General features: G+C 41.9%; 22 protein-coding genes and 1 pseudogene. 11 read left to right on the forward strand and 12 right to left on the reverse strand.

Annotation, left to right across the window (positions count from 1 at the left end):
- Window positions 1-552 precede the first annotated feature (552 nt).
- A complete protein-coding gene (locus ACM0OX_RS21960) occupies window positions 553-765 on the forward strand; it encodes a chlorophyll a/b-binding protein (protein WP_414517092.1) in 213 nt (70 codons plus the stop codon).
- Window positions 766-834: 69 nt separating this feature from the next.
- Window positions 835-1,074 carry a hypothetical protein gene (locus ACM0OX_RS21965; protein ID WP_322667869.1) on the forward strand — a complete coding sequence of 80 codons (240 nt, stop codon included), beginning with the start codon at window positions 835-837 and terminating at the stop codon, window positions 1,072-1,074.
- Between the two features lie 773 nt (window positions 1,075-1,847).
- On the opposite strand, the gene ACM0OX_RS21970 is transcribed toward ACM0OX_RS21965, so the two are convergent.
- The 6 genes from ACM0OX_RS21970 to ACM0OX_RS21995 form a co-directional block, all read right to left on the reverse strand.
- The gene (locus ACM0OX_RS21970; RefSeq protein WP_414517093.1) at window positions 1,848-2,354 is read right to left on the reverse strand and encodes a DUF3598 family protein; all 507 of its coding nucleotides are present in this window, start codon (window positions 2,352-2,354) and stop codon (window positions 1,848-1,850) included.
- Window positions 2,355-2,427: 73 nt separating this feature from the next.
- Window positions 2,428-9,642: an aminotransferase class III-fold pyridoxal phosphate-dependent enzyme gene (locus ACM0OX_RS21975; protein WP_414517094.1), complete on the reverse strand. Its 7,215-nt coding sequence runs from the start codon at window positions 9,640-9,642 to the stop codon at window positions 2,428-2,430.
- Window positions 9,643-9,697: 55 nt separating this feature from the next.
- On the reverse strand, window positions 9,698-11,155 hold the full coding sequence (locus ACM0OX_RS21980) for an acyl-CoA-binding protein (protein ID WP_414517095.1): 1,458 nt from the start codon (window positions 11,153-11,155) through the stop codon (window positions 9,698-9,700).
- 13 nt (window positions 11,156-11,168) lie between these two features.
- Window positions 11,169-12,908: a fatty acyl-AMP ligase gene (locus ACM0OX_RS21985; protein ID WP_414517096.1), complete on the reverse strand. Its 1,740-nt coding sequence runs from the start codon at window positions 12,906-12,908 to the stop codon at window positions 11,169-11,171.
- Between the two features lie 23 nt (window positions 12,909-12,931).
- Window positions 12,932-13,789: a hypothetical protein gene (locus tag ACM0OX_RS21990; protein ID WP_414517097.1), complete on the reverse strand. Its 858-nt coding sequence runs from the start codon at window positions 13,787-13,789 to the stop codon at window positions 12,932-12,934.
- Window positions 13,790-13,944: 155 nt separating this feature from the next.
- The gene (locus tag ACM0OX_RS21995) at window positions 13,945-14,268 is read right to left on the reverse strand and encodes a hypothetical protein (RefSeq protein WP_414517098.1); all 324 of its coding nucleotides are present in this window, start codon (window positions 14,266-14,268) and stop codon (window positions 13,945-13,947) included.
- 1,135 nt (window positions 14,269-15,403) lie between these two features.
- On the opposite strand from ACM0OX_RS21995, the gene ACM0OX_RS22000 reads away from it, so the two are divergent.
- The 9 genes from ACM0OX_RS22000 to ACM0OX_RS22040 all read left to right on the forward strand — a co-directional run bounded on the left by ACM0OX_RS22000 (window position 15,404) and on the right by ACM0OX_RS22040 (window position 36,189).
- Window positions 15,404-16,213 (forward strand): 2OG-Fe(II) oxygenase, encoded by an 810-nt coding sequence (locus tag ACM0OX_RS22000; protein WP_414517099.1) that lies wholly within the window; start codon window positions 15,404-15,406, stop codon window positions 16,211-16,213.
- Window positions 16,214-16,525: 312 nt separating this feature from the next.
- A complete protein-coding gene (locus ACM0OX_RS22005; protein WP_414517100.1) occupies window positions 16,526-17,332 on the forward strand; it encodes a 2OG-Fe(II) oxygenase in 807 nt (268 codons plus the stop codon).
- Window positions 17,333-17,380: 48 nt separating this feature from the next.
- Complete coding sequence (locus ACM0OX_RS22010; protein WP_414517101.1) at window positions 17,381-23,395, forward strand: amino acid adenylation domain-containing protein; 6,015 nt, start codon at window positions 17,381-17,383, stop codon at window positions 23,393-23,395.
- A 12-nt stretch (window positions 23,396-23,407) separates the two neighbouring features.
- Window positions 23,408-25,288: an asparagine synthase (glutamine-hydrolyzing) gene (asnB, locus tag ACM0OX_RS22015; RefSeq protein ID WP_414517102.1), complete on the forward strand. Its 1,881-nt coding sequence runs from the start codon at window positions 23,408-23,410 to the stop codon at window positions 25,286-25,288.
- 59 nt (window positions 25,289-25,347) lie between these two features.
- A complete protein-coding gene (locus ACM0OX_RS22020; RefSeq protein ID WP_414517103.1) occupies window positions 25,348-26,211 on the forward strand; it encodes an aspartate/glutamate racemase family protein in 864 nt (287 codons plus the stop codon).
- Entirely contained in the window at window positions 26,177-28,057 is a 1,881-nt protein-coding gene (locus tag ACM0OX_RS22025) for a non-ribosomal peptide synthetase (RefSeq protein WP_414517104.1), read from the forward strand. The genes ACM0OX_RS22020 and ACM0OX_RS22025 overlap by 35 nt, the downstream gene beginning before the upstream one ends.
- Complete coding sequence (locus ACM0OX_RS22030; RefSeq protein ID WP_414517105.1) at window positions 28,054-32,328, forward strand: amino acid adenylation domain-containing protein; 4,275 nt, start codon at window positions 28,054-28,056, stop codon at window positions 32,326-32,328. Before ACM0OX_RS22025 ends, ACM0OX_RS22030 begins: the two co-directional genes overlap by 4 nt.
- Window positions 32,329-32,643: 315 nt before the next feature.
- The gene (locus ACM0OX_RS22035) at window positions 32,644-35,973 is read left to right on the forward strand and encodes a type 2 lanthipeptide synthetase LanM family protein (RefSeq protein ID WP_414517106.1); all 3,330 of its coding nucleotides are present in this window, start codon (window positions 32,644-32,646) and stop codon (window positions 35,971-35,973) included.
- An 81-nt stretch (window positions 35,974-36,054) separates the two neighbouring features.
- Window positions 36,055-36,189: a hypothetical protein gene (locus ACM0OX_RS22040; protein WP_414517107.1), complete on the forward strand. Its 135-nt coding sequence runs from the start codon at window positions 36,055-36,057 to the stop codon at window positions 36,187-36,189.
- A 368-nt stretch (window positions 36,190-36,557) separates the two neighbouring features.
- Here ACM0OX_RS22040 and ACM0OX_RS22045 read toward each other — a convergent pair.
- From ACM0OX_RS22045 to ACM0OX_RS22070, 6 genes and pseudogenes are all read right to left on the reverse strand, one after another.
- Window positions 36,558-36,755, reverse strand: a pseudogene (locus ACM0OX_RS22045) (DsbA family protein); the annotation flags it as partial.
- A gap of 34 nt (window positions 36,756-36,789) precedes the next feature.
- Window positions 36,790-37,440, reverse strand: coding sequence for an RNA ligase family protein (locus ACM0OX_RS22050; protein WP_414517109.1), 651 nt, complete (start codon window positions 37,438-37,440; stop codon window positions 36,790-36,792).
- A gap of 168 nt (window positions 37,441-37,608) precedes the next feature.
- On the reverse strand, window positions 37,609-38,238 hold the full coding sequence (locus ACM0OX_RS22055) for a response regulator (protein WP_414517110.1): 630 nt from the start codon (window positions 38,236-38,238) through the stop codon (window positions 37,609-37,611).
- A gap of 69 nt (window positions 38,239-38,307) precedes the next feature.
- Window positions 38,308-44,361, reverse strand: coding sequence for an AAA family ATPase (locus ACM0OX_RS22060; protein WP_414517112.1), 6,054 nt, complete (start codon window positions 44,359-44,361; stop codon window positions 38,308-38,310).
- A gap of 152 nt (window positions 44,362-44,513) precedes the next feature.
- Window positions 44,514-45,266 (reverse strand): ribosome maturation factor RimM, encoded by a 753-nt coding sequence (rimM, locus tag ACM0OX_RS22065; RefSeq protein ID WP_414517113.1) that lies wholly within the window; start codon window positions 45,264-45,266, stop codon window positions 44,514-44,516.
- Between the two features lie 225 nt (window positions 45,267-45,491).
- On the reverse strand, window positions 45,492-46,775 hold the full coding sequence (locus tag ACM0OX_RS22070) for a valine--pyruvate transaminase (protein WP_414517114.1): 1,284 nt from the start codon (window positions 46,773-46,775) through the stop codon (window positions 45,492-45,494).
- Window positions 46,776-47,093: the final 318 nt, after the last annotated feature.

Below are 47,093 nucleotides of genomic sequence, written 5' to 3' on the forward strand. Positions count from 1 at the left end.
AAGGAATCATCCTTCTATGTTATATTTTCTCTCTCGACAATTAATCCACCCTGCCTCCCCGCTTGCGGCTATCCATTACCCGGATCTTTCTTAACATTCGTGAGAGTATTCACTCAGGCTTTTATAACCCTTATTGGTTCGTTGTTTATTCTCAATAAAAACGCAGTTTTAGCGAGAATATTAAAAGCGAATTTGTCAAGTATGCCTAACTATTCAGTGTCTAAGACGGCTATAGAGCATAGGTTTCAAGATTGTAAAGAAAGATGTGACTAATGGATAGCCGCTTGCGGGGAGGGGTTGGGGGTGGGGTGTTAGGGACTTTTGCAAGAGGTCTAATAATCAGTCTTTCGTCCTAACGGCGATTCATTGCGTCTCTTGCCTTGACCGAACAGTATTGAGCCGACCGTAGACACGCCTAGTTCTCGTACACATCCGAAATACCCTACTCACTTAGTACGGTTCTTACTACTTTTATTTTTATGTCAAGTAGTTGCAAAAAATATTTACAATAGTTAATATTAGTTTACAGAAAGCAAAAATAAAGAGTCAAAAATGGCAAGTAAAGGCTTTACCATTAACGAACGCGGTCAACTCAACAGATTTGCGATTGAACCCAAAGTTTATGTTGATGAAATTCCACGGATAGGATTTACCAAATATGCCGAAAAACTCAATGGGCGTTTGGCAATGATTGCTTTTGTTTCCCTCATAGCTGTAGAAGTTATAACAGGACATGGTTTGATTGGATGGCTAACCAGCCTTTAAAGAAGATACTTTGAGATTTCTTAATTTTCTTCACTTGACGAATAAAGCAATTTAGAGGCAAACTTACTTATGAAAACCGATTTTGATTATCCCAAAAAGGATTTAATTGGGCCTGTTGTTTTTAGACCTGCTTTCAACAACTTTGAGACTATCAATGCAAATCAAGCCTGGTCATTGTTTTTTACTGCCGGTCAAGATGACAAAGGACTGGGACAAGAAATTGAGTTCGGCAGATTTTTCACTAACCTTTTAATTGCCATTGGAGTAACTGGAATTATTTGGGCGATTTATTTCAGCCAATTAGGATGATTAAGGAGGCAGGAGGACATTCGCGTAGCGTGTCGTAGACAAGGCAGTTCTTACTGGAGGGAATCCCCATAAATAAATTTAGGGGATTTAACAAGGAAACCGTATTTTTTGCGCTGCGCGTCTCAAAATACATATTTTTTGTTTTGCATAAATAAATTTAGGGACTTTAAACCCTGTGGCAGAGGGCAAAAAATATATTTTCTTCCTCCTGCCTTGTGCCTTTCTTCGGTAAGTTTGTTCATTTCTAATGTGTAGTAACTTCAATAAAGGTCTTGAATTTGGATACCAGGACTTCTTTTAAATTTTCAATAAGTTTAAAAAACTCTATTTAGCTTTGGAAAAAGTTTGATGTTGATTGGATTTATAAAGCTTCCCAATTTGTCACGATATTGTGGGTACGTGGGCTTAGAAGTAGCACAAATAGTTTCCAAACATCTTGCGGTTCAAAGTAAAACCTATGTAATTCAAAATAGAAGGGTATTGGTACATCAACTTTTAAAGTCTGGTCTGGATGCTCATACCGCAGATCGAACTGTTACTGTACTTATATCAAGCCCGGTTTTACAATTAAGCAACAAAAACCAGTGTGCAATTAATTGTATGCGAAAGGAGCTATACAAACAGTAAAAGGGATTGGGGTTATCTTTCTTTTATCACTCTAGGCAGAGGAAAAAGCGAATAAGTCTGCCCAAAGTGATAAAAGAGAGTTAATTATGGGCAATTTGCCGGACATCATATAACTTGTGACGAAGTTAAAAAATTTTTGGCTGCCCCTAATTTCGCAAAATCTTGTTTTCAACAACAATTATGAATCCAGATAATTTTCCATCTGGTAGCTTAAACTTTTGTAAAGTCCTGATTCTTTCAGTATCACTAATTAAGTTGATAGTTTCTAATGCTAATGGGAAACCTGATATCTTATCTGATACTCTAATCATGATAATATTATCATTATATTCTTCTACCATCATCTCAAAATTGCAATAAGGATAATCGGGACTTTCAAAAAGTACCTTACCTGCCCCCACAGCCTTGCCAAAAAAACTTATGTTAACAATTTTACCATCAGGATATTTATTCTGATTAGTTTGTACCCATTGATTATTAACAATATTTTGATTTAAAAGTGATGTAAATCTCTCGATTTCATTACCATTTTCATCTAGGCGAATCCAGTTCCCTTCCCAAGTACCTACAAATCTTGGCAAAACTTTGAAATTTTCTAATTTAATTTGAAGATTTGGATCGAAGCCAGGCAAATTCGTCATTGGTTTATTCATGATTGTTTAGAAAAACTTCCCTTTGTCAGCAAATATAATTTTAGATTCAAATTATTGATAAATAATCTTGATATTATATAGAATTTCTCTTAAAGTTATTTAACTTTCGCATACTAGCCTCTGCTAATTTTTGTTCTTCTCCAATCTGTTTTTGTCCATCTGCTTGAGTCAGTTTTTCGTTGAGCGCATCTAGGCTGATATCGCGTTGTTTTATGACAGTGCGGAAAATGGTTTCCAATTGCTGCATCCAGTGCCAAATTGTAGAGGCACTATAAATATCTGCGTTGTAATTACACTTCAATGATAGTTTCCCATCAATCTCAACCATATTCCAAGTTAGTTCCCGGCGAGCAATGCCAATGTAATTTGTCAAGCCCTCAACTTTTAGCCCCAAAAACTTAAGTTCAACGCCAAATTTATCCATACCAGCTAATGTTGTAATCAGAGGTGGTCGGCTGGGATCGCGCTTAATATTCAGTTCTTTGAGCAATTGGCTAATCGGATAATTTTGATGCTCATAGCCATGCAAAAATACCTTCTTAACAGTATTCAGATAGTCACTAAAACTTTTGTCTTTCACTGCAAAGCGCAATGGCAATACATTAGCACAATAACCAACTAGGTCTTTATCTCCTACAGAAGATTGTCCAGCAGTAGGAACACCAATCACGATATCATCTTGACCAGATAAGTGATGTAATAATAAATTTAAGACAGCAATTAAGGTCATAAACAAGGTACATCCATGCTGATTGCTGAAGCTTTTTAACTCACGTAAACATTCAGCATCAACGAGCATCGTTTGTTCAACCCCAGCATAAGTTTGTACTAGGGGACGCGGGTAATCTGTTGGCAACTCTAAGACGGGAATTGAATTAGCAAATTGTCCTAACCAGTAAGATTTATCTGCTAGCATTTTCTCAGTTTGGCTTTGCTGTTCTTGCCAGTTTATGTATTGCCGGAATTGCATTGGTTCTTCCATTTTATCTGGAATATTCTGACATTCTGCTGAATATATCGCGCCCAAGTCCTTGAAGATGACATCAATTGACCAGCCATCAATAATAATGTGATGAACTGTCAGCACCAATAAATGTAGTTGTGACTCTAGTTTGAGGATATGGACGCGTAACAGAGGCCCAACACTAAGGTCGAAAGGTTTGCGTCCCTCTTTTTCTAGCCACTTAGCGACTTGAACTTTGCAGGTGCTACTATCCCAATTTGAGAAATCAATTATCGGAATATCGATTTTCAGAGAGGGTAATATCTGCTGACAATTACTTTGAGTGCTGATAATAGTTCGTAAAGCCTCATGGCGATTGACAACTTTTTGCACCGCCTGATACATTGCTTCTAAGTCAAGCGAACCCTGTAATTGCAGACTTACAGATTCGTTGTAGGCAATTGAACCTTCTTCACTCATCTGCGCCAACACCCAGAGTTGTTTTTGAGCCTCAGTCAGGGGAATTTTTTGTACTGCTTCAGCGACAATTACGGACTGTTGGGGTAAAACTGCAAACATCTGCGAGGCAGCAGGAATAGTAACTACTTCTCTAAATCCGCTCTCCTTTAATAAGGTTTGCCATTGGGAAGCATCAAGCAATGGGTAAGATGGTCGCAAATTGGAATCGCCAAATTTCCACCACCCCTGAGTTAATCCAAATATTAAATCCAGCCAACGCTGACGAGTTGTCCCTTCCATCAGCACTAGCAGTCCCCCTGGAACTAATAACTGCAACACCTGCTTCAGGGAATTATGCAAATCTGCGGTAGCGTGCAAGACATTAGCCGCCACAATGATATCGTATTGATGAGAACCAAAACCTTGAGCTTCAAGCTCTTGCTCGATGTCTAATATTTCATAACCTACAAATGGATAATCGCTAAATTTTTGCCTAGCTTTGGCAAGGAATAAGGGAGACAAATCGGTAAATAGATATTTTGTCTGTCGTTCGGGCAGATGAGGCAGGATATGGGCTGTTGTTCCCCCAGTCCCAGCGCCAATTTCGAGAATGCCTATGTTACTACCCTTGGGCAAATTTTCCAGTGCGATCGCAATTGTTTTTTGTACCATAGCGTTCATGATTCGTGCTACGGGTGAATCCTGATACAGCTTGGTTAAACTTGTTGAGTCGCCATTGGGGAATAATAACTCTAACGGGTGACGTTTTCCTTGTAACACCTGTGCTAATTCTTGTCCGCAACGCTGTAGCAAAGATAACTCTGCTTCTAAAGCTGGGTATTCACTTAAAATTTCCCTGGGCTGAAAATGTTGAATTTCCGGGACTCGCATTACTTCCCACCGATCGCTAACTTGACGCAGTATTCCTTCTTCTGCCAATATCTCTAGCAGACGACCTAGTAAGCGTTGGTGTTGGTTAACCACACTCAACTGTTGAGCGATCGCTACCAATGTAAACTCCTTGCCTGGGTGAAACTCCCAACCCATTGACTGGAAGGCTTTGAGGATATAAGTCAGGCTTAAAGCTTCTAGTTTAGTTAATCCTTGTTGATAAGCTTCTAAGTCCTCCTGCACAATTAATTGTTGGAATTGGGGTGTGAGGCGATCGCTAATTTCTCTTGGGCTTGGGAAGTGAAGTGGTGCTTTTTTTGAGGGTGTGACAGGTAGTTCATTTGCTGGCGGCTTACTCCCACCTTTGAGGAAAAAACCTCCTTGTCGCAGTTCCTTGATACTATCCTTGACTGCCTGGATGATGCGATCGATATCTACATTGGTATGTGCAGTTGAGAGAAAGCAGTTACGCCCTTCCCAAATGTAAATGCCTTTTTCTAGTAAATGATAAAACAGCAAGTCTATATTTTCTGAGGAAGCGAAGCGAAATAGGGAGCCAAAATGGACTACCTCTATCGGTACATTCTCCGCTTGAAAGTAAGCATTTAGAGTTGCCGCTAACTCAGAGGTATTATGGTTTAATTGCTGTTGCAGACCAAAACCTTCCCGATGGAGATGTTGCAATACTGCCCGTGCTGCCGCCATTCCTAGATGATTTTTGTTAAAGGTTCCAGCGAAAAAAGTCTTTTGTGCTTGAGGATAGGAGGCATCACCGTAGTTCCATATCCCGCCGTCAATGCCATTCATGTAATCCCTCTTACCAGCTATGACTCCCATCGGTAGTCCGCCGCCGATAATTTTGCCATAGATTACCAGATCCGCTTCAATCCCACAGTAAGCCTGAAAGCCTCCTGGATGGATGCGGAAACCTGTAATTACTTCATCGAAAATTAGGGCAATTCCCTCGGCTTGTGTCAATTGCCTTAACTGCTGTAAAAACCCTTGGGGTTGTAAATGAGGATGGCGACTCTGCACTGGTTCAACTAATACAGCCGCCAATTCGTCAGCATGAGTCCGCAAAATATCCAGGGATTGGGGATTGCCGTAATCGAGTACCAGCACATCGGCAACTGCATAAGGTGAGATACCTACAGTCATTGGTACAGTATTCGTCTCACCTTGGACTGCCCTAGCTAACACGCCATCGAAATGACCATGATATGAACCAGTAAATAGAGCAATCTTATTCCGGCCAGTCGTTGTCCGTGCTAACCGCAGCGCCGTCATCACCGCTTCTGTACCTGTGTTACAGAAAGTGACTCGCTCCATATTAGTTAATTTACAGATTAACCCAGCTACCTCTGTTGCTAGATTGGATTGAGGCCCTAGTTGTATTCCTTGGTGAATCTGTTCTGTCAAGGCTTGAGTTATAAATGGTGCATCATGACCAAACAGCAACACCCCAAACCCCATTGAGATGTCGATATACTCGTTACCATCAATATCCCAAAATTTTGCACCTTTTGCTCGTTCTCCAATAATCGGATAGACCATTTCCTTGATGGAAGGGCGAAATCCTGCCACAGCCCTACTATCAGCCAGAACAGAGCGGCTGATTTCGGATCGTTGCTTAGATTGTTGCGTCCGTTTGGTATAGCGGGCGATCAGTGCTTGTAAATGATGCTGTTGTTGTGGGTTAAGCTCCCTAATTTGAGTTTCTGAAACTAGCTGCTGATTTGGTTTGCCATTCTGGTAAGAATTAACAGTAGGTGCAGTTGCTTGCTGTGGAGATAAAGAACCTCCATTTGAGGATGATGATACCTGCGCTTGATTACTTCCCTTACCCTGTAATAGTTCTAGCTGCTGAGACATTAGCTGAGACATCACTTGAAGTTGCTGTGACATAATTCGCTCTAATGCTGACTCATGCAAGGTTTCTGGCGAATTGGGAATTACTGGATTCGTAGTTTGTGGGGTTAATTGCTCTGGCTGTGTAGGCTGAGACTCTGATTCAGGGGAAGGTACATTCTGAGCAATGTAAGTTGCTAACGCCTCAATGGTTCTATATTCTTCAAATAGCTGGCTAATAGATATCTTAATGCCATAAGTGTTTTCAATTGCTGCGATCGCATCAATGAGGATCAGCGAATCAGCCCCCATTTCCAAAAAAGGTGTATGAATATCTACTTCATTAGGAGCTAATTGCAGTAATTTACTGATAATAGAACCCAATGTGACTAAAATCTGCTTTGGTGGTTTGGTGTCAGAAATTGCATCTGTCTGAAACTGGGATACTTTGGCATCTAATTTCTGTTCATCCATGACTTGAGTTGTATCTTGAATCCAGTAACGTTGACGTTGGAAGGGATAGGTAGGAAGCGATCGCTTATTTCTGGAATAATCTCGATCGAATCCCCTCCAGTTAATATTTACCCCTTGCACGTACAGAGCAGATAAGCTCGAAAGCAACACTTGCCAATCCTCTTGTTTTGGGGCTAGGGAAGGGAGCCAGGTTGCATGACTTTGCTGGCATTTTTGGCCCATTCTGGAGAGGATGGGCTTGGAACCGATTTCTAAAAATAAGTTATAGCCTTGAGCAAATAAACTATTTATCCCCGCCATGAATTTTACTGGCTCTCTGGTATGCCGTCGCCAATAATTGGCATCAGGGATATATTCAGAAGGCAGCATTTCGCCTGTGAGGTTAGAAATTAGGGGTAGGCGTGGAGTTTGAAACTTTACTTGGCTGGCCTCGGTTTCAAAGGTATCCAGTATTGGTGCGATGAGTGGGGAATGAAAGGCGTGAGAAACTCGCAACTGTTGAGTTTTGATTCCTTGGGCTTCCCAGGCGGCAACCAGTGCCCTGACTGGCGATCGCAGACCGGAAATGACAATACTCTCAAGTCCATTAATTGCGGCAATGGCAACTTCTGAAGAATATGGCTGAATTGCCGCTTGTACCTGATTTTCAGAGGCAAATACAGCGACCATTTCACCAGCTTGGGACAATGACTGCATCAAACTAGCTCTTTTTGCCACTAGCTTTAGACCTTCTTCCAGGCTAAATACCCCCGCTACACAAGCGGCGACATATTCACCCAAACTATGACCAATTACGATGTGGGGAATGACACCCCAAGACTGCCATAATTCAGCGAGGGCATATTCTAGAGCAAATAAAGCGGGTTGGGTATAGGCAGTTTCATCTAAAAGTGAACTTTCAGCGTCGGTTGCATAGAGGATTTCCAGTAACGGCTTATCCAAATAGGGACGGAGAATTTCATCGCAACGTTCGAGAGTTTTGCGGAAGCTGGGCTGGGTTTCGTAAAGTTGACGACCCATGCCTACGTATTGTGACCCCTGTCCGGTGAATAAAAAGGCTATTTTCAAGGACTGGCGGCTGGCAACCTTACCAGCTAATATTCCAGCCATTGCCTGATTCTCAGTTAAATTACTCAGGCGATCGCCTAACTGTTTGCTTGATTGCGCGACAATTGCCAATCGATGGGCAAAATGCGATCGCCCCGTGTTGGCACTAAAGCAGACATCTGCCAAAGATACATCAGCATCAGCCGTCAAGAAATCAGCATAACGTTGCGCCAATTCCTGCAAAGCCACCTCATTCTTAGCCGATAGAGTCAAAAGATGCAGCGATCGCTCAACTTGAAAAATCCCCCCTGCTCCCCCGCCCCCCTGCTCCCCTGCTCCCCCGCCCCCTTCAGGCGCTGCTTCTAAAATCAGATGAGAATTAGTACCACCAAAGCTAAACCCACTCACACCAGCCAAAAGGCGATCGCTAGGCCAAGGTTGACATTCCCCAGGAATAAAAAATGGTGTTCCATCTAAACCCAGATGGGGATTTAACTCTTGCAAGTGGAGGTGGGGGGGAATTTTCTTGTGTTGTAGCGATAACACCACCTTAATTAAACCTGCTACCCCGGCTGCTGGTTCTAAATGACCAATATTTGTTTTCACCGAGCCAATTCCACAGCGTTGTTCAGGGGAACGCCCCGACATCAATACTGCTTTTAACGCTCTGATCTCAATTGGATCTCCCAGAGGAGTACCAGTTCCGTGGGCTTCTATATAGCTAATCTCTGCGGGTGCGACACCAGCATTTTTTAAGGCTTGGCGAATCACTGCCTGTTGAGCCAAGCCATTCGGTGCTGTAATCCCGTTACTGAGTCCATCGTGATTAACTGCCGAACCCTTAATTACTGCTAAAATGCGGTCTCGATCCTGAATGGCATCACTGAGGCGCTTGAGAATCGTAATACCGCAACCCTCACCCCGGACGTATCCATTGGCACTAGCATCAAAGGTTTTACATCGACCATCAGGAGCCATCATCCGGGCTTGGGAAAAGGTAATTGTCATGTCTGGCGATAGCATCAGGCTGACACCGCCAGTAATTGCTAAGTTAGACTCCCCACTCCGCAAACTTTGACAAGCAGAGTGAATTGCTACCAAGGATGAGGAACAAGCTGTTTCGATAGCCATACTTGGCCCATGCAAATCCAGCAGATAAGATAAGCGATTGGCGGCGATGCTCAGAGTTAGACCAGTGCCATTATGAATATTGATGTTGGCTAAATCGCGACATAAAAATCTGCCGTAGTCGTAGTTGCCAATGCCAATGAAAACACCAGTTTGGCTACCCGCGAGACTTTCTGGTGCGATCGCGGCATCTTCTAAAGCCTCCCAAGCTACCTCCAAAACCAGTCTGTGCTGGGGGTCTATGCGTTCGGCTTCACGGGGAGAAATCCCGAAAAAATTGGGGTCAAATCGATCTACCCGATCTAAGAAACCGCCCCAACGAGTGTTCATTTTCCCTGGAGTCGCCGGATCGGGATCGTAAAAAGCCTCAACATCCCATCGGTCTTTTGGCACTTGAGCGATCGCATCGATGCCATTATGCAAAAGCTTCCAGAATGATTCGGGATTATTAGCTTGAGGAAAACGGCAACCGATGCCTATAATCGCTATGGATTCCACTTTTGACCTTTTTTTGTGTATATTACAACATCATTTTTTCGGTACTTACAGAAGTTTACGCCAAAACTTGCATTTCCTCTGCTATGTGCTGGGCTAAAGCCTCAATAGTTGGGTATTCATATACTAGAGTCGGAGCAAGTTTATATCCTGTCGCAGCTTCTAGATCGCCCATTAGAACAGTTCCTTCTGCTGAGGATAAACCATAACGTTGGAAGGGAATCTTTACTTCTATTTCATCTGGTTGCGTGTCCAACAGTTCAGACAGATAAGAAATTAACCAACTTTCAATATCCGCTGCTTTTAATACTCCCTTGTTTACTGTACTAGTATTGCTTCTACTGCTGGCATCTTGGGGATTTTTTCGTGGCAAACTCCTTACTAATTGGCTATACCGCTTCATTGCTTCTGTAGTACTCATACCTCGATATCGATTCCAGGCTTGCCATTGAATATATTTACGCGGATGCAAAATTGGGTTTGGTTCTTCTTCTTGACAATCTCCTTCTAAAACCTGTTTTTCTAAACCGTAAATCTCTAGCTGTAGTTTATCTTCTGGGATATTTACATGACCAAACCGCACCAAATTAGACATGAGTTGAAATTCTACTTCCGTCTCATCTAAATCATGCTCATCTCTAACTAAGTTATGTTTATAATCATCACGTCCAGAAACCAAAATACAAAAATGCCTTTTGATGTTGTGGGCATTTTCATCAATAAAATCCCCTTGCCAGCGATAGGGATAAACCTGGGTACTTGGACGCACATAACGGCCAATAATCGCCAAGCGACGGCGATTTGAGTGATTGGGTAGGGAACAGTGCATTGTACTTTCAGTAAAGACGATCGCTTGACCTGCCTTGACTGGCACTGATTCTACTTCCCAGTCATTTTCATCAAATTCATAAGATAAGGAGTATTGTTGCTCTTTTTGCCAAACTGTTTTATGGGCACTAATGCCAGCAAACACACCTTCAGATGCCGGAACACTCCCTTTCAATATTTTAAATATTTGCTGATGCGATCCATTGGCGAAACGCATACAACCATTTTCCAGGTCGGCATCTTCCAACGCCACCCATACTGTTAAATTTAAAGGGTCTTCATCTTGAGAATAAACTAAAGTTTTTTTCGCAAAATCGATGTCACTTGATGTATAAAATTCTTTCGCTTGATGCCATTTAATTTCCCCTTGCCCAGGCATTTTACAAAAGACATTGGTATACCAAAGCAATAAGTTTTCTCCAGCGATTTGGTTTAAGCGCTGAATTAGTTGCGGATGTTTAAATAGTTCTGCTATTGGTTTATGAAATAGATAATGATCGCGGGGTGTTTCTAAGTTAAGGACATTATTATAAAATGTGATGATTTCCTGTCCGTCTGCTTCTTTGATAATGCGGCTATTAGTTTCTAAACATTCCTTTACTGCGGCAATTTCTGCTGGTGCAAAGATATCAACAGGGCCGACCCATCCTTTTTGTTGAAAATGTTGAACTTGATCTTGATTTAACATATTATCTCTATCTTTAGATGGTTGTTGTTAATCCTGGGGATTTTTCTGATGTTAATAAATTCAGTGTGTGATTCAAAAATTTTTGGCGGCAAGCCTGACGCTGAATCTTACCACTAGAAGTTTTTGGAACGGTTCCCGTTTTTACTAATAAAACAGTATGAGTTCGGATCTCATGTTCTGCTGCCACTGCTTGACGAATGTTACCAATTACTTCATTAACATCTAGCCGTCGCAGATAACTCCGCTCTACTTCTTGAACTACAACTAACTGTTCCTCACCTTTAAATTCCACTGCAAAGGCTGCTCCACAACTGGGCCGCAAGGCGGGATGACTATTTTCAACGGTTAATTCAATATCTTGGGGATAATGGTTACGTCCTTGAATAACAATCGTATCTTTCAGCCGCCCTGTAACGAATAACTCGCCATCCTTGATAAATCCTAAGTCGCCTGTACGGAGAAACGTTCTAGAATCACTATCTTTGAGGGTTGCTTGAAAGGTTTTTTGTGTCTCTTGAGGGTTTTTCCAGTAGCCTTGAGCAATAGTAGAACCTGATACCCAAATTTCCCCAACTTGTGAATCTTGGCATCGAGTAAAGGATTCAGGATGAACGATCGCAATTTGTGTATCAATCTCGCTACGTCCACATCCTACCAATGTCTGTACATTTTGTTGATTTAATCTCGCCTCTACCACCCGATTTTCTGCTAGTGCATCTGTATCAACTCGCAAGAATACAGGCGGATCTTGTTGACGCACCGCCGCCACTTTTAGGGTGGCTTCTGCCAAACCATAACCGGGACAGAAGGCTGTTAAATCAAATCCACAGGGTTTAAAGGTTTCGGCGAACCGTTGTAAGACATCTGCCCTCACAGGTTCAGCACCATTTAAAGCCATTTGCCAGCTACTCAAATCCAAGGTAGCCTTTTGTGCTGCGGTGATTTTCCGCACGCATAGATCGTAGGCAAAATTCGGTGCGCCGCTATGACTAGCTTTGTAAGTCGAAATCGCCTGTAGCCATCGTATGGGTTTATGTAGAAAGGACACAGGAGGCATCATGTAGCAAGAACAACCTTTATATAAGGGTTCGATGACTCCATAAATTAGCCCCATATCGTGAAAGGTGGGTAGCCAAGTGACAATAATACTATCTGCTGTGTGGTTCCATCCGCGATCAAGGTCGGTACAGTTGGATAGGAGATTGCCGTGGCTGATCATCACTCCCTTGGGAGTGCCTGTAGAGCCGGAGGTGTACTGGAGAAGGGCTAGGGTATGGCTATTGACAAGAGGTTTCTGCCATGCATCTGCTAAATCTGCATCAATGTCATCGGTGGCTAACCAACGCAACTGGGCTAACTCTGGGTATTCTACTAACCAATGCTGACTATTGGCTAAGACAGATGTGGTTGTGAGGGCAAAGGTTGCTTCTGCATCTTTGGCCATCGCCAACAGCCTAGACTTTGACTGATTGGCACGGAGGGGATAGGCGGGAATAGCTACAACTCCAGCCAACAAACATCCGAAAAAAGCGGCAATGAATTCTAAACCCGGTGGATATAGTAGTAAGGCTTGTTGACCTATGGCATTAAAACTCTGAAGTTTGGCGGCGATCGCCTGTGCTAACCGCTCCAATTCTTGATAACTTAGAGTGTGCGCTGCAATTTCTCCATCCTGAAGAAAAGTGTAAGCTTTTTTATCAGGCTGCGATCGCGCTCTTTCACTCAAAGCATCTACTAAGGTAGAAAATTTCATGCCGTTATTGCCCTCTCAATTTCCTAACTCCAGTAGAAAAGTTTTTCACGCTCCTTGGAGAAGGCAAGAAATCCGCCTACGGTAATCCGACGGCGAGAACCTTCAACCGCAGAAACACGATGCAAAATTCTCCCCGCATCAAAGACCACTAAAGAACCAGCTTGTGGACTAAGGAACATTTGGTCGTAATCTTCCATAACTGAGGCAATCAGTTGACCGTTCACTAAACCATTTTTCCTTGTTCCCCCATGTTCCTTATCGGGCCATTCTGTCTCTGACCACTCTAAATCATAGAGAACTAACTCTCCCCCAGCATTAGCAGCACTTAACACTACAAAATAGCTGAGATGATCTTCGGGTTCAACTATGGTTTCTAAGTGGCGATACCCTGGTGTGCAATGCAGAAATTGATTTTCAAAATGCCAGCCCATCTCCTGGCCAGTTTTTAAAACTCGAATTGTCGTTGGAGTATAGGCGTAGCCGTCGGGAGTAACAGGAAGTTCAACGGGACGACCACCAGACATTGCACCAAGAACTTCTGTTAGCCGCGTCTCGAAATCGGCTCCTCCACTGAAGAGTTGGCGGCAATATTTCCGAAAATCAACCGCTTCTTCACAATATTGAGTAATATCGGCATCGCATACATATAATGCTGGGCCGTAAATCAGAACATCACCAAAAGACGAACCAGGAAATGCACCTTTGCGCGTTAGCCGACTGACGACTCTGGATATATCCTCTTCCGAAATAAAATTCTTGACGACCAGACCATGAATTTGGCGATCGCAAATATCTATAATTCCTTCTGGGTAGTTACCAATTTCACTAACATCCAGTTCAACAAAATTATATAAGGACTTGGCTACAGGTGACTTAATCATGATTTCGCCAAAAACAAATTTTTACAACCTATGCTAATTGCTCTTTTTGCTCAATAATATTTGTAATTGATACATCTCAGATTATCCTGTTTTTTGAAAACCTGAGATATATCAAATTTCAAATCAGAGATTGAAAAAGATTTCGCACTCAGATTTTAGTTGGCATTAACTGCACTTCCAAAATGACAAGAGGTGCTGCAATAGGTATCCGCCAAACTAGCTATGACAGGGTTGAGTTCATACTGGACTTTCAAAGACTCGATATACGTACTCACATCTGCTTCTGAAACATCAAAGCCCTTAGATTTAGCTACTTTAGACAGTTCTTGCGCTACTTTTGCAATTTTTTCTTCTGGAGATCCCTGAAGATTAGTTAAAGCTTTTTGCAATTCTGCACCTACTCCTGATGAGTCGCTAGCTGGATTGTTATTTTCTGTCGTAATATTTTTTACGAAATCAGTAAATTGTGCTACAGACATATTGTTTCTCCTTGTAATCTTGTCCTCTGTTTTTAAGAAACACATTTCATAGCCCTCATTTTCTAAGAATTTGAGAGTTTCTATTTCAGTGTGTTTCTTTCATAATTATTGCGGTAGCGAAAAAACTTACCTGTTAGAGGTTCTTAAGAAACACACACATTTTATAAACCTTATTCAGTCAGGATCTGAGGTTTTAAATTTCAATGTATTTCTTCCATTTTTTGTTAGCGCATAGGAGCGCTAGTCAAAAGCTCATATCTGGTGCCATTGTCGGATTGCAAGCTTTAAAATTGCATTCTTGTTGCTAGTCATTACTGGTTGTTCGCTTAAATCCTGAATTTATAAGCTTTAGACATTGCCCAGTTTCAGGTTGTCGAAAATAGCGCCAGATTTGGTCTCTGTCAAAATTGAGAGAATTTTACTAGAGAAATCCGCTTACCAGAAATTGAGATATTTGGGATTTTGTAAATAAAGGGTAAAGCAGATCAGCCTTTGGTATAAAACCTTTTGCACTTAGTAGCTATTCGCTTTCCGTCAGATAATTACTTAAATTTATTTCGTAGTCAGGCTTTCAGCTCTGAGTTGGGAATTTCAAAAGCGATGAAGTCTTTACCACGCAACTCTGTCATCCTATAACGGGAAGGGACTAAGTGCAATGTCCGATACAAAATTTAATTATATTGACCATCTAGTTACCATGTATTAACATTACTTTATCATATACCCCTTATACGCTATCTCGTGTAATATTTTTGGAATTTTCACGTATAAACACTGTATAATTGCAATGTCAAAACTAAATAACTTTAGCTTTTAAGCTCTATTTTTCGTGAAGGCTGTTATTGGGAGCGACTGCGTTAAACGGGTTTCTCGGCTTGTTCACCCTTGGTGTTTACATAGCTTCTTTTGACGGAAAAGTATAGCAACTAAAGTTTGAAAAAAAAAAGTTTAATAAAAAAGATTTATATCAAGATATGTTAGTGTTTGACTAAATTGTATAAACCCTAAATTATTGGTTAAAAATTTATGCATACTATCACCATAGCCAGTTGTAACTGAATATTAAATTACCGTTCCCGCTAGCTTGATTTTGTGGTATCGGTTAAAATAAGGTAACAAACAAAATTTAGGAGCTTTGGAAAATTCTGCTATGACATACGTTAAAAATGATTTGTGGCTCACAGTTACATCTGATTTATTAGCTAATTATCCAGACGCAGTTAATCGGATATACAAAGGTGAAATTGATGGAATACTGATTAAGCAGGTCTTCACCAGAGAAGAAATGCTCGAGGCTAAACATCAACTGGAAAATACTAAAATTCGGAAAAGCGTGGGTTACGGCGAATCATTTGGTGTTGTTCTACCTGCCAAAGAAAATGAACCTACTAAATATTTCCAAGATGTAAATGTATATAGAAACGATCTGAAAAATATTTTTGAAGGTGGTTATGAAGAAAGGATTGAAGGATTACTAAGTAAAGTCTCAGGAGGGAGAACAGTAGAGATAGCCTCAGAAAATAATCAAACTTATGCCCCTGCTCAAATTAGGTTTATCGATACAAATAAAGGTGGGATTATTATTCATAAAGGTAGTCAATTTCTTCAGCATCCGTCTTTTGCTCATTTAACAAAAATTGCTAGATTACAAGAACATCTGAGTTATTTTCTGATCGTAGATAAGCCAGAAGAAGGTGGAGAATTAATAATTTACGATCTGCCGCCAGAAGAAGCGAAAAAAGATTTTGATACTTTAGTTAAAGATTCAGCTTTTGAAAAATGTGAAAAAAAATATGTCAGCCCAGACATTGGTGATATGGTGCTTTTCCACGGTGGTACAATATGGCATAAGGTAGCGGAGGCCAGGGGAAACAAAAATCGCATTAGTATAGGTGGATTCGTTGCTATATCAACAGACGATCAAAAAATATTCTATTGGAGTTAATCAAATTATAGCCAAGAATCATCGTAGAATTTAGGCAACGCTTAAAGGATGTTTTTAAAGTATACTATCTCCTTTTTTGTTGGGATTTAGGGAGATAGAGAAATTTTTTACAGAACCAAGCACTTTTAAAACATCCTCTTTGCTCAACTCGATCTAAATACAAGAACGTCAGCCTTATTTGATACAGGTTATAGTTCTGACAGCCATTTTTCCTTTGTGAATAATTTTGGTGGGACAAAATTATTTATAAATAAGGATTTTATTGGATGCGATCGCAGCTAATGTAAATTAAAAGTCATCGATGGAGATAAAATGAATAAAAATGCTACTCAGCCAGAATTAGCAATCAATAACTGGCTCACTTTAGAAGCTGAATTAGCCAGTAATTATCCTGATAGTGTTAATCAAATTTATCAAGGTGAAATCGATGGAATGCTCCTCAAAGGAGTCTTTTCCCAAGCAGAAATGTTAGAAGTAAAACAGAGACTAGATAACGCCAGTGACGAGCTAGAAACTGTTAGATACGGTACAACCCTTGGCTGTGTTTTAATGGCAGCAGGTAGTGACAAAGAAAGATATTTTCAAGGTGCAGATAATTTCAGGAACAAGTTAAAGACACTTTTTAATACCAATTTTGAAGCGAGATTAGAAGCAACTTTAACTGAAATTTCTGGAGGCAGAAAAGTCGAGGTAGCTAGAGAAAATGATGAGCGGATTTATACCCCAGCTACTGTAAGATTTGTCTACCCAAATTTAGGTGGAATGGTTCCCCATAAAAACAATGATTTTCTGGAAAATTCCTACTACGATCACTTGAACCAAATTGCCAAAATGGTAGATGCTCTCAGCTATTTTATCATCATTGATAAACCAGAAGCAGGTGGAGATTTAGTACTTTACGATTTACCTCCAGAAGAGTCAATGACTCTCACCAAAGATTTGGATTTAGAAAAATGCCCCAAGAGATATATCACCCCCGATATCGGAGACATGATTGTTTTTCATGGCGGTAATATAGTCCATCAAATTACTGATGTAACAGGGCAAAAAGTTAGAATTACGATTGGTGGCTTCTTAGCAATGTCTAAAGACGATCGAAAAATCCTCTATTGGAGTTAAATAGTTTTGCTGTGACTCAATTGAGGTGTAGGTAGGCAAGAAGAGGAAATGATTGAGTTTTTTCGACTTTCAACTCAGCAAAAGCATCTGTGGTTGTTGCAGCAAGCTGATTCTAGCTTGCCTTACCGGACTCAATGTGCTGTTTTCATTGAGGGAATTCTCAATATCGAGGCTCTTGAAATTGCCTTAAATACTGTCATTAATCGACATGAGATTTTACGTACCACATTCAAAAGTTCACCAGAAGAGATTATTCCCTTTCAAGTCATAATTGACAGTAACCTACCAGCAATTTATCAGCATGACTTGGCTGCTTTAACTCCATTAGAACAGGAAGCTGAAATCGCAGCAATTTGGCAAAAGATGAGTCAATTAGATTTCGATTTTGCACAAGCTTCAATTTTGAATGTATCTTTGATAATTTTGTCGCCTCAAAAGCATTTATTACTTCTTTGTTTACCGTCTCTGTGTGCAGATGGTGTAACACTTAAAAATTTGGTGCGTGAAATTAGCTGTAACTATGGAGGATTGGCAAAAGAACAGCTTCAGCACGAACCAATGCAATATGCTGATTATTCAGAATGGCAACATGAATTACTCACAGCAGAAGATACCAAAAAAGGGCGAGAATATTGGGGAAAACAAGATATTTCTACTATTTTTAATTTCAAACTTCCAGGAGAAAATCAGTCAGCTAAATCTAGAGATTTTAAACCAGAATCAATTGCGATCGCTATTCAACCACATACAGTTGCAAAGCTAAAAAACCTGATACGGCAGTATGATATTTCAATATCTGTATTTCTGCAAACTATCTGGCACATCCATCTGTGGCGATTGACAAGAGAATCAAATCTGATTGTTGGTGTAGCATACGATGGTCGTCAATATGAGGAATTACAGGCATCATTAGGATTATTCGCTAGATATTTACCAATTCATGCTCATTTAGCAGCGAACTTACAATTTTTGGAAGTTTTAAAGCAGATTAATGAATCTACACTTCAACAAACCAAATGGCAGGATTATTTTAGTTGGAATAAGATAAATTTATCTTGGTTTCCAGTCACCTACAATTTTGCAGAAGAAACAGAGCAGTATTTTGCAGATAATCTGGTTATATATATAGATAAGCAATTGAGCTATATTGATAAATTTAAATTAAATTTATCATGCTGTTTAAACAAAAATCACGAGATAGTTGCAGAATTTCACTATGATTCAAACTTATTTCGAGCAAAGGATATAAAACGTTGGGCGGGACAATTTCAAATGTTGTTAGCAAGTGCTATTGAGAATCCCTTAACTTTAATCAGTAAGTTAGAAATTCTCAGTGAAGTAGAGCGACAACAACTGTTGTTATGGTGCAACAATACAGAAACTAATTATTCAAAATTTCAGTGCATACATCAACTGTTTGAAAAACAGGCAGATAGTACACCAGATAATGTTGCCGTTGTGTTTGAGAACCAGCAATTGACTTATGCTCAACTCAATGCTCGTGCTAATCAACTGGCACGTTATTTACAGGATTGGGGTGTGGGGCCAGAAGTTTTGGTGGCAATTTGTCTGGAGCGATCGCACTTGATAATCATTGCCCTGCTAGCTATTCTGAAAGCAGGTGGTGCTTACGTACCGCTCGATCCTCAACTGCCAAAAGAACGCCAAGCCTTGATTTTAGAAGATACCCAGGCAACAGTGGTATTGACTCAAGAATTCTCAGCCTGGAATCTCCCTGAACACAGCGCGCGTGTGGTTTCCCTAGATGCAGATTGGCATATCATCGCCGAAAAAAGCAATGAAAACTTGTTCAGCAAAGCCACTCCAGAAAATTTAATCTATGTACTCTACACCTCTGGCTCTACAGGAAAGCCTAAAGGAGTTGCCGTTGAGCATCAGCAAATGTGCAACTATCTTCATAGCATCCTTGCTCAACTAAATCTGCCTACTGGTGCTAGTTTTAGCTTAGTTTCTAGCTTTGCCGCAGATTTAGGTAATACAGTTATCTTCCCTGCTTTGTGTACAGGCGGCTGTCTCCATGTAATTTCTCAAGAGCGAGCCTCTGATGCAGATAAGCTGGCTGATTACTATTACAATCATGGCGGTATTGACTGTCTCAAAATTGCTCCCAGTCATCTGCAAGCTTTACTGAATTCCTGCCAACACCCCGCCCAAATCTTACCCCGCCATCGATTAGTTTTGGGCGGTGAAACCTTGAGTTGGCAATTAGTTGAGAAGGTGCAAGCGTTAGCCCCTGACTGTAAGATTCTAAATCACTACGGGCCTACAGAAGCTACTGTAGGAGTACTTACTTATCAGGTGGAAAACGGTCAAAGCGATTATGCAGCGAATGTTCCCCTTGGACAACCCCTGGCAAACACGCAAATCTGGCTTTTAGATGAGCATCTGCAACCCGTTCCCATCGGCATCCCTGGAGAACTATATATCGGTGGTGCGAATTTAGCACGGGGCTATTTCAACCGCCCAGATTTGACCAAGGAAAAATTTATACCAAATCCCTTTGACGATAGCGCAGCCTATACCCTTCGGGATGCTTCGCTTAGAGCGAGTCTGCGATCGGCGGCAGGATGCGATCGCCTATATAAAACTGGAGATTTAGCACGTTACCTTAGTGATGGTAACATTGAGTTCCTCGGTCGAATTGACCATCAGGTGAAGATTCGTGGCTTCCGCATCGAGTTGGGAGAGCTTGAGGCAGCATTGCGACAACACCCAACAGTACGCGAAACTGTAGCGATCGCTCTGGATGATCGTCGGGGTGAAAAGCGGCTAGTTGCCTATATTGTCCCCCACCGCACAGATGTATCTAGCAGTGAACTACGCAACTTTTTGCAGGAGAAACTGCCCGACTACATGATGCCTTCTGTTTTCGTGAGGCTGGACGCTTTGCCATTGCTGCTTAACGGTAAGTTGGATCGTCGCTCCCTTCCAGCACCAGATTGGACACGCCCCGAACTAGAAGCAGCCTTTATTGCACCTCGAACTCCAGAAGAACAAATATTAGCCGATATCTGGGCGGAAGTTTTGGGTGTCCAACGAGTGGGAGTGCAGGATAACTTTTTTGAGTTGGGTGGAGATTCTATCCTCAGCATTCAGATTGTCGCCAGAGCCAAGGAAGCGGGGCTTTATCTGACCCCCATGCAGCTATTTCACCAGCAAACGATCGCCCAGTTGATCGCAGTAGCAACTAAGATACCTGAACTACAAATAGAGCAAGGGTTAGTAACTGGTGAAGTACCTCTAACACCCATCCAACACTGGTTATTTGAGCAGAATCTACCTGAACCGCATCACTGGAATATGTCGATTTTGCTAGAAACTCCACCCAATGTAAACCCCAACTGGTTGCAGCAAGTCATCCAACACTTAAACCAACATCACGATGCCCTGCGGCTGCGATTTGAGCGAGTGGGTGCAAGCTGGCAGCAAATATATACCAGTAACAACATACCTCCATTGTCTCAGATAGATTTGGCAAATCTGCCAGCGCCAGAGCAACTCAGTGCGATTGAACAAGAGATTGCTACAATGCAGGCAACGTTGAATTTGTCAACTACAATAATGCGAGTCGCTCTGTTTAACCTTGGTGCTAATCAACCAGGACGTTTAGCGATCGTTATTCACCATTTAGTTATGGATGCGATCTCGTGGCGCATCTGGTTAGAAGATTTTCATAAAGCTTACCAACAGCTTAGTCAAGGTAAAGCCATTCAACTTGCCGCCAAAACGACTTCTTTCAAGTATTGGGCAGAGCGTCTGCGTTTATATGCTCAGTCTACAGTACTTCAGCAAGAGTTCGATTATTGGCTGAATCCCAGCTTTCATCAAGTTTCCCCATTACCCAGAGATGATTTTGGGCAGCCTAACACTGTCGCTTCTGCCCGTACAGTCTCCGTATCCCTAAATGCGGAAGATACCCAAGCTCTGTTGCAAGAAGTTCCAGCCGTCTATAAAACCCAAATCAACGATTTGTTATTAACAGCTTTAGCACTTGCTTTTAGACAGTGGACAGGAGAAAACACTTTGCTCGTTGAGTTAGAAGGACATGGACGGGAGGCACTTTTTAACGATGTAGATGTGTCCCGCACAATTGGCTGGTTCACAACTCATTTCCCCGTCCTACTGGACTTATCTCTCAATTCTGGAAAGACAGGGACTTTTGTTGAGAATGGTAACAAATCTCAGGCTACTGGCTTGGCGGTGAAATCGTTGAAGGAACAACTGCGCCAGATTCCTCACCAGGGGATTGGCTATGGCTTGTTGCGCTATTTGAGTGGCAACCCAGAAATCACCAAGAAACTCCAAGCTTTACCGCAAGCTGAGGTGAGCTTTAACTATTTGGGACGGTTTGATCGATCGCTACCACAATCAACATTATTTCAGTTAGTGAAAGAGTCTACAGGATCAGAGCGGAGTCTGCAAGGAAAGCGAACTAATTTAATTGCCATTGATGGGATCGTTATTGAAGGCAGACTGCAACTGAATTGGACTTATAGCGAGAATGTCCATAGGCGATCGACAATTGCAAATTTAGCTGAGAATTTTATCGCTGTACTCCAAGGAATTATCCGTCACTGCCTAACCTCGCATAAAGGCTACACGCCTTCTGATTTTCCCCTGGCTAAGTTGAACCAAGAGCAACTGGATCTACTCAGTGCCAAATTTGCGATCGCAGATATCTATTGCCTCTCAACTCTACAACAAGGCTTACTCTTCCATAGCTTGTATGCCCCAAATTCAAGAATGTACTTCCAGCAAAAGATTTTTACCTTGCAAGGAAAATTGGACATTCCAGCTTTCCAACAAGCATGGCAACAGGTAGTAAATCGACACCCCAGCTTACGAACCATCTTTATTTGGGAAGAATTGCCAGAACCAATCCAAGTCGTATTAGAGCAGGTTAAGATATCTTGGCAGATCCAAAACTGGTGTCAGGTGTCTTCCAGAGAACAAGAACAACTATTGCAAGCTTATCTTCAGGCAGATTTACAGCAGGGTTTTTCTCTGAGTCACACACCCCCAATGCGATTGGCCTTGATCCAAACTGCTACAGATACTCATCAACTCATCTGGAGTCATCACCATTTGCTAATAGATGGTTGGTGCAATTCTATTATTTTGAAAGAAGTTTTCAGCTTCTACGCAGCGTTATGTAAAGAGCAAGAATTATATCTGGAAGATAGTCGTCCTTATCGAGACTATATTGCCTGGTTACAACAGCAGAACTGGCACGAGGCTGAAATTTTTTGGCGACAGGCGCTGAGTGGACTACACGCCCCAACCAAGTTGGGAGTCGATGCGGTAAGTAGTTTGCTCAACCATAATCGGGGATATGCTCAGGAGCAAATCTACCTTTCAGCCGAAGTAACATCGACTCTACAATTATTTGCCAGACAGTATCATCTAACGCTCAATACCCTCATACAAGGGGCTTGGGCTTTGTTGTTAAGCCGATACAGTGGTGAGGAAGATGTAGTATTTGGGATAACTGTCTCTGGCCGTCCAGCAGAACTGGCAGGGGTTGAAGCGATCGTGGGACTATTAATTAATACCCTACCGATGCGGGTGCAAGCTTCTTCCCATGTTTCCCTCCTCTCTTGGTTCCAGCAGTTACAACAGCAACAGGCCCAGATGCTTCAGTATCAACATACCTCATTGGTGCAGATTCAAGAGTGGAGTGAGATTCCACGAGGAACACCCTTGTTCGAGAGTTTTGTGACATTTGAAAATTACCCCGTTGATATTTCCTTAAAAGAGCAAAACGGCAGTTTGAAAATGCTCAATGTTCGTTTCTTTTTTGAAACCAACTATCCACTAAGTGTGACAGTAGAACCAGGAGCAGAACTATTACTAAGGATTGATTATTACCTCAACCTATTTGATGCTGACACTATTCGCCGAATATTAAAACAACTTCAGACTCTGCTGGAAAATATTCCAGTCAATGCAGCCCATCCTCTATCGCATATTTCCCTAACTACTGACACTAACGCAGTAGAAAGTCAAGTGCTAGTCAATAGTTTCAATGCCGATCTGGAGTAAAATTAAGATATTATGTGCGGTATTTGTGGATATTTTGATATTTCAAAAGAGCGTAGTCCAGAAATGAAAGTTCTGGAAAATATGGCTGACACATTAATTTATCGAGGCCCAGATTCATCGGGATATTTGATTAAAGAACATTTAGGTTTGGGCTTTCGGAGGTTAAGTTTAATTGATTTAGCAGGCGGTAATCAACCTCTATATAACGAGGATGAGACAATAGTCTTAATATGTAATGGAGAAATATTTAATTATCTAGAACTGAAGAAGGAACTAATTAAAAAAGGTCATAAATTCCGCACCAATACAGATGTAGAAGTTTTGATTCACCTCTATGAAGAATATGGGCTAGATTTTTTAAATAAACTCAATGGTCAATTTGCTTTTGCTCTTTACGACTATCAAGAACAACAATTAATTTTAGCTAGAGATCAAATGGGTATTTGCCCACTTTTTTATACAATTGTGGATAAATTTTTGATTTTCGGCTCAGAAATCAAAGCAATCTTAGCACATCCGTTAGTTAGGCGTGAGGTTGACCTAGTTGGTTTAGATCAAATCCTCACATTTCCCGGATTAGTAAGTCCGAGAACGATGTTTAAAAATATCAATAGTTTAAAAAGTGGTCATTATGTTCTGATTAAAGATTTTCAGGTAAAAGTTACAGAATACTGGGATTTAGATTATCCACAGATTAATGAAACTGCTTATAGTCAACCAGAAAGCTATTACACAGAGAAATTACAAGAGCTTTTGATCCAATCAGTGAAATATCGGTTACACGCTGATGTCCCGGTGGGAGTGTACGTTAGTGGCGGCTTAGATTCTTCATTAATTGCAGCAATAGTCAATAAAATACGTCCTGATAGTGATGTACATTCTTTCTCGATTGGCTTTACAGATAAAGAGATATGTGAGTCAAAATATCGAGATATTTTGCTGAAACAACTTAATTTTATCCATCATGATATTTTGTTTGATTGGCATCAAATCAGCGATCGCTTAGTAAAAGCTATTTATCATTCTGAATGTCCGATCAAAGAAACCTATAATACAGCTTCTTTAGCTCTTTCTGGCTGTGCTAATAGTAACCATATTAAAGCCATTTTAACGGGTGAAGGTGCTGATGAATTATTTGCAGGTTATGTCGGCTATCGTTTTGAACAATTACGAAATAGCAACCTTTCTGCAAACCAAAAAGATTATAGTTTGGAATCCGTATTAGAGGATGAATTGAGACTTAAGGTATGGGGAGATGAAAATATTTTTTATGAAAGAGATTTATACTCTTACCGAGAAACAAAATTAGCTTTGTATTCCTCAGAATTGAACGATCGATTTAGCGAATTTGACTGTCTTAATTTTGAGTTAGTTAACCATGAGAAGTTACGAAATAGACATTTTATTCATCAAAGGTCTTATCTTGATTTTAAATTAAGGTTATCAGATCATTTAGTTTCCGATCATGGCGATCGCATGGCTTTAGCTAATTCGGTTGAAGCTCGTTATCCATTCTTAGATATTAATCTAGTTGAATTTACCAAAGAAATACCTCCTAACTTAAAACTCAATGGTTTAAAAGAAAAATATATTCTTAAACAGACAGCAAAAGACTTTCTTCCTCAACAAATTGTTGAACGAGAAAAATTTGCTTTTCATGCACCAGGAAGCCCTCATTTATTAAAACAAAATATTGAATATATCAATGACATATTGTCAAATGATTTGATTAAAAAGCAAGGCTATTTCAACCCAATCACTATCGATAACCTTAAAAACCAATATTTGCAAGATGGCTTTCACCTCAATCTTCCTTTTGATATGGACTTGTTAATTATCCCTCTGACTTTTGGGATATTTTTACAGGAATTCAAAATGCCTGATATTAACTAATTCACCAATACCACTAACATAATTAAGTTTGTTTACAGTAGAAGCGAGGTATCGGCAAAATGGCAAAGATTCATAAGAGGGAAATGTTGGGTGTTTTAGGTGGTATGGGCCCATTGGCATCGGCTGAATTTTTGAAGACAATTTATGAATATAATATTTTCGGACAACGCGAACAACAATCACCTAAAGTTATTCTTTATTCTGACCCCACATTCCCTGACAGAACGGAAGCTTTGCTCAGGGGAGATGATGAAATTTTACTAGCTAATTTAATAGAAGCTTTATATCAATTATGTGAATTAGATGTTTCAAAAATTGTTATTTGTTGCATAACTTCTCATTACTTACTGCCCAAATTACCCTATGATTTAAGAGATAGAGTTATTTCTTTAGTCGATATCATCTTCAAAAAGATTTTAGACCAACCAAAAAAGCATTTATTAATTTGCTCAACCGGAACGCAAAAATTACAAATATTTCAAAAGCATATTCTTTGGCAGTTTGTTAAAGATGACATCATATTACCTGATGAAAGCGATCAAGATTTAATTCATCAAATGATTTATTATCTAAAAATTAAAGGAGATTTTCAAAAGTGTCTACCCATTTTAGAAAATTTGCAAGCTAAGTACAATGTACAAAAATTGATCGCAGGCTGCACAGAAATTCATTTGTTAAATAAATATTTAGAGTCAGTTACAGGTAAGCAACACGAAAATATCTTTTTAGATCCGCTGACGATAATAGCACAAGAACTATGGAGTATTTCACATCTACAAAATTATACAGATTTACCAAACATAATTGCGGCTTTCCAGTTTCTCTCCCGGATATTTTCGCCAGATTTAAATGTTCCTCAAGCAATAGACCAATATAATTCCAAAAAATATGAACTCTCAAATTTATATTCAAGATTGGTTTAGTGAAACTGCTGATAAATTTAGCAAAAATATAGCTATTGATTGTGGCGAACGACAATTTACCTATGGTGAAATTGAAACGCAGTCAAATAAACTTGCAAATTTTCTCATTGAACATGGCGCTATTAAAGGCTCAATAGTAGCGATTTTGGCTAAAGATTCTGTTAAATTTATTATTGCAATCATCGGCATTTTAAAAGCAGGCTGTGTCTTTGTACCGCTAGTTCCTGATTTACCTGATGAGCGAATTCATACCATGATTGCAGAAGTAGCTCCACAATGGTTAATCGTTGATGCCACTGGATTAACGAAAATTAGCAATGGTAGAATAGCAGAATTTTTACAATCGCCAGTTATTTGTTTGGAAGAAAATCGCAATTTTGATAGTTTTAATCTTCTGAATTGCTACCTGAATAAGTATGCAGAATATTCTCAAATTGAGAAGCCAAATATTCAGATAGAACCAGACGATATGTCCTACTTATACTTCACCTCTGGTTCGACGGGTAAGCCCAAAGGAATAGCAGGTCGTCTGAAAGCGATCGCTCATTTCATCAACTGGGAAATCCAAACACTTGGGATTAAAGAGTTCACCAGAGTTAGTCAATTAATTACTCCCGCTTTTGATGCTTTTTTAAGAGATATTTTTGTTCCCTTATGTGCTGGTGGTGTCGTTTGCATACCGGAAGAAATTGATATTATCCTTGATGCTAGAAAGCTAATTGAATGGATAGAACGTCAGCAAATAAATCTAATTCATTGTGTACCGTCCTTATTTCGCTCTCTTCTGAATGAAGATTTAGACCCGAAAAGTTTTTCATCTTTGCAGTATATTCTTTTATCTGGAGAACCCCTACTGCCTGCGGATATTAGCCGTTGGATGGATATTTACGGCGACAAAATTCAGTTAGTCAATCTTTATGGGGCATCAGAAACAACAATGACGAAGTTCTTTTATTTCGTCAAGGCTGCTGATAAAGAACGATGCTCTATCCCTATTGGGAAGCCTATGGATGGAGCTGCGGCTTTAGTTGTTGATGAGCGAGGAAAAGTTTGTCTTCCGGGAATGGTGGGTGAAATTTATATTCGGACTCCCTATCGTACCTTGGGATATTATCAGCAGCCAGAGTTAACCAATCAAGTTTTTATTCCCAATCCTTTTAGTAATAATCCCAATGATATCGTCTATAAAACAGGTGATTTAGGTCGAATTTTAGAAGATGGAAATTTTGAATGTTTGGGTCGCCGAGATGGGCAAGTCAAGATTAGAGGAGTGAGAATAGAATTAGGAGAAATTGAAAATTATCTGCGACTTCATCCATTAGTTAAAGATGTGGTTGTCGTAGATCGTGAAGACGCAAATAGTCATAAATATTTGTGTGCCTATGTTGTTCTCAAAGAAGAATTGGAATCAGGGAAATTGAGAGATTTTTTATTACAATCCCTGCCAGAATCGATGATACCTTCAGTATTCGTGCTGATGGATGCTTTGCCAAGAACCATTAGCGGTAAAGTGGATAAGCGATCGCTTCCCGCACCCAACCGACAACAAAATCGAACTTTTGTACCACCCCAGACACCCATAGAGACACAGTTGGCGCAAATCTGGTCACAAGTCCTGAATCTTGACCGAGTAGGGTTAAACGATAATTTTTTTGAATTAGGCGGACACTCCCTCAACGCCACTCAGCTACTTTCTCGCGTGGCTAAAACCTTTCAAGTAGAAATACCTTTGCGATCGCTGTTTGAGTCGCCAACATTAGCTACTCAAGCTGAAAGCATTGAAACTCTGCATTGGGTAAAAGAAAGTCCACATCTTGAGGGCGCATTGGAGGAGGGAGAATTATGACAACCATCGAGTTTTTATCTGAGTTGCGCCGTAGCAATATCAAACTGTGGGTGGAAGGCGCGGCTCCACAGGAGCTTCGCCTCCGTTATAGCGCTCCCCAAGGAACGCTGACACCTGCTCTCAAAGCCGAGTTATCACAGCGCAAGGCGGAAATTCTCGATTTTCTGTGGCAAGCTACAGTTACTCCTGCGACTTATAGACCATTGCTACCCACCTCACGCAATGCTAAACTTCGTCTCTCTTTTGCTCAACAACGGTTATGGTTTCTTGACCAATTAACCCCCGGTAGCTCGGTATACAACATTTCTGGAGCCGTTGAAATCCAAGGTTTACTCAACGTAGCAGCATTAGAAAAGAGTCTGAACGAAATTATTCAGCGTCATGAAATCTGGCGTACTTCCTTTAAAGCGGTAGATGGGGAACCGCTACAAGTGATTGCTCCCAGTTTCAGCTTCACGCTCAAGGAAGTGGAACTCAGGTTAATAGCAAAAAAAGAACAAATAGATACAGTAAAATTCCTAATAGAGAAGGAAGCAGCACAGCCCTTCGATCTATCTAAAGCACCGTTATTAAGAGCAACGTTGCTGCAATTAGATAAAGATAACTATGTACTAATTTTGACTATTCACCACATTGTTTTCGATGCTTGGTCTATGGGAGTGCTAATTGGGGAATTAGCAGTACTTTATGAAGCGAACTCTCTTGGCATACCGCATCCACTCCCTGAACTCCCCATCCAGTATGCAGACTTTGCCGAATGGCAGCGACAGTGGTTACAGGGCGAGGTACTTTCAACCCAGCTTGCCTACTGGAAACAAAAGCTGAGTGGTAAGTTGCCTTTGTTGCAGTTGCCTACCGACCGTCCGCGAGCGCCACAGCCAACTTTCCAAGGAGCAAAGCGATCGCTGACACTATCTAAGACTCTATCCCAGGCGTTGAAGAACCTAAGCCAGCAGTCAGGTGCAACTCTATTTATGACACTGCTGGCGGCATTCAAGACCTTACTTTATCGCTACACAGGTCAAACAGATTTGCTAGTTGGCACAGCGACAGCAGGTCGCAACCTACCGGAAGTAGAACAACTAATTGGCTGTTTTGTCAATACTTTGGTGCTACGGACTGACCTTTCTGGCAACCCAACATTTTTGCAGCTGTTAGAACAGGTGCGGGAAGTTGCCTTAGCAGCATTTAATCACCAAGACTTGCCCTTTGAAAAACTGGTGGAGGAATTACAGCCAGAACGCCACCTCAGTTACTCACCGCTATTTCAAGTTGGGTTCGCTTTCTATAATGCTCCCAGAACAGAACTGAAACTTCCTGGTTTGACCTTGAGTTCTCAGCCGATAGATAGCGGCACAGCCAAGTTGGATTTAACCTTATCTTTTAAAGAAACTGAGGAAGGATTAACTGGGTGTTTGGAGTATAAAACCGAACTATTCGATGCCGCCACGATTAACCGGATGCTGGTTCATTTTCAAACTTTGTTAGCGGGCATTGTTGCTAATCCTAAACAGCCTTTGGATGAGTTACCTTTGTTGACGACAGTCGAACGCCAGCAGTTATTGTGGGAGTGGAACAATACTCAAACAGACTATCCTAGCGATGTCTGCATTCATCAACTATTTGAGGCTCAAGTCGAGCAATCGCCCGATGCGATCGCACTGATATTTAATGACTCTACACTCACCTACCAGGAGTTAAACACCCAAGCCAATCAGCTAGCTCATTACTTGCGTTCACTGGGGATAAAACCAGAGATGCCGGTGGGAGTTTGTATGGAGCGTTCGCTTTTAACGATTGTGAGCATTTTAGGCATCCTGAAAGCGGGTGGTGTCTATGTACCGTTAGATCCTAAATATCCCAAAGAACGCCTAGCTTTCACGATCAAAGACGCGAGATTGTCGGTGCTACTCACTCAACAGTCATTGGACATTGAAGCAGGAAAAAGCACAACTGTAGTTTTTCTAGATCGAGAATCGGAAATCATCGCCCAACACAGCAGTACTAACCTGAACCAAGTTGTCACAGCCGATAACCTCGCCTACATTATTTATACATCCGGTTCCACTGGTAAACCCAAGGGCGTTCTCCTCGCCCATCGAGGATTGTGCAACTTAGCTACAGCCCAAATTCAAGCCTTCGATATCCGACCTGATAGCCGCGTCCTTCAGTTTGCCTCCCTCAGCTTCGATGCCTCAATCAGTGAAATTTTTATGGCTCTAGTAGCAGGAGCAACACTTTGTTTAGCAACCACCCATGCTCTGCTTCCTGGTGCAAACTTGCTGCGCTTGTTGCGCGATCGCGCCATCACAACCGTCACCTTACCACCATCTGTACTAGCAGTGCTACCAGTTGAAGAACTTCCAGCTTTACAGACAATCATCGTCGCTGGAGAAGCTTGTTCTGCTGATATAGTAGCGCGTTGGGGACGCGATCGCCGCTTCTTTAATGCATACGGGCCGACTGAAGCAACCGTCTGTGCCACCATTGCCGAATGCACGGATACCCAAAATCAACCGTCTATCGGTCGTCCAATTGCCAACACCCAAGTCTATATTTTAGATCGCCATCTCCAACCCGTACCCATCGGCGTGCCAGGAGAACTGTACATTGGTGGCATTGGACTTGCCCAAGCTTACCTCAACCGTCCAGACTTGACCCAAGAGAAATTCATCCCGAATCCATTTATCGATTTTAAATTGCCGATTTGGGATTTTGAATTCAGCGATCGGGATGATAACTTACGATCCTCTAAAACTGGTAATCTAAAATCTAATCGCCTGTATCAGACAGGAGATTTGGCACGTTATCTCCCAGATGGCAATATTGAGTTTCTGGGCCGTATCGATTATCAAGTGAAGATTCGTGGTTTTCGGATCGAATTAGGGGAAATTGAGACGGTATTGCGCCAACACCCAGATGTACTTACCTGCGTCGTGGCAGCCGATGAAGACCGCTTTGGTAAGCGTTTAATAGCTTATATCATTCCTCAAAATGGGATGACAATCAATCAGCAACAGCTAAAGGATTATCTCAAAGAACACTTACCAGACTACATGCTTCCTGCCGCCCTAACGAGCCTAAACACCTTACCTCTGACCTCCAATGGTAAAGTCGATCGCCAAGCCCTCCCCGCCCCCGATACAAACAGAAGCTTGAAATTGGCAACCTTTGTTATGCCCCGCGACAGCTTGGAACTAGAACTAGTGCAGATTTGGGAAGAGGTTATGAACATCTATCCCATAGGTGTCACAGACAACTTCTTTGACATTGGCGGTCACTCCCTACTAGCGGTGCGTCTGATGGCTTTGATTCAGCAGCAGTTCGGTCGGGAGCTACCTTTATCGATTCTCTTTCAAGGCGGAACAATCGAACATCTGGCGACCATTCTCCGCTCCGAAACGCCTTCTCGGTCTTGGTGTCCCTTAGTTGGCATCCAAACCGCAGGTTCCAAACCACCTTTATTCTGCGCCCATCCAATTGGGGGCAATGTTCTGGGATACGTAGCTTTGGGACGCTATCTCAGTCCAGATCAACCGCTTTACGCTCTACAAGCCCCTGGAGTTGATGGACAACGACAACCTTATACTAATATTCCTGATTTGGCAGCCCATTATATCGAAGCCTTACAAGCTTTTCAGCCGACAGGGCCATACTTTTTGGGTGGACATTCCTTTGGCGGACTTGTAGCTTTTGAAATGGCTCAACAGCTACAACAGCTAGGACAAGAGATAGGTTTACTTGTGATTATGGATACACCAGCACCAATTCATAGAGGAGTTATTGAACCAATAGATGATGCGAGATGGATGGTGAAGCGATCGCAAGTGCTAGAAAGATTTTTTGAGAAAAAACTGGCGGTTGACTACACAGAACTCCAGCAGTTAGAACCCGAAGCGCAATTCAACTATTTTTTAGAGAAATTGAGACGGGCCGATCTCATTCCCCCAGATGCTGGCCATGATATGATTCGCCAGATATTGGAAGTCCAAAAAGCGAGTCATCAAGCTTTATTGAATTATCTACCACAAATTTATCGAGGTAAAATTACTCTCCTGCGAGCTTCTGAGATGGTAGCTGAAGATTCTAGAGGGGTGTTTTCTGAGAGCTTTTCTCAACCTGCTTTGGGTTGGGGTGAATTGACTACTGAACCAATAGATATCTATGAGGTACTGGGGGATCATGTGACAATGCTTGCTGAACCTCATGTTAGAGTGCTAGCGGATCGGTTGAAATCTTGTATGAGCAATAGCCGAAAGCCTGATTTTTAGGTAGGGGCAATTCATGTAGACGCATATTCGTAGGTTGAAGCAAGTTACGAATATGCATCTGTCTGCGAGACGCTGCACATTCGCGTCAGTGTCCCGTAGGGAACGTAGAGAAGGGGCTATTCTACAAGTTTTCTGACAGAGTTTTGCATGAGTTCTACATATATCAATTAAACGTAGACGCTTCGGCTTGCCGCAGGCTACCGCAGAGACACAGAGAACACAGAGAAATAAGGAGGAGAGAGTTTTTTCGCCACTTTTTTGAGTATTTTTTTATTTGGAAGTCCCATAAGTAGTTTTTTATATAAGGATTTGTCAATGATTAATGATGATTTATTACAAATTATTTCTCGGGCAAATTCTTTATCAGAATGCCTTAGTAAAAGGACAAACTCAATTAATAAAGAAGAAACTAATGATGAGTTAATCAAGCATTGGTGTGAAGTTGTTGCTCAAGGTAATTGGGAAAAATTCTCCAAGCGCCTGCAATGGGATGGATTAGATATTAATACAGTTCGTTCGGTACTATTGAGTGTATCTTTAACAGAATCGGAGCCGCTACCAAACTGGGCAAAAACTTTAAAAGAGATTATTGAAACTTCTACCAAATTTAATTTAAATGAAGTAACTTCAGAAACCTGGAAATTAACAATAGAAGGTGAAAAGCCGTTACCTTTTGCAGATATATTATTACCTGCTGTCTTAGTAGGGCGACAAAAATTACTAACTTTTTTGGGTTCGATGTCGCTATCCCCGGACTGTTTACCTTTAAACCTGCTTTCAGAATCAGCTTACCTACAATTAGAGCATGGCTTACTACAAAGATTGGTAAATCTTAGCGCCAAAACCTTCCAATTAGAATTTACTAATTTCCGTCCCTATAATTATAGTTTACTCAACTTAATGTTAGAGAAATTAAAATTATCAGCAGAAGGGATATTAGGCAGTCCTACTAAAAAGTATTATCTTGATTTTGCCGACGATCTATTAAAAGATGGGTTGCTAGGTTTTTTTAAAAAGTATGCTGTTTTAGGTAGGTTAATTGCAACAACTGTTGATTTTTGGGTGGAGGCAACAGCAGAATTTCTGCAACGTTTGCAAGCCGATCGAGCTAAAATTGCGAGAATTTTAGATTTTACAGAAGTTACTTTAGGGAAGGTGACAGCTATTGATGGTTCGCTTTCCGATGTGCATAATCGCGGTCGTTCTGTCTTAATTCTAACTTTTGTATCTGGGAATAAATTAGTTTATAAACCCAAAAATTTAGGTTTAGAAGTTATTTATAACCAGTTATTAAATTGGTGTAATCAACACGATGCACCTTTAATTTTCAAAGTCATTAAAGTCCTCGATCGCCATACCTATGGTTGGGTTTTTGATTATATAGAACAATTACCATGTGAGGATGAAGCAGCAGCACAGCGCTTCTATCAGCGAGCTGGAATGCTGTTGTGCGTATTGTATGTTCTGGGGGGGAATGACTGTCATTACGAGAATTTAATTGCTTGCGGTGAACATCCGATGCTGATTGACGCAGAAACTCTATTACACCCTCAAACCAACCCGATAGAAGGCTCTGTGCAAGCTATAGAAGAAATGAGTGAAATTGAGCAACATTTCCAGGATTCCGTGCTGCGAACTGGACTTTTGCCCCGTTGGGACTTTAGCCCAGACAAACGAGTTGCCTACGATGTCAGCGCTATAGGTAGTGTTAACTCCCAGCAAGCACCTTGGCGAATGCCACGCTGGAAAGCCGTCAATACGGACGAAATGCACTTGGTATATGAAGAAGTGAAATTACCTGTCCAGGCAAATGTGCCGATGTTGCATGGGGTTGCGCTCTCGCCTAACGACTATTTGGAGGAGATAGTCGTGGGGTTTAGGCAAATGTATCATTTTTTGAGCGATCGCCGATCGGCACTCCTAGCAAATGATGATTTTGTCACAGCACTACAAGCACAACAGGTACGGTTTATTTTCCGCCCTACCAATTTTTATCACATCCTTTTAGAAAAAACGCTGACACCAGAATTTCTGCGTTATGGAATTGCGCGTAGTATTGAATTGGATATCCTTTGTCAAACTTGTCTGACATCTGGGCAAAAACCACAGGCTTGGGCAATTTTGCGATCGGAACTCCAATCCTTAGAGCAGTTGGATATTCCCTACTTTGGGACATCTTGTAGTAGTGATGCCCTAACTGTTGGGCTAAAGCAACCGATAGAAAAATATTTTAAACAACCAAGTTATAACCAATTTCTTAAGCGGTTACAAAGCCTCAACGAAACAGATTTAGCTAGCCAAATAGGGATTATTCAAGGCTCTTTTTATGCCAGAGTGGGGCAAAATTTTGTTGCTGAAGAACCACCAAATTCTAACTCTTTAAAAACTACTAATTTCTCTGAAATTGCTCCTTTAACTTCCTCTCAACTGCTCCAGCAAGCTGAAGCTATTGCTGAGGAAATTCAAGCCAGGTCTCTGTATGATTCTGCTGGCAATGTCAACTGGATTGGCTTTAGCTATGTTCCTAATGCTGAACGGTTCCAATTCCAGCCTTTGGGTTATAGTCTCTACGATGGTAGTTGTGGTGTCGCTTTATTTCTGGCGGCTCTTACTCGTGTCACAGGTAATGCCCAGTGGGGCAATTTGGCTTTGAATGCCCTACAATCTTTGCAGACAGTATTGCAGACATCCAACAATTTATTCGCGCAAAAATTTGCTAACCGAATTGGCATCGGTGGAGCAACAGGAATTGGCTCTATGATTTATTCTCTAGTTAAAATCAGCCAATTTTTATCAAATACAGCACTCATCGAAGATGCGCGGCTAGCTGCTCAGTTAATTACACCAGAATTAATCGCTGCTGACCAACAGTTAGATGTAATTGGAGGAGCAGTGGGAGCAATTTTAGGGTTATTAACACTTTATCAAGCAACAGGTGAAGCAAAGGTTTTAGACCAAGCTATTAACTGCGGTCAACATTTACTTTTGCATCGCGTCAATGAACAAGAACAGCCTAGAGCCTGGAAAAATATAGCCCAAAAGCCATTAACAGGTTTCTCGCATGGGGCGGGTGGTATTGCTTATGCTTTATTACGGCTCTATGCTGTCACCGAAGACCAAGCCTATTTACAAGCGGCTCAGGAGGGAATTGCTTACGAATGCAGTGTTTTCTCAACCACCGCTGCCAATTGGCCAGACTTGCGCGATATTTCTGATGGGCTATGCCAATCTAGGTTTCTGGTTAGTTGGTGTCATGGCGCTCCTGGTATTGCTTTGTCACGTTTGGGTGGTTTGTCAATTTACCAAACGGATGAAATACTTCAAGATGTGGAAGTTGCATTGCAGACAACTCTGAAGTATGGCTTACAGGGTTTAGACCATCTCTGCTGTGGCAATTTTGGTCGTATAGAGGTGTTGTTGGTGGCAGGACAAAAACTATTCCGTCCCCATTTGCTAGAAATTGCCCAAAAGCAGACTGCTTGGTTAGTGGCTCAACCAGATAGAGCGGTTACATATCATCTCTTTAACAACTTACCAAACTCTTTGTTTAATCCCGGTTTTTTCCAGGGGACAGCAGGGATTGCCTACCAAATGTTACGGCTGGCATACCCAGAGATGTTGCCATCTGTACTGTTATGGGAATAAATATCGGTAGACCGAAAACTTTTGCGATCGCCAAAAAAACCTGAGTTCGACGGATAGGAAAGTCCAAAAAGATTGCTAGATATGAATTTGCTCAACTGGACAGGGCCAAGCGATCGCTACGGAAGCTATGCCGCAGGCTTTACAAGACGCTGTTCGCGATGGGCTACACCCCGTTGGAAGCGATCGCTCACCGCAGACATCGCTTTTTGGTCTTAGAAGAAGCGCATTTACCTAATGTTAAGACATTGGGATTCTCCTGATTGCTGCTACAACTTCATCCGTAGACAGATTTGCACTCATTAGATGGAGATGGGTTGCAGTTGTGAAGTGAGAAATTGAGCGATGTAGTTTGCGATCGCATCGCTTTCTTCTTCCAAGGCAAAGTGCCCGGTATCGAACAAATAAAACTCAAGGTTCTGCAAGTCGCGTTTGTAGGCGTAGGCTGCTTCTACGATCATTTTTGCCCCACACCACCAAGCCTTGAGCGGTTCCCAAAATTCGCGCAAACCTTCTTCGTAGGCATTCCCGTTTTGGACAATCAGCGCTTCTACTCGCTCTGGATATTTAGCCGCAATCCGATAGCCAAACAGTGCTGGGGCAGCCGTTACTCCACTGTATAATCCACTTTGAATATCTTCATTGATGCGATCGATGTACACTTTTTTAGATATATCTTGCAGAAATTGGGAAATATCAAGTCCTAGATTATTGGCATACTCCACCAGATAGCCGTTTCCCAACTCTTGTTGATGGCTGAACAGCATTTCATGCATTGGCCAAAATGGTTAACTCCAACTTTAGTTGGAATCCACATTATCACTCCCAATAGTTTTCCCAGTCATCTTGGAAGGCTTGCTGTAGCTTTTTCATATAGGCATTAGTTTTAATTTTTACCATCCACAAGTCCACAGGGCTGTTACCACCTTTGCACACGACACCCTCAGCTACGCCATACTTCCCAGCGCGGACATCTTCTACAAATTGTCCGGTGAGTTTGCCACGATAGACAACGCGGGCGATCGCTAAATCACTAAAATCCTGTACAAACTTTTCCGGCGGAACTATACCGCGATTAGTCTCTACATCAAACAGAATCAGTTGTTTCGGTTCGTCGGGTTTGTGCATACCCGCAAAGGAACTAGCACCGAAAAACTCAGTAAAGACGGTGATTTCTGGACTATTATAAATAGGATTTTCCTGAAACAGTTTATCTAACGGGGTCGCAAAAAGCGTTTGAAATATGCTATGTGCTGCTTCCAAGCCTGGATGGGCGGCGTTAAAGTCAGCGATTCCTTTCTCATCGAAATCGAAGCGATCGCGCCGAGTCCCAAATCCGTACCACCCAAGTTCAAATTCCCAAACCCAATGCAGATTAGTCCCGTCGTACTTCTCGAAGGCAATACAGCGCCCGGATGGGTAGTTTTTACTACCAGGAATTTTGGGATACGCTAGCTGAATACGAGGCATAATGTCGATCTTGTATTTATTAGTTGCATTGACCTGCACCTTTGTTGCATCGACCTGCAAAAATTAACTTACTTTAGATTACGTAGTAACTTTAAAAGATTTGTGTGTAGATGGTAGCCTTAAAAGGGGGGAATTTAATTATATAGATATTTAATTGCACAATTGATATTACAAATTGACAATTCCTCGTTTAACAGCAATAATCACGGCTTGAGTGCGATCGCTCACTCCCAATTTACTCAAAATTCGATTAACGTGAGATTTAACGGTGCTTTCACCGATACTCAAAGTACTGCTAATTTCTAAATTACTCATTCCTTGCGCCATTAAACGGAGTACATCTAGCTCTCGCTCACTCAGTTCTGGATTGCTCATCCTCTGCACCAGTTTTGCCCCTACTTCGGGTGGAATATACTGCTGACCGCGATGAATTGTGCGAATGGCACTCAGAAGTTCATTGGGTTTAGCATCTTTGAGCAAATATCCTTTAGCGCCTGCCTGTAATCCGCGATAAATATCTTCATCACCATCGTAGGTTGTCAGCACAACAATTCGGGCAGCAATAAATTCAGCACAAATAGCAGTAATGGCTTCAACTCCTGCCATCTGGGGCATTCGTAAATCCATTAGCGTTACATCTGGTTGGTATTCACGAAAAAGCGCGATCGCCTGTTGTCCATTTTCTGCTTGAGCAATCACCGTCATCTCTGGGTCACGGTTAATGATGGTTGTCAATCCTTGCCTGACAATGGAATGATCGTCAACAATCAGAACCCGAATATTCGTTGATTGGCTCATAATTATGAAGAATGAAAAATTGAGCTACTACAGGTTACGTTTGTAACCAGTGCATTTTTAATAATATTCTCACTCTCGATTGACAATGACAACAATTTCTGTTCCTTGCCCAGGTTGGCTCTGAATACTCAGTTGCGCTCCAAGATGTTCTGCTCTCTCGCTCATTCCCAGCAATCCAAATCCGCCAACCGATGGGATTGTACCAACCCCAAAACCTCGTCCATCGTCTTTAACGCGCAGAAGACATTGGGCATTGTCATATACCAACTCAACACGAATTTCGGCAGCATCAGCGTATTTTATGGCATTGGTTAATGCTTCCTGTCCAATTCGTAGTAAGTTATTTTCAACCTCGGCTGGCAAGGAATAGGCTGTGCCTTTGATTTCGTAGATCAGAGCGGTATCCGCAGCAGCTCTCATTTGAGTCACAAGGCGATGAAGGGCACTATGTAAATTGCCATCTTCCAATAGCTGAGGACGAAGCGCTACCACCGATCGCCGCGCCTCAGCAAGTCCGATTCGTGCTAGTTCATCAATTATTTCCAGGTGTGCCTGTGTCGCTTCTATATCGTCCGCTAGCACTTGCGTTGCAGCTCCCACTTGAACAAGAATGCCTGTGAAAGACTGGGCTAGCGTATCGTGAATTTCTCGCGCCATGCGGTTGCGTTCTTCCAGAATTGAGGCTTGCTCGGCGCGTTTTTGTTCGCGCAGCGCCGCATTTCGCTGTTCGCTAATGTCTGTGATTAGACTGTAGAATCCTCTCAATTGAGCATTGCGATCGCCTTTGGCACTGCCCCTTGGGCGATCGCAATCGGGGATCAAGGTAGCACTGATGCACCTTTTACCAAACGAAAAGGGAATTTCTGCTTCCAGGGTTACAGTTTGCCCTTCAAATACTTGATTGATATACGGCTCAAACCGTTGATAAACCGTCTCACCCAGAAGTTCATGAACATACTTGCCCAAAATCTCATCTCGACTACGGTTAAACCAAACCTCATAGGTACGGTTAACAAACTGATAGCGCTGATTTGCATCCACATAGCTGATCAGAACTGGTAGAGCGTCTGCGATCAGTCGTAATTCTTGTTCGCGTAAGCGAAGCTTGTCGTAGACATCGCGCAGTGCGGCTTCGCTTTTTTGTAAAGCGGAAGTTCGTTCTGCGACTTGTTGCTCTAGAGTGCGGTTGTAATTGGCTAAGAGGTGTTCTGCTTGTTTGCGCTCTGTGATGTCTTGAAAGGCGACGATCGCATAAACTACATTGCCCTGTTCATCAAAAACTGGAGTTCCCCATACCTCAACGGGAATGGTTACGTTGTGTTGGTGAATTTCTATGTCGTCAACCCTGGTGCGATCGCCGCTTAATGCCCGGATGACTGGCAGTCTTTCTGTTGGGTAGATTTGATCTGTTCCCATAATGTAGAATTGATAAACTTCTGAAAGTTGACCCGGTGGGACAGAAGAATCAATCGCTTTGCCCATTAACTGAACGCCTCGTTGATTAGCGTAGTAAGGGCAACCTGCCGCATCGACGATGCCAATTCCCACCGGAATCGCTTCTAGAAATTGAGCCATCTGACTTTCACTCTTCCGGAGCTTGGAGTAAAGTTTGGCATTTTCAATGGCGATCGCTGCTTGAGTGGATAGCAGATTTAAGACTTGCGATCGCTCTGGTGTAAATGCCCCAGCCGCTAACCGATTTTCTATATACAACACGCCGACAAGCTTGCTCTGATTCAGCAGTGGCAAACAGAGCAGTGATTGAATTTGGTTCTGCTGAATATATGGCTCATTGATAAAATGACCTTCCCGAGTTGCATCATTTAATATGATAGATTCATGAGTATGGATAACATAATTAATAATTGATTCAGGTAAATGATTTGCAGTTGGGAGCGATTGTAGCACTTGCGTAGCACAGACCTTCTCACCGTCATTGAGTTCACAAGAAGCTTCGATCACCCATTTTCCTGAGTTTTCCAAAATCAAAAATCCTGTTTGTGCGCCAGCATTTTCGATTAATATCTTCATCAAGGAACTGAGTAACTTATCCAGTTCAATTTCACTCGAAATCGCAAGGGAAGCTTTCATCACTGCTACTAAATCGAAAGCGATAGGTGAGTGATTAGAGGTAGTTCCAGAAGTAGTGCGAATTGGCGTGTGAGCCATGCCCGACGACTGAGGAAATAGCTGGGGATAGCGAGTTTCTAAATCTTTGACTTTCGCGTATGCTCCCCAGCGTTCATAGCAATAATGTGCTTCCTTCATGTAAGTTTGGGCGATTTTTTCTCTACCTCTTGCCAGATAATGTTTAGCAGCTAATTCATAAGCTAATGCTTCTTCTTGCAAATACTCGTTGTCTTTAGCCCCAAGAATTGCTTGCTCGTAGAATTCTTCTGCCTCAAGTAACTGACTCAAAACTCGTGCAGTCTCTGCTTGCAATAAATGATATTTATGCAAATGATTCATGGGCGCATAATGTGCCCATTGCTTTATTTTCTCCTGGCTAACTGCAATTTTTTTGAGTATTTCCTCTTGCGCTTGAGCGCTGCTTTCGGGGTATGTTGCGAGTCTTGCCAAAGTATCATATAGGTAGTAAAAAGGCGCAATAGGTGTGCCTGTTATTCGGATTAAATAACGTTCTGCTATGGTTGAGTTTTCAACTGCCTGAGTATACTCAGAAAATAGGTAGCACAGGAAAAGTTTACTAAAATAGACATCAAAGATTGCAGTTCCATCATTTGCTGCTTCGTGTTGTGGCAATCCATTCTCCTCATTGTAGAATTTGCCAACTAAACGGGTTGGGTTGACCGAGTATCCCATCAAATTGGCGATCGCCTGGTGAAATGTTTGATTCCAGGTTAGTGCTGTTTCCTGTTTGATTTGACGAAGTGCTTCATTGTATCGCGCCATCTCGCGTTCAACCTCCACGAGTTCGTTTCCGACAACATAGGAGTTAAAGCAATAAGAGTGAGCGCCATAGGCAGCAAACTCTAAATCCCCGGTTTCTAGCCCACTTTGATAGACTTCTAGTAATGGCTGCAATGTCTCTCTTACATGCTCTTTCCAATGAATGATAAAGGTATTCACGATGAGCAATGTTCTAGCTCTGAGTGAATGGGACTTAGGTTGTGACAACTGCCTTAAAGCTAACTGTCCAAACTCGTAGCCCGTCTCGATGTCTTCGACCTTTCCACACAGAACTAATCCAAAGTTGGCATAAGCAAAGGAAGACGCAAAGGAATTTCCATGCTCGAATGATAAGCTGACTTGTTTAGATACCACTAAGGCCATTAAATCAGGAGCGGCAATCCAGGCCGTAATCGTAATTCTAGAGAGGATTCGCATTGCTGCTAACTTGTCTGGCTCGGTCATTTGCGGTAAATGGATCGAGTCTTTAATCTGCTTCTCACTAAAGAGTGATGCGATCGCGTCTAGTTCAAGCTGAATATCTGACTGACTGGGGGTTTCGGGAAAACTGATCCGCAGTTGCTGCAACACTTGCAATCCAGTGTTAATTGCTTTTAATAGCTGGTTCTGTGCGATGTCGGTTTGAATTTTGACTTCGTAAACTTTTACGGTGTCGAGAATAGTCTTGGCTTCTTGTAGAACGATCGCCACCCAGTATTCTACCTGTTCAAAATCGCCACATAAATACGCGACTTCTGTTGTTTCTAAATATAATTCTAATGTCAGGTCATAATTTGTTTGCCAGCTAGCAGCTGCTAGCCAAACTCTTGCTGTGGCTAAATATTTTTGAGCCATACTATAGGCGATCGCCGCTTTTGCTTTCTGTCCGGCGATGAAATTTAATCTAGCAATTTCATTGCGTTCGGGTTGATCTGCAACAAGCTCAATCCCATGATTGAGATGATCGACAATTTCAAACAGTCTGTCTGATAGTCTCTCTGACAAAATTTTTCCGAGGAGATTGCGGCCAATTTGTAAATGAACAACTTGTTTTTGCAACTCATCTATTAAGATATATGCTGCTTGCTGCACGCGATCGTGCAAGAACTTATACTCTTGAATTAACAAGTCTTCGTCTAATTCAGATAGAGGTTGAATTAACCCAGCTTGGATGGCTGCCAGTAAATCCCGGAAAATCGCTTTAGGAGTTTTCTCACAAACAATCGACAATGTATCTAAATTAAATTCAGCCCCAACACAAGCGGCTAAACGCAGAATTTGCTGTGTATTCTCTGGTAGTTTCTTTAGCTTGTGAAGCATTAACTCCACAACATTCTCGGTGATATTTTGGGCTTGAATCTGAGCAATGTTCCATTGCCAACTTAAGTGTTCAGCATCAAATATCAATAAATTTTCGCTATGTAGCATTCTCAAAAATTCACTGACAAAGAAAGGATTGCCCTCAGTTTTACGCAATACTAACTCAGCTAACGGACGAACGGTGTCTGCATTTCGATGTAGCGTCTCGGCAATTAACTGACTCAACGGGCCCAGAGTTAATGGTGTTAGGGTAATTTCCTGAAGCACTGCCCCTTGTTTTCGCAGTCTCTCTAGCATTAATGCTAATGGATGGGTTGGATTTACTTCATTATCTCGATAAGCTCCAATCAAAAATAGTGATTTGGTTTGCTCATCTAGCAACATCAACTCGATTAACTTCAGCGTTGCTGAGTCTATCCACTGCAAATCATCTAAGAAGATCGCCAGGGGATGTGATTCTGAACAAAACACCCGCACGAACTGCCCAAAGATTCGATGAAAGCGATTTTGAGCTTCAGTTGCTCCAACTTCTGGTACGGGCGACTGCTTGCCGATAATTAATTCAACTTCGGGGATCGCATCAACGATGATTTGTCCGTTGTTTCCCAAAGCTGTAAGTAAGAGCGATCGCCACTGTTGCACTTGTTCGTCTGGTTCACTGAGCAATTGCTGCACCAATTTTTGCAGGGCATTTGCGATCGCGCTGTAAGGAATATTACGCTGAAATTGATCGAATTTACCAGAGATAAAATAGCCGCGCTTTTGGGTAATTGGTTTATAGATTTCTTGCACTAACGCAGATTTCCCTATGCCAGCATAGCCTGATACCAACATCATTTCGACTTGGAATTTTGGTTTGCCTCTTTGTTCGCTTTGTGAAGTTGTTTCTGAATTGTTTGATAAAGCAGCGACGGGATTTGACTCTGGACACGCTATGCGAACAAACGCCGCCAGTAACATTGCAACTTCTTTGTCCCGCCCATAAAGTTTTTGGGGAATTTGAAACTGACCCGAAGCGTCTTGAAGCCCAAGTTGAATGCTAGAGATTTGACCGATTTCTTTTAATTGGTCAGCACAGATTTCTAAATCCGCTTTGATTCCCCAGGCACTCTGATAGCGTTCTTGTGCATTTTTCGCCATCAGTTTAAGAATAATATCTGAAACTGGCTTAGGAATCGTTGTATTTATTTCATGAGGCGGAACAGGCTGTTTAGCTATATGACAGTGGACTAGCTCAAGTATGTCCGTTGTGGAAAACGGCAGATGTCCAGTTAGCAGTTCGTAGAACGTCACACCAAGGGAGTAAAAATCGGTGCGGTAATCGAGTAAACGGTTCATCCGCCCGGTTTGCTCTGGAGATATATATGCAAGTGTCCCTTCTAAAACATGAGGACTTTTGAAAGTCGGATTCGTGCGGTTAAATTGGGTGGCAATCCCAAAATCAATAATTTTGACAACCCCAGTATCCAGATTCAGGACTATGTTTCCAGGGTTGATATCTTTATGAATGACATTGGCTGCATGGATTCTGCCTAGAATATCGGTGAGGGCGATCGCAACACCGAGAAAAGTGGATAAGGGCATGGGGCAGAAGATATTTGGGCGCTTGTGCATCCATTTCTCTAGCGACTCTCCCCCAAAATCTTCTAAGAGAATCACCAGAGTGCGTTGATAGTCCTGCTGTCTGTATGCCTTGATAACTCCTTCCAGATTGAGGGAACGGGTAATTTTATATTCCTGTCTGTAGCGGGTCAGTTCTTGAGGTGAGGGATAATCAAGCTTTAGCATTTTTACGACGATCGCTACTTCATCGTCTCTGATGCCTCGATACACTAGAGAATTAGAACTTTCGTATATCTTGTCTTGGATGGCGATACCAGGTAGAGCAATCATAGAGCAAATCTTGAGAGTATAATCTGGCATACCTCAAAATATACAGTAATTCTCATTAAGAGAATAATTACTCACCCCTTGCTCCCGTCCAGAATGAGTTTGATGAGATAAGAAATTGATAACTAAACTCTCATAACCGATCAATTAACGAGCTAATTATTAATTTCCAATAATCCAGGCGGTGGCGTGATTTCAATGCGATTAGATTTCAAGTCTACTACTGGTGCGATCGCTTCCACAAATGGAATCAAAATAGTCTTTTGTTTTTTGTCATTTGTCACTTGTTCTTTGTCAGTGGTAAAAGATGGGTGTAATTTTACTTCTAACAAATCATTGCCAGCGGGGATGATGTCTACCACCGTACCCACGAGTTCGCCAGATGCTTGCATGAAGACTTCCAAGCCAATCAAATCGAGGACATGATATTCATCTTCGCTTAATTGGGGGCGATCGCTAGCTGGCACCATTAACTTACAACCGCGCAACGCCTCCGCGCGATCGCAATTTTCCACACCAGCTAATTTGATGACATACAAGTTTTTGTTACTGATATAACGTCCTGTCAATAATTCGATTGGTTGTGGTTCTATGTCACCTGAACACAACAACCAACGTTTTCCTGGAACCTCAAATCTTTCGGGAAAGTCTGATACAGGGTAAACCCGTAATTCTCCAGACAATCCTTGCGGGGAAACAATTTTACCAATTTCTAGCCAATCATCAAGATTGGGGGCTGGGGATTGGGGACTGGCAACTACGGGCTGGAGATTAGGGGCTGGAGATTGGACATTTTGAATTTTTGAATTTCCTCCTACTTTCTTGCCCCTCTGCTTCTCTGCCCCTCTGCCCCTCTGCTTCTCTGCCCCTCTGCCTCCGATCTCTTTATTAGCTTCTTCGTGTTTCATTTCCATTTTTCCTACTAATACAACACGGCGGAAATAAACCACCCCTGACGCTCGATGACTCGCTAACGCTGCGCTAACGGGTTCGGCAGTTCCTCATGGGGGGAACCCCCTTGGCGGTAGCCTTTCCCTTTGGGAGAAGACCGGACTGCCTCACCATTCCAAATCAATGAAACGCTTACGCTGTATTCATTTTTAATTTTTAATTTTTAATTCCGCCTTACGGTACTAGGCAGTCACCGCCGCACCTTTATAAGCTTCTTCAGCTACTTTTGCTAAACGTTGCATGGCAGTGGCAATCTCCTCATCGCTGCCGGTGAGGCTGATGCGGAAACATTGGTGCTTGTGCGCCCATTCTTCCTCTAAACCGGGGAAGAAGGTACTTCCAGGAACAATAATCACACCTACTTGCTTTAATTGCTGATAAAATTTCCAATCACTGATGGGTAAATCTTGTAACCACAACCACGCAAAAATTGCCCCTTCACCGCGATGGAGATACCAAGGTAAATTCTTGGGCATCGCTTGTTCTAAGCTAGTTTCTAAAACGGTAAATTTATTTTGGTAAAAGGGACGAATGACAGTATGAGAAATTTCCACTAAAGCACCAGAATTGATTGCATAAGCTGCGATCGCTTGGCCGTAACGTGAAGAATGGAGACTCATATTTGCCTGAAAACACTCCAGCACTTCAATCCACTTTTCATCCCCAATAGCTATACCAATCCTTTCTCCTGGTAATCCCGCTTTCGATAAACTCATACAGTGGAGGATATTATCACCAAACACTGGTGTCATTTCGGTAAAATTTAATGCGGGGAAGGGGGGCGCATAAGCTGAGTCAATTAACACGGGTAGATTGTAAGGCGCAGCTAGGGCGGCAATCTTTTTCACCTCATCATCGGTGAGGACGTTACCAGTGGGATTACAGGGGCGAGAGAAGAGGACACAACCCGTATTTTCTGTAATTGTAAGTTTGCTAAAGTCGGGGCGATATTTAAATCGGTGGGCAGCTGCATCAATATCGAGAGTTGGTTTGTAGGCAGTTAAGGCTTTTGGAACTAAGCAAATGCCGCCGTAACCTGTGTAGTCAGGGCTGAGAGGCAAAACGATTTGTTTTAACTCACCGCTGGGGGTGTAGCCACCGAAGGTATTGGCAGCGTAGAAGTAAAGGGTTTGACTACCGGGGGTAATGAGGATATTGCGATCGCTTAAGTTTAACCCGTAGCGTTTGTTAAAATCGTTAGCGATCGCTTCCACAAAAGGTGCATAGCCCTGACTTGAACCGTAGCGGCAAACTACCTCACCATATTCTGGACTAGCCAAAAGCTGTGCAGTGCAATCCCGCCATAATTGTTCTACCTCTGGCAAAATCAACGGATTACCAGCACTCAAATTAATAAAATGCTGCCCTGCACCCGCTCGTAATGTTTCGATAATATCCTTCATGATTGCTCTGACGCCGGTCAGGTTGGACATTTGAGCGCCAATTTGAGTTAGGGCAGGGTTCATAAGCTGTGACAAAATATATTAATTTAGGGGTGGACAAATTATTTGGGGTTTGCTGCTGACATCCAGTTTACATTGTTGCCAAAACAGCTGTTGCCGCCTTTAACCAATCTAGCTAGAGAATGACATTTTAACAAAGGTAATAATATTTATCGTTATAGCCGCGATCGTGCTGAGTAAATCTGATGAAGTAATACAAAAGTTTATCATGCGTTTAATATTTATCAGGGAGTGGGGAGTAAAGAAGAGAATAGGGTAGAGGATACAGGGTAGAGGATACAGGGTAGAGGATACAGGGTAGAGGATACAGGGTAGAGGATA

Origin of the sequence: Nostoc sp. PCC 9305 (genome assembly GCF_963920915.1) — a bacterium.
GTDB lineage: Bacteria > Cyanobacteriota > Cyanobacteriia > Cyanobacteriales > Nostocaceae > Nostoc.

Excerpts from the sequence above, each read along its gene's own strand:
- ACM0OX_RS22040 (WP_414517107.1), top strand. The coding sequence starts at position 36,055 with ATGAATTTGCTCAACTGGACAGGGCCAAGCGATCGCTACGGAAGCTAT.
- ACM0OX_RS21965 (WP_322667869.1), top strand. The coding sequence starts at position 835 with ATGAAAACCGATTTTGATTATCCCAAAAAGGATTTAATTGGGCCTGTT.
- ACM0OX_RS21990 (WP_414517097.1), bottom strand. The coding sequence starts at position 13,789 with ATGATTAAGTCACCTGTAGCCAAGTCCTTATATAATTTTGTTGAACTG.
- ACM0OX_RS22070 (WP_414517114.1), bottom strand. The coding sequence starts at position 46,775 with ATGAACCCTGCCCTAACTCAAATTGGCGCTCAAATGTCCAACCTGACC.
- asnB (WP_414517102.1), top strand. The coding sequence starts at position 23,408 with ATGTGCGGTATTTGTGGATATTTTGATATTTCAAAAGAGCGTAGTCCA.
- rimM (WP_414517113.1), bottom strand. The coding sequence starts at position 45,266 with ATGAAACACGAAGAAGCTAATAAAGAGATCGGAGGCAGAGGGGCAGAG.
- ACM0OX_RS22005 (WP_414517100.1), top strand. The coding sequence starts at position 16,526 with ATGAATAAAAATGCTACTCAGCCAGAATTAGCAATCAATAACTGGCTC.
- ACM0OX_RS22035 (WP_414517106.1), top strand. The coding sequence starts at position 32,644 with ATGATTAATGATGATTTATTACAAATTATTTCTCGGGCAAATTCTTTA.
- ACM0OX_RS21980 (WP_414517095.1), bottom strand. The coding sequence starts at position 11,155 with ATGTTAAATCAAGATCAAGTTCAACATTTTCAACAAAAAGGATGGGTC.
- ACM0OX_RS22050 (WP_414517109.1), bottom strand. The coding sequence starts at position 37,440 with ATGCCTCGTATTCAGCTAGCGTATCCCAAAATTCCTGGTAGTAAAAAC.
- ACM0OX_RS21995 (WP_414517098.1), bottom strand. The coding sequence starts at position 14,268 with ATGTCTGTAGCACAATTTACTGATTTCGTAAAAAATATTACGACAGAA.
- ACM0OX_RS22055 (WP_414517110.1), bottom strand. The coding sequence starts at position 38,238 with ATGAGCCAATCAACGAATATTCGGGTTCTGATTGTTGACGATCATTCC.
- ACM0OX_RS22025 (WP_414517104.1), top strand. The coding sequence starts at position 26,177 with ATGAACTCTCAAATTTATATTCAAGATTGGTTTAGTGAAACTGCTGAT.
- ACM0OX_RS22010 (WP_414517101.1), top strand. The coding sequence starts at position 17,381 with ATGATTGAGTTTTTTCGACTTTCAACTCAGCAAAAGCATCTGTGGTTG.
- ACM0OX_RS21960 (WP_414517092.1), top strand. The coding sequence starts at position 553 with ATGGCAAGTAAAGGCTTTACCATTAACGAACGCGGTCAACTCAACAGA.
- ACM0OX_RS22060 (WP_414517112.1), bottom strand. The coding sequence starts at position 44,361 with ATGATTGCTCTACCTGGTATCGCCATCCAAGACAAGATATACGAAAGT.
- ACM0OX_RS21985 (WP_414517096.1), bottom strand. The coding sequence starts at position 12,908 with ATGAAATTTTCTACCTTAGTAGATGCTTTGAGTGAAAGAGCGCGATCG.
- ACM0OX_RS22020 (WP_414517103.1), top strand. The coding sequence starts at position 25,348 with ATGGCAAAGATTCATAAGAGGGAAATGTTGGGTGTTTTAGGTGGTATG.
- ACM0OX_RS22030 (WP_414517105.1), top strand. The coding sequence starts at position 28,054 with ATGACAACCATCGAGTTTTTATCTGAGTTGCGCCGTAGCAATATCAAA.
- ACM0OX_RS21970 (WP_414517093.1), bottom strand. The coding sequence starts at position 2,354 with ATGAATAAACCAATGACGAATTTGCCTGGCTTCGATCCAAATCTTCAA.